This window comes from Paraburkholderia fynbosensis, assembly GCF_902859935.1.
Taxonomy (GTDB): Bacteria; Pseudomonadota; Gammaproteobacteria; order Burkholderiales; family Burkholderiaceae; genus Paraburkholderia; species Paraburkholderia fynbosensis.
Window position 1 is genome coordinate 170,336 of sequence record NZ_CADIKI010000009.1, and the last position, 56,302, is coordinate 226,637.

General features: G+C 64.6%; 53 protein-coding genes, 1 pseudogene and 1 riboswitch (2 of these 55 cut by a window edge). Of the genes and pseudogenes, 22 read left to right on the plus strand and 32 right to left on the minus strand.

Translation table 11 applies throughout. The features are described from left to right. Positions 1-1,603: the 3' portion of a cobaltochelatase CobT-related protein gene (locus HV770_RS17010; protein WP_175161393.1), read on the plus strand. 161 nt of this gene lie to the left of the window's left edge; only the last 1,603 of its 1,764 coding nucleotides appear in the window; the start codon falls outside the window, past its left edge; its stop codon occupies positions 1,601-1,603. Between the two features lie 22 nt (positions 1,604-1,625). Here HV770_RS17010 and HV770_RS17015 read toward each other — a convergent pair. From HV770_RS17015 to HV770_RS17025, 3 genes and pseudogenes are all read right to left on the minus strand, one after another. Next, positions 1,626-2,413: pseudogene (locus HV770_RS17015) on the minus strand (MBL fold metallo-hydrolase). A 146-nt stretch (positions 2,414-2,559) separates the two neighbouring features. Next, positions 2,560-3,393 carry a class II glutamine amidotransferase gene (locus HV770_RS17020; RefSeq protein WP_175161395.1) on the minus strand — a complete coding sequence of 278 codons (834 nt, stop codon included), beginning with the start codon at positions 3,391-3,393 and terminating at the stop codon, positions 2,560-2,562. A gap of 332 nt (positions 3,394-3,725) precedes the next feature. Continuing rightward, entirely contained in the window at positions 3,726-4,403 is a 678-nt protein-coding gene (locus HV770_RS17025; RefSeq protein ID WP_175161396.1) for a MarC family protein, read from the minus strand. 371 nt (positions 4,404-4,774) lie between these two features. Here HV770_RS17025 and HV770_RS17030 point away from each other — a divergent pair, with 371 nt between their 5' ends. The 3 genes from HV770_RS17030 to glgA all read left to right on the plus strand — a co-directional run bounded on the left by HV770_RS17030 (position 4,775) and on the right by glgA (position 8,399). Then, positions 4,775-4,990: a DUF3311 domain-containing protein gene (locus tag HV770_RS17030; RefSeq protein WP_175161398.1), complete on the plus strand. Its 216-nt coding sequence runs from the start codon at positions 4,775-4,777 to the stop codon at positions 4,988-4,990. Next, the gene (locus HV770_RS17035; RefSeq protein WP_175161400.1) at positions 4,987-6,459 is read left to right on the plus strand and encodes a sodium:solute symporter family protein; all 1,473 of its coding nucleotides are present in this window, start codon (positions 4,987-4,989) and stop codon (positions 6,457-6,459) included. Before HV770_RS17030 ends, HV770_RS17035 begins: the two co-directional genes overlap by 4 nt. Before the next feature lie 326 nt (positions 6,460-6,785). Then, entirely contained in the window at positions 6,786-8,399 is a 1,614-nt protein-coding gene (glgA, locus tag HV770_RS17040; RefSeq protein ID WP_175161402.1) for a glycogen synthase GlgA, read from the plus strand. Between the two features lie 93 nt (positions 8,400-8,492). On the opposite strand, the gene HV770_RS17045 is transcribed toward glgA, so the two are convergent. Next, positions 8,493-9,359 (minus strand): phytochelatin synthase family protein, encoded by an 867-nt coding sequence (locus HV770_RS17045; RefSeq protein ID WP_175161404.1) that lies wholly within the window; start codon positions 9,357-9,359, stop codon positions 8,493-8,495. A 311-nt stretch (positions 9,360-9,670) separates the two neighbouring features. Here HV770_RS17045 and HV770_RS17050 point away from each other — a divergent pair, with 311 nt between their 5' ends. Continuing rightward, entirely contained in the window at positions 9,671-9,877 is a 207-nt protein-coding gene (locus HV770_RS17050) for a DUF1289 domain-containing protein (protein WP_121322442.1), read from the plus strand. A gap of 7 nt (positions 9,878-9,884) precedes the next feature. Here HV770_RS17050 and HV770_RS17055 read toward each other — a convergent pair whose 3' ends face one another. Beyond that, a complete protein-coding gene (locus HV770_RS17055; protein WP_246290958.1) occupies positions 9,885-10,961 on the minus strand; it encodes a GGDEF domain-containing protein in 1,077 nt (358 codons plus the stop codon). 43 nt (positions 10,962-11,004) lie between these two features. Further along, positions 11,005-11,820 carry a hypothetical protein gene (locus HV770_RS17060; RefSeq protein WP_175161408.1) on the minus strand — a complete coding sequence of 272 codons (816 nt, stop codon included), beginning with the start codon at positions 11,818-11,820 and terminating at the stop codon, positions 11,005-11,007. A 485-nt stretch (positions 11,821-12,305) separates the two neighbouring features. Between HV770_RS17060 and HV770_RS17065 the strand changes: the two genes are divergently transcribed. Next, positions 12,306-13,373 carry an aromatic acid exporter family protein gene (locus HV770_RS17065; protein ID WP_175161410.1) on the plus strand — a complete coding sequence of 356 codons (1,068 nt, stop codon included), beginning with the start codon at positions 12,306-12,308 and terminating at the stop codon, positions 13,371-13,373. Between the two features lie 24 nt (positions 13,374-13,397). Here the strand turns inward: HV770_RS17065 and HV770_RS17070 are convergent, their stop codons facing one another. The 3 genes from HV770_RS17070 to HV770_RS17080 all read right to left on the minus strand — a co-directional run bounded on the left by HV770_RS17070 (position 13,398) and on the right by HV770_RS17080 (position 17,082). Continuing rightward, a complete protein-coding gene (locus tag HV770_RS17070; protein WP_175161412.1) occupies positions 13,398-13,742 on the minus strand; it encodes a cupredoxin domain-containing protein in 345 nt (114 codons plus the stop codon). Between the two features lie 44 nt (positions 13,743-13,786). Then, a complete protein-coding gene (locus tag HV770_RS17075; protein ID WP_175161414.1) occupies positions 13,787-14,731 on the minus strand; it encodes a metallophosphoesterase family protein in 945 nt (314 codons plus the stop codon). A gap of 185 nt (positions 14,732-14,916) precedes the next feature. Then, entirely contained in the window at positions 14,917-17,082 is a 2,166-nt protein-coding gene (locus HV770_RS17080; protein ID WP_175161416.1) for a M1 family metallopeptidase, read from the minus strand. Positions 17,083-17,126: 44 nt separating this feature from the next. Here HV770_RS17080 and HV770_RS17085 point away from each other — a divergent pair, with 44 nt between their 5' ends. Next, positions 17,127-17,396 (plus strand): hypothetical protein, encoded by a 270-nt coding sequence (locus HV770_RS17085; RefSeq protein WP_175161418.1) that lies wholly within the window; start codon positions 17,127-17,129, stop codon positions 17,394-17,396. Between the two features lie 263 nt (positions 17,397-17,659). Here the strand turns inward: HV770_RS17085 and HV770_RS17090 are convergent, their stop codons facing one another. The 5 genes from HV770_RS17090 to HV770_RS17110 all read right to left on the minus strand — a co-directional run bounded on the left by HV770_RS17090 (position 17,660) and on the right by HV770_RS17110 (position 20,948). Beyond that, positions 17,660-18,655, minus strand: a complete 996-nt coding sequence (locus HV770_RS17090) for an aldo/keto reductase (RefSeq protein WP_175161420.1) — start codon at positions 18,653-18,655, stop codon at positions 17,660-17,662. A 406-nt stretch (positions 18,656-19,061) separates the two neighbouring features. Next, positions 19,062-19,700, minus strand: coding sequence for a glutathione S-transferase family protein (locus HV770_RS17095; RefSeq protein ID WP_175161423.1), 639 nt, complete (start codon positions 19,698-19,700; stop codon positions 19,062-19,064). A gap of 96 nt (positions 19,701-19,796) precedes the next feature. Beyond that, positions 19,797-19,961 carry a hypothetical protein gene (locus HV770_RS17100; RefSeq protein ID WP_175161425.1) on the minus strand — a complete coding sequence of 55 codons (165 nt, stop codon included), beginning with the start codon at positions 19,959-19,961 and terminating at the stop codon, positions 19,797-19,799. Positions 19,962-20,157: 196 nt separating this feature from the next. Then, positions 20,158-20,613, minus strand: a complete 456-nt coding sequence (locus HV770_RS17105) for an SRPBCC family protein (protein WP_175161608.1) — start codon at positions 20,611-20,613, stop codon at positions 20,158-20,160. Further along, positions 20,613-20,948 carry an ArsR/SmtB family transcription factor gene (locus tag HV770_RS17110; protein WP_175161427.1) on the minus strand — a complete coding sequence of 112 codons (336 nt, stop codon included), beginning with the start codon at positions 20,946-20,948 and terminating at the stop codon, positions 20,613-20,615. The genes HV770_RS17105 and HV770_RS17110 overlap by 1 nt, the downstream gene beginning before the upstream one ends. 378 nt (positions 20,949-21,326) lie before the next feature. Between HV770_RS17110 and HV770_RS17115 the strand changes: the two genes are divergently transcribed. Further along, complete coding sequence (locus HV770_RS17115) at positions 21,327-22,412, plus strand: TIGR03118 family protein (RefSeq protein ID WP_175161429.1); 1,086 nt, start codon at positions 21,327-21,329, stop codon at positions 22,410-22,412. 3 nt (positions 22,413-22,415) lie between these two features. Continuing rightward, positions 22,416-22,715: a hypothetical protein gene (locus HV770_RS17120; RefSeq protein ID WP_175161431.1), complete on the plus strand. Its 300-nt coding sequence runs from the start codon at positions 22,416-22,418 to the stop codon at positions 22,713-22,715. 112 nt (positions 22,716-22,827) lie between these two features. Here HV770_RS17120 and HV770_RS17125 read toward each other — a convergent pair whose 3' ends face one another. Together HV770_RS17125 and HV770_RS17130 are read right to left on the minus strand one after the other, a co-directional pair. Next, positions 22,828-23,991, minus strand: coding sequence for an epoxide hydrolase family protein (locus HV770_RS17125; protein ID WP_175161433.1), 1,164 nt, complete (start codon positions 23,989-23,991; stop codon positions 22,828-22,830). A gap of 207 nt (positions 23,992-24,198) precedes the next feature. Next, positions 24,199-25,344 carry a porin gene (locus HV770_RS17130; protein WP_175161435.1) on the minus strand — a complete coding sequence of 382 codons (1,146 nt, stop codon included), beginning with the start codon at positions 25,342-25,344 and terminating at the stop codon, positions 24,199-24,201. Between the two features lie 540 nt (positions 25,345-25,884). Here HV770_RS17130 and surE point away from each other — a divergent pair. Continuing rightward, positions 25,885-26,664 carry a 5'/3'-nucleotidase SurE gene (surE, locus tag HV770_RS17135; RefSeq protein WP_175161436.1) on the plus strand — a complete coding sequence of 260 codons (780 nt, stop codon included), beginning with the start codon at positions 25,885-25,887 and terminating at the stop codon, positions 26,662-26,664. A gap of 113 nt (positions 26,665-26,777) precedes the next feature. Here surE and HV770_RS17140 read toward each other — a convergent pair whose 3' ends face one another. Both HV770_RS17140 and HV770_RS17145 read right to left on the minus strand, forming a co-directional pair. Then, positions 26,778-27,764 (minus strand): hypothetical protein, encoded by a 987-nt coding sequence (locus tag HV770_RS17140; RefSeq protein WP_175161438.1) that lies wholly within the window; start codon positions 27,762-27,764, stop codon positions 26,778-26,780. Between the two features lie 328 nt (positions 27,765-28,092). Beyond that, positions 28,093-28,992: a DMT family transporter gene (locus HV770_RS17145; RefSeq protein WP_175161440.1), complete on the minus strand. Its 900-nt coding sequence runs from the start codon at positions 28,990-28,992 to the stop codon at positions 28,093-28,095. A gap of 347 nt (positions 28,993-29,339) precedes the next feature. On the opposite strand from HV770_RS17145, the gene HV770_RS17150 reads away from it, so the two are divergent. Further along, entirely contained in the window at positions 29,340-31,652 is a 2,313-nt protein-coding gene (locus HV770_RS17150; RefSeq protein ID WP_246290960.1) for a PA14 domain-containing protein, read from the plus strand. Between the two features lie 178 nt (positions 31,653-31,830). Here HV770_RS17150 and HV770_RS17155 read toward each other — a convergent pair whose 3' ends face one another. From HV770_RS17155 to HV770_RS17165, 3 genes are read right to left on the minus strand one after another with little or no spacing between them, the layout of a single operon-like run. Next, a complete protein-coding gene (locus HV770_RS17155; RefSeq protein WP_175161442.1) occupies positions 31,831-32,547 on the minus strand; it encodes an O-methyltransferase in 717 nt (238 codons plus the stop codon). A gap of 48 nt (positions 32,548-32,595) precedes the next feature. Then, the gene (locus HV770_RS17160) at positions 32,596-32,922 is read right to left on the minus strand and encodes a hypothetical protein (protein ID WP_175161444.1); all 327 of its coding nucleotides are present in this window, start codon (positions 32,920-32,922) and stop codon (positions 32,596-32,598) included. Positions 32,923-32,934: 12 nt separating this feature from the next. After that, entirely contained in the window at positions 32,935-33,513 is a 579-nt protein-coding gene (locus HV770_RS17165; RefSeq protein WP_175161446.1) for an RNA polymerase sigma factor, read from the minus strand. 713 nt (positions 33,514-34,226) lie between these two features. Here HV770_RS17165 and HV770_RS17170 point away from each other — a divergent pair. Next, the gene (locus tag HV770_RS17170) at positions 34,227-34,595 is read left to right on the plus strand and encodes a YciI family protein (protein WP_121322487.1); all 369 of its coding nucleotides are present in this window, start codon (positions 34,227-34,229) and stop codon (positions 34,593-34,595) included. Next, on the plus strand, positions 34,592-35,860 hold the full coding sequence (locus HV770_RS17175) for an RNA polymerase sigma factor (RefSeq protein ID WP_175161448.1): 1,269 nt from the start codon (positions 34,592-34,594) through the stop codon (positions 35,858-35,860). The genes HV770_RS17170 and HV770_RS17175 overlap by 4 nt, the downstream gene beginning before the upstream one ends. A gap of 113 nt (positions 35,861-35,973) precedes the next feature. On the opposite strand, the gene HV770_RS17180 is transcribed toward HV770_RS17175, so the two are convergent. Continuing rightward, positions 35,974-36,816, minus strand: coding sequence for a DMT family transporter (locus tag HV770_RS17180; protein ID WP_175161450.1), 843 nt, complete (start codon positions 36,814-36,816; stop codon positions 35,974-35,976). Between the two features lie 97 nt (positions 36,817-36,913). Between HV770_RS17180 and gcvA the strand changes: the two genes are divergently transcribed. Further along, complete coding sequence (gene gcvA / locus HV770_RS17185) at positions 36,914-37,822, plus strand: transcriptional regulator GcvA (protein WP_175161452.1); 909 nt, start codon at positions 36,914-36,916, stop codon at positions 37,820-37,822. 134 nt (positions 37,823-37,956) lie between these two features. Here the strand turns inward: gcvA and HV770_RS17190 are convergent, their stop codons facing one another. Next, complete coding sequence (locus HV770_RS17190) at positions 37,957-38,766, minus strand: transglutaminase-like domain-containing protein (RefSeq protein ID WP_175161454.1); 810 nt, start codon at positions 38,764-38,766, stop codon at positions 37,957-37,959. Positions 38,767-39,313: 547 nt separating this feature from the next. On the opposite strand from HV770_RS17190, the gene HV770_RS17195 reads away from it, so the two are divergent. Then, positions 39,314-39,499 (plus strand): hypothetical protein, encoded by a 186-nt coding sequence (locus HV770_RS17195; RefSeq protein ID WP_175161456.1) that lies wholly within the window; start codon positions 39,314-39,316, stop codon positions 39,497-39,499. Positions 39,500-39,516: 17 nt separating this feature from the next. After that, entirely contained in the window at positions 39,517-39,765 is a 249-nt protein-coding gene (locus HV770_RS17200) for a DUF1488 family protein (protein WP_175161457.1), read from the plus strand. A 57-nt stretch (positions 39,766-39,822) separates the two neighbouring features. Here the strand turns inward: HV770_RS17200 and HV770_RS17205 are convergent, their stop codons facing one another. Then, a complete protein-coding gene (locus tag HV770_RS17205; protein ID WP_343048272.1) occupies positions 39,823-40,224 on the minus strand; it encodes a hypothetical protein in 402 nt (133 codons plus the stop codon). Between the two features lie 318 nt (positions 40,225-40,542). On the opposite strand from HV770_RS17205, the gene HV770_RS17210 reads away from it, so the two are divergent. After that, complete coding sequence (locus HV770_RS17210) at positions 40,543-41,124, plus strand: alpha-ketoglutarate-dependent dioxygenase AlkB family protein (RefSeq protein WP_175161459.1); 582 nt, start codon at positions 40,543-40,545, stop codon at positions 41,122-41,124. A gap of 147 nt (positions 41,125-41,271) precedes the next feature. Here the strand turns inward: HV770_RS17210 and HV770_RS17215 are convergent, their stop codons facing one another. From HV770_RS17215 to HV770_RS17225, 3 genes are all read right to left on the minus strand, one after another. Beyond that, the gene (locus HV770_RS17215) at positions 41,272-41,907 is read right to left on the minus strand and encodes a carbonic anhydrase (protein ID WP_121323899.1); all 636 of its coding nucleotides are present in this window, start codon (positions 41,905-41,907) and stop codon (positions 41,272-41,274) included. Between the two features lie 416 nt (positions 41,908-42,323). Continuing rightward, on the minus strand, positions 42,324-42,632 hold the full coding sequence (locus HV770_RS17220; RefSeq protein ID WP_175161462.1) for a DUF4148 domain-containing protein: 309 nt from the start codon (positions 42,630-42,632) through the stop codon (positions 42,324-42,326). A 313-nt stretch (positions 42,633-42,945) separates the two neighbouring features. Further along, positions 42,946-43,206 (minus strand): DUF1488 family protein, encoded by a 261-nt coding sequence (locus HV770_RS17225; protein WP_175161464.1) that lies wholly within the window; start codon positions 43,204-43,206, stop codon positions 42,946-42,948. A 182-nt stretch (positions 43,207-43,388) separates the two neighbouring features. On the opposite strand from HV770_RS17225, the gene HV770_RS17230 reads away from it, so the two are divergent. After that, complete coding sequence (locus tag HV770_RS17230) at positions 43,389-44,882, plus strand: MDR family MFS transporter (RefSeq protein ID WP_175161466.1); 1,494 nt, start codon at positions 43,389-43,391, stop codon at positions 44,880-44,882. A gap of 55 nt (positions 44,883-44,937) precedes the next feature. Here HV770_RS17230 and cobM read toward each other — a convergent pair whose 3' ends face one another. Genes cobM through cbiE form a run of 4 tightly spaced genes read right to left on the minus strand, consistent with a single transcriptional unit; the run spans position 44,938 to position 48,881 of the window. Beyond that, positions 44,938-45,666, minus strand: coding sequence for a precorrin-4 C(11)-methyltransferase (cobM, locus tag HV770_RS17235; RefSeq protein WP_175161468.1), 729 nt, complete (start codon positions 45,664-45,666; stop codon positions 44,938-44,940). A gap of 16 nt (positions 45,667-45,682) precedes the next feature. Then, positions 45,683-46,450 carry a cobalt-precorrin-6A reductase gene (locus HV770_RS17240; RefSeq protein ID WP_175161470.1) on the minus strand — a complete coding sequence of 256 codons (768 nt, stop codon included), beginning with the start codon at positions 46,448-46,450 and terminating at the stop codon, positions 45,683-45,685. Then, a complete protein-coding gene (locus HV770_RS17245; protein ID WP_175161472.1) occupies positions 46,447-47,535 on the minus strand; it encodes a cobalt-precorrin-5B (C(1))-methyltransferase in 1,089 nt (362 codons plus the stop codon). The genes HV770_RS17240 and HV770_RS17245 overlap by 4 nt, the downstream gene beginning before the upstream one ends. After that, positions 47,535-48,881, minus strand: coding sequence for a precorrin-6y C5,15-methyltransferase (decarboxylating) subunit CbiE (cbiE, locus tag HV770_RS17250; protein WP_175161610.1), 1,347 nt, complete (start codon positions 48,879-48,881; stop codon positions 47,535-47,537). The genes HV770_RS17245 and cbiE overlap by 1 nt, the downstream gene beginning before the upstream one ends. 84 nt (positions 48,882-48,965) lie before the next feature. After that, positions 48,966-49,144, plus strand: a riboswitch (cobalamin riboswitch). Between the two features lie 82 nt (positions 49,145-49,226). On the opposite strand from cbiE, the gene HV770_RS17255 reads away from it, so the two are divergent. Genes HV770_RS17255 through cobJ form a run of 4 tightly spaced genes read left to right on the plus strand, consistent with a single transcriptional unit; the run spans position 49,227 to position 54,044 of the window. Beyond that, on the plus strand, positions 49,227-50,915 hold the full coding sequence (locus tag HV770_RS17255) for an oxidoreductase (protein ID WP_175161474.1): 1,689 nt from the start codon (positions 49,227-49,229) through the stop codon (positions 50,913-50,915). Beyond that, entirely contained in the window at positions 50,908-51,534 is a 627-nt protein-coding gene (locus HV770_RS17260; protein ID WP_121322510.1) for a precorrin-8X methylmutase, read from the plus strand. Before HV770_RS17255 ends, HV770_RS17260 begins: the two co-directional genes overlap by 8 nt. Beyond that, a complete protein-coding gene (locus HV770_RS17265; protein ID WP_121322512.1) occupies positions 51,535-52,266 on the plus strand; it encodes a precorrin-2 C(20)-methyltransferase in 732 nt (243 codons plus the stop codon). Beyond that, a complete protein-coding gene (gene cobJ, locus HV770_RS17270; protein WP_175161611.1) occupies positions 52,263-54,044 on the plus strand; it encodes a precorrin-3B C(17)-methyltransferase in 1,782 nt (593 codons plus the stop codon). The genes HV770_RS17265 and cobJ overlap by 4 nt, the downstream gene beginning before the upstream one ends. Before the next feature lie 150 nt (positions 54,045-54,194). On the opposite strand, the gene HV770_RS17275 is transcribed toward cobJ, so the two are convergent. Continuing rightward, on the minus strand, positions 54,195-56,302 hold the 3' portion of the coding sequence (locus HV770_RS17275) for an AAA family ATPase (protein ID WP_175161476.1). 517 nt of this gene lie beyond the right edge of the window; only the last 2,108 of its 2,625 coding nucleotides appear in the window; the start codon falls outside the window, past its right edge; it ends in the stop codon at positions 54,195-54,197.

Sequence of the window (56,302 nt, forward strand, 5' to 3'; positions counted from 1 at the left end):
TCCAGACTATGAGCTGAACGGCGGCGTCGAACGCGACGTGCTGATCGGCTATCTGGATCTGCTGGTGGCGCGCGCGAAGCATGCGTCGCTCGCGCAGCTCGACGCATTGCCCGCGGGCGTCGTGTCGAATCTCGCCCAGGTGATCGAAGACCGTCGCGTGTGCGGCCAACTGCTCGACGAATATCCGGGCGCGCACTGGTTCATCGGCAAACTGCGCGCGCATGCCGCCGAGCGGGTCGCGCAACGCTGGCCGAAACTGCATTGGCGCGAGCGGCTCGTGTGGCTGATCGAGCGCGCGCTGTGGGACGAGCCGCCGAGCCGCGCTGAAGCGAGCCATTCTCTGCTGGCCGCGCTGCATGCCGCGCAGGATCTGCTGCGGGAGGCGCGCGCGAGCGGCTCGACCGCGCGGAGCATTGCGACGGCGCAGGCTCTGGTGGCACGCGTGCGGGCGTTGTCGGCGGGCGACGTGAACAGCATGATGTTCACCGCCGATCCGGTCGAGGACATCGAGACGGAAACGTCCGAGGCCGCGTCCTCGTCCTTCGACGACGACACCGCCCTGCCCGATCACGACGACGCGGCCGCGCCACCCGCCGAGCGGAGCGGCGGCGCGCACGCCGACCACGCGCCCGGCATGGGACACTCGCTCGCCGACGCGCAACAGCCGTCCAGCGACGCCGACGGCGCAGCGGGCACGGCGGCCACGCACGCCTCGCCGGCCACGCTGTCGATCCCGCTCGCCACCGAATTCGACGTGATCACCGACCTCACGGGCCAGGGCAACAGCGCCGCGTGGCGCGTGCTGCGCGGGCAAGCCCGCGCGGACACCGCGCCGCTGAAGGAGAAGCTCGAACGCGCGCTGAGCGCCGACGAACGCAGCCGCTGGCGCCGCGAGCAGGAGCGCGGCGAAATCGACCGCACCGCGCTGGCCAGACTCGCGACCTCGCCCGGCTACCGCACGCCGTTTCGCACGCAGCGCGCAGCCAAAGGGCGCGACGTCGCGGTGACGCTGCTGATCGACCGCAGCGGTTCGATGGCCGGGCGCAAGATCGAACTCGCGCGCCTGTGCGCGAGCGCGCTGTGCGACGCACTGACGCAGTTGTCGTTCGATTGCGAAGTGCTCGGCTATTGTTCGCTCGAATCCGCGCCGATGCGCGAGCTCTACGAACGCCAGCTTGCCGCCGGCGCGGATCTGCGGCGCTATAACCGCTTCGTCGAGCGGCTCGATCTGAAGGTGTACAAACGGTTTGGTGCGCCAAATCTGAGCGGTATCACCGCGCTCGACTGCGGTCACGAGAACCCCGACGGCGAAGCGCTCGCGTGGGCCGCCACGCGGCTCGCCGATCATCCGGCCGCGCGGCGCATCCTGATGGTGTTTTCCGACGGCTATCCCTCGACCGGCGACGGCGACCCGCAGCTGTTGCGCCGCGATCTGCGCGAACGCGTGGCGGCGATCGGCAAGCGCGGCATCGAACTGGTAGGCGTCGGCGTGCTGACCGACGCGGTCGAGGACTTCTATCCGCGCAACGTGGTGGTGAGCCGTCTCGCCGAACTGCCGTCGATCGTGTTCTCGTTGCTGAGCTCGATGCTGCTGACGCGCTGAGCCGCGCGCCTTCACCGCCGCCTCAGAACGCGTTCAACGGAATCTTCAGATAGCGCACGCCGTTGTCTTGCGGCTCCGGCAACGCGCCCGCGCGAATGTTGATCTGGATCGCCGGCAGGATCAGCGTCGGCATGCCGAGCGTGCGATCGCGCGCGGTGCGCATCGCGACGAATTCGGCCGCGCTCACCGCGTCGTTCAGATGAATGTTGCCGCGGCGTTGCTCGGCCACGGTGGTCTGCCAGCGCGGCTCGCGCGACGGCGGCGGGTAATCGTGGCACATGCACAGGCGCGTGTCCGGCGGCAACGTCAGCAGCTTGCGCACGGACTCGTACAGCGTATGCGCATCGCCGCCGGGAAAATCGCAGCGCGCCGAGCCGAGGTCCGGCACATGCAGCGCTTCGCGCTCAATTCGCCGATGCTGAAGCGCTCGCCGGCGCAGAACAGATGATCGAACTGACGGCCATCGGTCGGCAGATCCTCGCCGAAATTGAAGATGGCCTTGAACACGCCCTGCACGATGCGAATGCTCGCGCCGATCGCGATGAGGCCGCCCAGCGTCTCCTTCAGATAAGGCGCCGCCGAGAGGTGATCGGCATGCGCATGCGTTTCCAGCAGCCACACCACGCGCAAGCCATGCTCCCGCACGAACGCAACGACGCGCTCGGCACAAGCCGTCGATGTGCGGCCGGACTTCGGGTCGTAGTCGAGTACCGGATCGATCACCGCGCAGGCCGAACCGTCGCCCGCGTGGACCACGTATGCGAAGGTGCCGGTGGTGACATCGTAGAACGCTTCTATGTGAAGTGTCACGGTCGTCTCCAGGTCGGTCCGCGCAATCCTGCATCAGAGATAGCGACGCTGCGTGCGGATACAACACACGCGCTCCTCTTTGCAGGCCATCCGCGCCCTCACGCACCGCTGTTCGTATGGTTGCGAACGCCCTCCCCGCACGCCGCTCAGGCCAGTTGCGGCTTGAACGGATAGTGCTCGACCTCGCCGCCGCGCGCGACCACCGCCGTGCTTTCGGGAATCTCCTGCCACCAGCCGGGTAAGTCCGCGAGCGGCTCCGACAACACCAGAAACGCATCCTCGCCGGCCGCCTTGATGCGCGGATCCTCGGGATACAGCTCCAGCAGGTGACGAAACGACGTGCTGTGAAATAGCGAACGCGATCGCCCTTCGCTCGAATAGCGCACGGCGACGATCTGTTCGCCATCGGTCGCGCACACGGTCATGTTCAGCGGCTCGTCAACGCCGTGCTTGCGGCCGGTCGCCTCGACAAATGCGACCATCCGTTCGAGCGCGGTGACGGGCGCCAACTCCAGGCCGAAGCTCAGCGCGAGAAAGAACAGCACTTCGGAATCGGTCGATCCTTCGATGGACGGGAACAGGTCCGCGTCGATCGCGACCATCAGATCGCGGCGCACCGCCGGATAGTTACGCACCAGGCCGTTGTGCGCGAACAGCCAGCGGCCATGACGGAACGGATGACAGTTGGTTTCCTGCGACGGCGTATCGGTCGCGGCGCGGATGTGGGCGACGAACATCGGCGCCCGAATCGCCCGGGCGGCTTCGCGCAGATTTCGGTCGCTCCACGCGGGCTGGATGCAGCGGTAGCGAAACGGGATGTCGGTCGGATGCCCGTACCAGCCAATTCCGAAGCCGTCGCCATTAGTGGTGGTGTGGCCGAGCCGGGAATGCAGGCTCTGGTCGATGAGCGAATGCTTGGCGTTGAACAGCACCGTTTCGAGTTGAAGCGGATGGCCGGTATAAGCAAGCCAGCGACACATGAATGCTCTCCTTTGTCGACCAGAGTTAGCGCTTCAGCGCTTACTCTGGTCCCATGCAAGACACTTGCGGTCGACCAGAGTTAGCGCTTCAGCGCTTACTCTGGTCCCATGCAAGACACTTGCGGCCGACCAGAGTTAGCGCTTCAGCGCTTACTCTGGTCCCATGCAAGACACTTGCGGTCGACCAGAGTTAGCGCTTTAGCGCTTACTCTGGTCCCATGCAAGACATTGCGGTCAACCAGAGTTAGCGCTTCAGCGCTCACTCTGGTCCCATGCAAGACATTGCTCCCACCGACAACCTCCCTCCCCGGCACCACCTCACCCGCCCCACACTATTTGCCCACCGGCTGCATGGTCGCAATCGGAATCAGGAATTCGGAAAAGCCAGTCAGCATAATCTGCACGCCGATGCACAGCAGCAAAAACGAAGATACGCGCATCGCGACCTTAGTTCCTTCGACGCCGAGATACTTCGCAAAAATCACCGCACGGCTGTAGATCAGATAGACAGTAGCGGCCACCGCGAACGAGATCACCACCGACGCGATGCTAGACACCACGAACTCCGACAGCTTGTGCGTACGGTTCGCGGTCAGCGCGACCGCCGTGGCAATCGAGCCCGGCCCGGTGGTCAGCGGAATGGTGAGCGGGAAGAATGCCTTCGACATCGCGTTGTCCGCATCGACGCGCTTGACGGCCGGCGGCTCGGCCGGTTGCGTGTCCGGTGCATTGAGCATCTGCCAGCCGCCGACCGCCACGGCGAGTCCACCGCCGATGCGCAACGCCTCCATCGAGATGCCGAAGAAATGCAGGATCGGCGTGCCGATGAAGAACGCCACCAGCAGCACGCACACCACGTTGATGGCGATTTTCCGCGCGAGCGCGGTGCGCTCCTCGGTGGTCAGCGCCGCAGTTCGGTCCAGGAACACGAAAGCAATGCCGATCGGATTGATGATGCTGATCAGCCCGGTAAAGCCAAACAGAATGTCCGAGATCAGACTGGCGACCATATGCAACCCGTGTCGGGCGGCAGCCCCCGGTGGCTGGACGTTCTGCCCGCGCACCCGGAACGCCGCGTCTATTGATGAAGCCGGAGCGTCGTGCGCCACCCGGACCATGCTCGCCCTGCGTGGCGAGAATCATATCGCGGCGCGTCAGCCCAGGCCGCAAAAAGCCTCACAACACGAGGTATCGCGTGGCGTGCCGCCGTCCGCGCAGCGCCTTGCAGCGCAACAAGCGCCGGCCCAAAGATGCCCCCTAAACTTTCAAAACGCCTACGCTTTTTTGACCACCTTTACGTAACCGAAGTATCCGGCATACAGTCCTCAGCGAAGCCGCACTTTCAACGAGACGTACTTAACCGGTTCGAGGAGTTGCCCCCATGTTGCTTCGTGTACTCGCCGCGTTGCCGTTCATCGGCATTCTGCTCGGCGTCCCGTTGGTGAATCGCGTCGAGCCGCTGGTGCTCGGCATGCCGTTCGTGCTGGCCTGGATCGTCATGTGGGTGGTGCTGAGTTCGATCCTGATGGCGCTCGTCTACCGTCTGGACCCGGCCAACCGCAACTTCGTGGCCGATGCCGAGGAGGCCGGCTCATGAGCGCACTCGTCATCATCGCGGCCATCACGCTGTTCGCCCTCTATCTCGGCGTGCGCGCGCGGCGCGGCCACGACATGAACCTCGAACAGTGGAGCGTGGGCGGGCGCAGCTTCGGCACCGCCTTCGTGTTCCTGCTGATGGCGGGCGAGATCTACACGACCTTCACCTTCCTCGGCGGCAGCGGCTTCGCGTACGGCAAGGGCGCGCCGGTCTACTACATTCTTGCGTACGGCACGCTCGCGTACATCCTCTCGTACTGGATGCTGCCGCCGATCTGGCGTTACGCGAAGAAGCACCGCCTCGTCTCGCAACCGCATTTCTTCTCGCGCAAATACGAGAGCCCCGCGCTCGGCACGCTGGTCGCGCTGGTCGGCGTGGCCGCGCTGATTCCCTACCTCGTGCTGCAACTGAAGGGGCTCGGCATCATCGTCGCGACGGCCTCGTATGGCGCGATTTCGTCGACGGCGGCCGTGTGGATCGGCGCCGCCGTCGTGACCGCCTACGTGATCGTCTCGGGCGTGCGCGGCTCCGCATGGAACTCGGTGGTGAAGGACCTGCTGATCCTCGCGATCGTGCTGTTCCTCGGCATCTACCTGCCGCTGCACTACTACGGCGGCCTGGGCGACATGTTCCGCGCAATCGACGCCGCCCGCCCCGGCTTCCTCGCCTTCCCGGCGCGCGGCTCGAGCGTGACGTGGTTCCAGTCGACCGTGCTGCTGACCGCGCTCGGCTTCTTCATGTGGCCGCACACATTCGGCTCCATCTTCACCGCGAAGGACGAACGCATCTTCCGCCGCAACGCGATGGTGCTGCCGCTGTATCAGCTGATTCTGCTGTTCGTGTTCTTCGTCGGCTTCGCGGCGACACTGCGGGTGCCGGGCCTCAAGGGCGGCGACATCGACCTGTCGCTGTTCCGCCTGTCCTTGCAGACCTTCGACCCGTGGTTCGTCGGCGTGATCGGCGCGGCCGGCATTCTGACCGCCCTGGTACCGGGCTCGATGATCCTCACTTCGGCATCGACGCTGCTCGCCAACGACGTCTATCGCGGCATGGTGAACCGCAACGCATCGGACGCCTCGGTCGCCACGCTCGCGCGCTTCCTGGTGCCGGTGGTGGCGCTGGTCGCGGTCGGCTTCACGCTGAACGGCGGCGAGACCATCGTCGCGTTGCTGCTGATGGGCTATAGCTTCGTCACCCAGCTTTTCCCCGCGGTGATCTGCAGCCTGTTCCCGCATAACCGCGCGACCAGGCAGGGCGCGTTCTGCGGGATCGTGGCCGGCGTCGCGGTGGTCGCGCTGACGACCACGCTGCACTGGAGCGTCGGCCAGTTGATGCCGTTCCTGCCCGACGCGTTGAAGGACGTCAACATCGGCTTGCTTGCGCTGGCGGTGAACGTGATCGTGTTCGTGGTAGTGAGCGCGGTGACGCAGCCGAGGCCGGTCGAACAGACGCGCGCATCGGTGCACTGAGCACGTACCGGCTTCGTTCAGTCTGAGTGCATGAAGGGGTTGCCCGCGTGAGCGGCGACCCCTTCGCTGTTTTATGTCCAGCGTTCCGCGCGCAAACAGCGCGCCGTGCACCGAGGTCAAATCTACATATGAATGAAAAAAACGCCTGCGTGCAACACGCGCGCCGGCTGCAACTCGCGCCTTTCCAGTCGCTGCGCACTGCAACACAAAGCCGCGCCAGCGCACTTCAAAAACCTTGAACGACAGGCACATCCCTTGCTGACGCTTCGCGCTTGCGAACCGCCTCGCACTGTGCAAGTGCAATATTCCCATCTCCGGGGGCCAACTTGTCGCTCAATGTACTTCTCGTCGCTTCGGAAGCCTTGCCGCTCGCCAAATCCGGCGGTCTCGGCGATATGGTCAGCGCCTACGCCGCCGCGTTGCGCGATGCCGGCGCCGATGTTTCGATCCTGCTGCCCGCTTATCCCGCCGCGCTCGAGCGCGCGCTCGACGTCACGCCCATCGCGCGCATGACCGGCCTGCCCGGCGGCGATGCGAAACTCCTGCGCGGCCGGATGCCCGACACCGGTGTGCCCGTCCTGCTTCTGCAGATGAATCACCTGTTCGCCCGCGAGGGCCTGTATCGCGATCCCCAAGGCCGCGACTACCTCGACAACCTCACGCGCTTCGCCTCGCTCGCGGCCGCCGCGACGCGCGTGGCGCGCGGCGTGCGCAACCTGAAGCGCCCCGACATCGTGCACGCGCACGACTGGCATGCGGGGCTTACGCCGCTCTATATGCGGCTCGCCGGCGTGGCCGCCAAAAGCGTGTTCACAATTCACAACCTCGCGTTCCAAGGCAACCATCCGCTCGCCATGGGCGGCTGGATCGGCATACCGCCCGAACTGCTCGCGCCAGCCCTGTCCGATGAGCGCAGCATCGAGTTCTACGGCTCGCTGAGCATGATGAAAGCCGGCATCGTGCATGCCGATCGCGTGACGACCGTCAGCCAGCGCTACGCCCGCGAAATTCTGACGCCGCGCTTCGGATACGGCATGGAAGGCGTGCTGCAGGCGCAAGCCGGCAAGCTGTCGGGCATCGTCAACGGCATCGATACGGCGAGCTGGAATCCGGCCACCGACGCGACCATTGCACGCCGCTATGGCGTAGACGACACCGCCGGCAAGCAAGCCTGCAAGCGTGAGCTGCAACAGGCGTTCGGCCTCACGCGCGAGCCGTTCGCACCGCTCGTCGCCATCGGCAGCCGGCTCACCGACCAGAAGCTCGCCGACGTGGTCGTGCGCGCGTTGCCCACCTTGCTCGAACGGCATGCGCGGCTGCAATTCGCCATTCTCGGCCAGGGCGAGCGCGATCTCGAACAGGCGGTGCAGGGGTTGGCTGCCGCGTGGCCGGGACGCGTCGGCGTGCAGATCGGTTACGACGAGCGGCGCGCTCACATGCTGCATGCGGGGGCGGATATCCTGCTGCACGGCAGCCGCTTCGAGCCGTGCGGGCTGACGCAACTCTATGCGATGCGCTATGGCACGATTCCGGTGGCGTCGCGCGTGGGCGGGCTCGCCGACACGATCGTCGATTACGCGCCGCAAGACGGGCGCGACGAGGATCGCGCCACCGGCTTCCTGTTCGATGGCGAGACGCCGGAGCACGTCGCGCACGCGCTCGGACGCGCGTTGACGGTGTTCGGACAGCCGTCGTCGTGGCACGCGTTGCAGCGTAATGCGATGAACCGCGAATCCGGCTGGGATGCCTCGACCGCTAACTATCTGGCGCTGTATGCGCAGCTGGTCGATGCAAGGCCGGCGCTGCGCGATGCACGTGTTCGTAAGACGGCCGTTCGGGGACGCGCGGCGGGTGGTGCCGCTGTTGCTGCTGGCACGCGCAGGGCCCGCGTGGAGGAAAGCTTCGCGAGCGCCGCCGGGGAGATGACGCGCAGCGCATGATACGTCGGACGCCGCGGGTGCGGCGGATTCGGCAAGCTATGCGCGCCGCCGCGCGCTGTTCGTTCGTCGTGTTGGCGACGCAGCGTCCGCGCCTCACTTCGCCCTCCCGCTGACGATCACCAGTCCCCGCGACAGGCCGCTTACCTGGTCGACCGCCAGCGCACCCGCATACAGTTGCGCGACCGGCACCCACACGGCCGGATACTTGTACCGCGCAACGTCGAGCAGCAGCGCGCTATCGCTCGCGGCGTCGTAGGCGGCGAGCGGCGACCAGTGCCCGCCGCCCTTCTCGCCGATCTCCACGCGCCGGAAGTTCAGCAACGCGAAGCGATCCTGACGAACCGTAGTGTCACGAATGCGCTGGCGGAACTGATCGAGCGTCATGTCGCTCGCGCGCCATGTCGTCACCTCGAGCGGGAACGTGCGTAGCACCGCGCTGAGTTGATCGAGCGTCATGCCCTCTTTCGATACCCGCGCGGGGTCGGCCACTTGCGGGTCGATGCCGCGAAAGAAATCCTGCTGCGAGAAAAACGGGAAGTCCGGATACAGGCTCGACTCGGGACGACGAACGCCCAACGCGTTGAGCACCATGACCGAGGCCGCGACCGAACACCAGCTTTCGCTACGCTGCGTCTCGAAGTACTGCGAGAGCGGCCAATACGACTGGCTGTATGGCGTGGACATCAGGCGCTTCTGGCCCGCGGTCAGCGTCAACGGGATCAGGTTGGGCGGGACGGGCAACGGGCCGTCGGCGGAATGTGCCGCTTGTGCCGCTTGTGGCGCCGCGGCTTGCACGGCACTTTGGCCTGAGACCTGCGCGGCGCTTCGCGTCTGGGCGAGGCCGTGGTTCGCGTCCGGCGACCACGGCGCGCAGGCGGCCAACGCCGCCGTCGCGACAGTGACGAGCCCCACGGCCCGGCTTATGCGCCCGACGGCGCGCATCGACGAATATCTGGACATGGCCCCTTCCGCTGCGGATGAATCGGAACAACGAAGCCCGCCAGGGCATCTCGTGCCGTCTCGGCGAGCTACGTTTTTTAACACGAAACAAAGCGCCGCGTACGTTCGCCTTGCTGGCGGATTGGATATACTCGTCGCCCTCGCGATGCCTGGAACGCGGGTCGAGGTCATCGTCTATACACGACCTCGACCACGCTGCGGCCGCTCAAGCCCGCCGCGACTCGCGCTTTCTATCACGCTTTGATATAACGATCCGATGGCCGTTCATGCATGACCATCGACATCGATCCACCGGGAGTGAAGATCTGAACATGGCAATCCAGTCACCGTGCGTCGACATTTGCAGAATCGACGGCAATTCGGGGTTCTGCGTCGGCTGCCTGCGTACCCGCGCGGAAATCCGCGAATGGAAGGGCATGCCCGATGAGCGGCGTCAGGAAGTGCTCGACGAACTGGCGCAACGCGCGGTGAAGCTGCCCTCCGAGGCAACGCTCACCACGGCGCCGCGAAGTTCATGAAACAAACTCACGAGACAGTCGCCCGTCCCGCCGGCGCAACGAATGCATAGCCATTCTTGCCGCTGCGCTTGACCTGATACATCGCGTCGTCGGCGGAGGCGACGAGGCGGCGATAGTCATCCACCGGTTCCGGAAAGCTCGCGATGCCGATGCTCGCGCGCACCACCCCGATGCCGCTCTGCTCATCGGTGCGCACCACGCACGCGATCAGCCGCCGCGCGATCTCGGCGAGCTCCGCGTCGCTCGCGAACGTGCGCACGAGGACCGCGAATTCGTCGCCACCGATGCGCGCGACCAGATCGGTCTTGCGCACCGATTCGCGAAAGCGCATCGACACCGCCATCAGGAATTCATCGCCCGCGCGATGCCCGAGCGAATCGTTGACCTGCTTGAACCCGTCCAGATCGATGTACAGCACCGCAAGCCGGTGAGCCGTAGACGTCGCGCGCGCCCGGGCCGCGGCTTTCTCCAGCTCGGCCAGCAGCTTGCGCCGGTTCGGCAGGCCGGTCATCGAATCATGCAGCGACGCATGCTCGAACTCGTGCGACTGCCCCGCCAACTGGCGATTGCGGCGGGCGTACATGCCCACCGCCGTGATCAGCAGGCAGAACAGCAGCGCCGCCAGCGCGATCAATGTGCGCGCGACGTGAGTGATCCGCACGCGCACGTCGGCGCTGTCGGCGTCGCGTTGCTCGCGCCAATACGCCGACACGTTGCGCAGTAACGCGTCGGTGTCGTCGAGGCTGGCTGTCGGGCTCAGCGTGGCGGGCGGAATGTGTGGCGCGGCTGACGGACTCGCGTTGACCAGCGCCGCGAGCGACGTGAGGCGTTGCGCGAGTTCGGCGCGCGCGCGCCCATAGTTCTGCGCGTCGGCGGGACTGGCGCCCGACGCCCCCTGCCGCATGCCGACCTGATCGCGCGCGCTTTGCGCATGGGCAGCCGCATCGAGCACGAGGGCGGCGTACTCCTGTTTCAGCTGATCGGAAAAGACCGTCCTGATCTGCATCGCCAGATACAGCAGGCCGATGAGCAGACACAGCAGCGACGCCACGGCGACCGTCGCGGGACCTGGTCTGAAGCGCATCGTCGAGACGCCTTCGCGATCCGCGCGCCAACTTCCGAGCGGCTCAGGGACGCGAGTAAAGGTCTTGCTGCTGGCGTCCGGCGTCATGTTGCCGGTAGTCCACGCGTCGAAAGAACTGCCCCATTCGCGCGAACAGGCTGTCCTTGTGTTTCGCGTTGGGCGCTGAAGCGCGGCGCTCGGCTTGCGCGGTCCGCGCCTGCTTGCCTGAGCGTACCGCCGCGGACTGTTGCACGGCGAGATCGGATGACTTGTTTATGCGGTGGATCGGACGGGGTGACGGCGACGGTGGCGTACGCGGGGTGGCGTCGGCGAGAACGACGTTTCGGCGACCAGACTCGACCGGGGCCGGCGCGACCTGTCCTGACCAGACCGCCTGCTGGCTGCCCTGCTCGCCGTCCAACACCGGCGATGCCCGACTACTTGAAGGCTCGCTCGCGATCGTCTCGCTGCCGGACGGCGTCCTCGTTGCCGGTGCATTCGAGGTGGGCGCCGTCGTTATGGTGTGCGTAGCAGCAGTGCCCGGCGCATCCGGCGATACTGCCGGCTCCATCAACGCGACGGGTTTCATCGGACCGCCTGCCGCCGCGCCCAGCGCCACGGCCGACGACGAGACCGGCATCCCAAGCGCCTGCCGCGCGCTCGCGATGGCCTCGGCATACGCCTGCTGATCGTGGTTGAACCAGACACTGTAAGCGACCGTGGCCAGCACGCCGAACGCCAATGCGCCCGCAGCCGCGATGCAGAGCGCGAAACGGCCGAAGCCGGGCGGCGGGGCACTCGTGCGCTGCGCGCCGCAGACGTCGAAACGGCGGTCCTGGCCCTCTGCTTCGGATTGAAGCAAGTCGGAATCGTTAGCCATCGCAATGCTCCGGAGTACGTCCTACCTCTGGCTCGCAAGCCATCATCAGACTTTGATCACACGACGTCGCAAGGTCGATGCAAGGACAGAATGTACGCCGCTCCTCACCCGTCGACAACACGACGCCGCCGCTTTAAACGCCGCTGCGCCACGCCGTGCTCGCAGCGTTGAACAGGTAAAAGATACAAGATCGCATGCCGCGGGGGCCTTTCCGACGATCCCGGGCTGCCGTCTGCGCTGGCGTTCGCGCGAACGTCTGTCGAGGGTCTGCAACGTAGCCAGCTTTCGTGGCCTCTGTCACGCAACAACCACGCCCATCGGACCATCGCAGTGCGCCGCGCGGGCACCGTTTGAAACGCGCCGGACGCCACGTCTCGCCTTGCGTACCGGCTACTGTTCTGATTCCCGACATACTGCGGGAGCGGTGGTAAGGTCACGTCCACCTGTTACCGCATCCGGCTTAACGTCATCGGTCCACCCACAACATGTCCAACGTCTACACCCACAAGCCGCTCACGCCGTTTCGCCGCGCATTCGCGCGCTTCTCTTTGTCCGAAACGGCGAAATACACGAAGCTGACGCTGGGCCTCTGGATCGGCTTCTTCATCCCTTCCCTGCTCGGTTATCCCGACGCCGCCGTCTCGCTCGCGGGTTCCGCCATGCTGACGCTGGCGCTGGGAAGCTCGATTTCGGCGGCCAGAAGCTATTTCTACAAGCGGGTGCTTTCCAACGTCGTCGCCATGCCGCTCGGCACCTTGCTGATCTGGCTGACCGCACCCCACCTCTGGCTAGGCGCGTTACTGCTGCCGGTGCTGATCTTCGGGATCGTCGGACTCAGGCCGTCGCTGTTCCAGATGACCAGCGTCACGGTGCCGATGACGCTCGTGCTCTACACCGGCGAGCATCTTCCGCTGCTCGAGCAACGTCTGATCGGCGTGGTGCTGGGCATGCTGCTCGGCTTCATCCTCCAGCAGGTGGCCTTTCCGCCCGATCACGGCTACTGGGCCAACACGCTCGTGAACGACGGCAACGCGCAATCCACCGACACCTTTGCGCAACTGGCCGCGGGCAAGCTGGACCGCGCACAGATCAAACCCGCGACCGCCAGACTGCGCGCGCTGAGCACCAACCTCAAACAGGCGCACCAGCTGTTGAAAACGGATATCGAGCAGGCATGGGTCTCGCCGCATCTGAAGCGCAATCGGGCCCGGCTGCCGCTGTTCGCGTGTTATCAGGAAGTCTTCGATTCGCTCGTCAACTTTCTGGAGACCATGAATACTTTCCACGATCAGTTCGCCGCACTCGATGCGTCGTGGCGCGAGGCTTTCCTCCAACGCCTCGGCGAGCTGGTCGCGGCGCACCGGCAACTGGCCGAAGCGGCGGATTTGCGCGAGGAACGGCCGCCGCTGTCGATGCCGCCGCTGCACATGGAAGAACTGCGGCATCTGATCGAAGACCTGCCCGGTTCCACCGTCTTCACGAGCGTATATCTCGGCCATCTGAGCGGCTACGGCATTCTGCTTTGCCGTCTCAGCGAACTGCATACCGCCTGAACACCCGGCCCTCGCTCGCTGCGGTCACTGCACGGTGATCGTCTCTTTCATGTTCGGATGGATACCGCAAAACACGTGGTAGACGCCGGGTTTGTCGAACTTGAACTTATACGAGTCGTTCTGATCGAGCGCCGCGGAACGGAACATGCCGGCATCGTTGACGACCGTGTGCGGCTCGCCATCCAGGTTCTTCCAGGTCACGGTCGAGCCGGCCTTGACCGTGAGCGCCATCGGCGAAAACATGAAATTCTTGATGACCACCGTGCCGGGCGTTTCGGCGTGCGCTGCATAAAACCCCGCCGATGCCACGATCAATGCGGCGCTGCCGAACAGAATCGAAAGCGCGCGACCTGGCCGATTAGTTTGCATGACTGATCTCCTGAGTGAATCCCGTACGTGAGAAGAATTGAGCTTTAAACCAGCGTCACATCGGCCAGCGTCGCCTTCAGCGGATGTTGCGCGATGCTGATGCTGGTGACGCCGAGCATTCTGGGAAGCTGATCGCTGGCCACTTTCAGCGGCCCGGGGCCCTCGCCGTTGCCGGCGCTAGGCTGCGGATAGGCCGTGGAACGCGCGGTGTGGAAGGTGATGTTGCCTTCCACCTTCGATACGATCTGATGAATGTGCCCGTTGAGCACCGTCACCGAGCCGAAGCGCTTCAGATAGCTCATCGCCGCACCGGCGTCGCCGGTGCCCCAGCCCCACGGCTCGTAGATGGTCCACATCGGCATGTGCGCGAACACGACGATCGGCGTGCTCGACGAGCGTCCTTTGAGATCGTTTTCGAGCCAGGCGAGCTGCTCGTCGCCGAGACCACCAAGGCCGTTCGGCTTGAAGTGCATCACGTTGACGAGGCCGACGAAATGCACGCCCTGGTGGTCGAAGCTGTAATAGCCCCGGTTGTCCGACGCCTGGCCGAATCGCCTGAAGTATTCGGCGCCGGGGCCGTCGGTCACGTCGTGCTCGCCGGGTACGGTGTGAAGTTCGGTGATGCTTAGGCCCGACATCAGCTGCGCTGCGAGATCGAACTCCGACGCCTTCGACAGATGCGTGATGTCGCCGGTATGGATGGTCAGAGCGGGCTTGCGCGGCATCGCATTGACGAACTCGATGGTCTGCTTCAGCGTGCCCGCCACGTCCGGATTGGCTTCCTTGTTGAAGCCGATATGCGTGTCGCTGATCTGCAGAAAGAGCGGCGTACCCATTGCGGCCGCCGGGGTCTTGCCGTCAGCGGCGAGCGCCAGCTCCACCGGCATGAGCACGCCGCCCGCCAGCATGAACACGGTGCCGAGGCCGCCGAACGCAAGACATTTCAGCGCGCCGCGGCGCGCCGGATCGATTGGATGATGTGACGACATGGTGACCTCACGATAAGGATTCGCAGGCGCGCCGCGCAATCGCGCGGCGGCCTTTTGCGACTCGGTTCATGAGGCATGACTCGTGTTGCGCCGGATTTATTCCTGGGTCGTACAGCCGCCCTCGAAAAAAACGGCTCGCATCGCATGATCCTGCGATGCGGGCCGCCTGACTGCCATCCACTATGTCACTGCGCCTGCTGCTTCTGCTTGAGCTTGCCCTGATAACGGATCGCCGGACGCAGCGATTGCGTCGTCGGCACGGTGCTCAACAACTGCCGCGCCAGCGGCGTGAGCGCCGGACTTAGCGAGCCGATGCTGGTTTGCCGCGACGGGTCAGCCAGCCCGTTGGTCACCAGCAGCTTCGCTTCGAGTTGCAGACTGGCCAGCAGCACCGGATCCTGTAGCGCGCTCCCCTGCGCGAGCAACTGGCTCCATGCGTTGTTGCTGTAGTTGGTGACGTAGTAGTCGAGCCCGCTCGGATCGGCAAGCACCGCGGAACAACCGTTCAGACGGACCTGGGTCTGCATGTCCTTCATCGCGATCGTCTTGCGTGAGCTCAGCCCGTCGCCGTACGCGAGCGTCAACGGAATCGTCCACTGCGTGCCCGGATACGCGTTCTGATTCGGGAACGGCGACTGTTTCAGCGTGACCACGGTCTGGTTCGTCGTCAGGTCGCACTGCGAGTCGAGCGAGATCAGCGGCACACCGGTTTGCCGCACGAAGCTGTCACCGATCGCCACCATCGGCTCGCCGCTCGCTTTCGCCAGTTCGTCCCACAGGCGCCTGGGCGTGACGTTGCCGAGCGAGTAATCGGCCAGATACGACTGCAAGCCCTTGCGCATCGTTTCCTCGCCGAGATAGTTCTCGATCATCTTCAGCACGTGGCCACCCTTGTCGTACGTGAAGGCGCTTGCGCTCAGCACGAAGTCGTTCGACGCCCAGCCGTTGAAGTTCGGCTGCACCGGGAACGCGGTCGACTTCAGATCGGCGTTGATCACCGCGTACTTGTTCTTCACGTCGTCGACCCAGCTGAAGCGGTCCGGAAAGAAGCGCACCTTGGTCTTGTTCTCGAAGAACGTTGCGAACGATTCGTTGAGCCACACGTCGTCCCACCAGTCGAGCGTGACCAGATCGCCGAACCACTGGTGCGCGGCTTCGTGCGTGAGCACGGTCACGCCGTAGTCGGACATCGTGGTGCCCGGCGCCGGCAGGATGTCGTCGGCAAATTCGAGAATCGCCCCCCAGTTTTCCATGCCGCCGAAGTTCAGGTCCTTCTGCTCCTTGAACGCGTCGTTAGCGGCGATAGTGTCGAACTTGGTGAGCGGCAGCGCGATGCCGGTGTAGCGATAGTAGTAGTCGAGCGCCTGCTTGGTCTGCTGCATCGCGGGCTTGGCCCAGTCGCGCATGCCGGGCGGCGTAAAGATGCGCAGATGCAGGCCTTTGCCGTCGGGCAGCGGGCTCGTGAAATCGTCTTCGAGAATGTCGAACTGGCCGCCGCCGAAAAAGAGCAGATACGACGGCATCGGCGGCGTCTTTTCGAACGACACCAGCTTGTAGCCGCTATCCACGTTCACCGCCGGTTTCTCGGCCGCGTTCGATACGACCTTCCAGTTCTGCGGGACTTCCGCGCTCACCTCGTAGGTGGGACGGAAAGCCGGTTCGTCCCAGCCCGGAAACCATTGACGGCCGAGGTTCGATTCGCCTTGCGTGAGAATCGCGCCGCTCGTGGTGCCGTCCGTCGCCTTCAGATCGACGCGGAACACGCCTTCGGCAGCGGAGCATCCCGGATAGTGATCGTCGCCGCAGCTGCCGCCGGTCTTTGCGACCGGGTCGTCATAGGTCTTGAAGTTGATGATGCCGCTCCACTCCATGTGCAGCGAGTAGTTGCCCGCGGCGATCTGGCCGCTCACTGGACGCAGTTGATAGAAATCGCCGTCGTCCTGCGGCGTGGCGATCAACTGGATGTTGCCTGGCTGAAGTGTGATCGTGCCGTTGGTGAACTTGATGCGATGCCCGGCGATCGTGATGGCGTTGACCGCCTTCAGCACCTTGATCTGCACGTCGGCGCGGCCGTCGAACGAAGACAGCGCCGGGTTCGGCCGGAACCAGAGCTTGTAGTTGACCGGCGTGACCGTGTCGGGCAGTTCGACTGGCGGCACGGTCTTGTCGATCGATGTATTCGCGACGGGGGGCGCGGCCGGCGGCGCGAGCGCGGGTTCGGAAGCGGCTGTCGGCGTCTGCGCGGACTTGCTCGACAAGGCGGACGAGCCGTCATCGCCGCCGCAGCCCGCCAGGACCACCATTCCGGCTAGCGTCAGGCACTGTATCTGCAATCGGAAATTTATACGCATTTTAATCCTCGACGGACAATATCGGCTTAAAGAAAGTGCGTTGAGTGCTTCTGCTGCGTTTCTCTTTTTTCAGCGAAAAAGGTCTCCGCACTAGCACCGGATTGCTAGCGAGAATGAATAGGCGTGTTGAAGCCTCAGCACTTGTCGCTGATTTTTTAATTGCACGCCGTTTTTTATTACAATGCTTTCAAATTGAATGCCTGAACCGTCTGGCAGGACATCCATGTGGCGCCTGGCCGACCGGCAAAACGACACCACACCTGCATCTGCAGGCCGGTGAGCACATCGAGGTCGGTTTGGACGACTGTGCGTAGCCTAGTTTGGCAAACGTTCCCGTGTCAACTTCCTTTCACAATCTTTCCTGTTGACGTACTTTGTGTATGCACTTCGAATGGAAGAGGTAATCGACGGAGCTAAATGCTTCCGGAAACGCGATTTAGAGATTTACTACGGGAAATTTTATTTTTCTTTATCACGCGATTGTGCTAAGGCGCGGCGCCATTGCCAATAGGCATTCGAATGGATTTAATTTTAACTAGCTATTGAGTTCACGGCCGGATCAGGCGAAAGCGGCTCACTAGCCGTTCACCGCCGCGACAATCCGTGCGCGCATCGCCTTGTCGGGCAACGGCCCCGAACCGGCCCGCACATTGTCCGCCATGTATTGCGGACGGCCTGTGCCCGGAATGACCACCGTCACCGCAGGATGCGCGAGCACGAACTTCAAGAGAATCTGCGCCCAGCTCGTGCAGCCGATTTCCGCCGCCCATGCGGGCAACGGCGTTTTGGCGACACGCACGAGCAAGCCGCCACCGCCGAACGGCTGATTGATCACCACGCCGATGCCCTGCTCCGCCGCGAGCGGCAGGATGCGCTGTTCGGCGGTGCGGTCGTCGGCCGCGTAGTTGATCTGCACGAAGTCGGGCTTTTCGCTGCGCATCACGGACGCGACCTCCCCGAATGCGCTCGACGTGTAGTGCGTAATGCCGATATAGCGAATCCGGCCGCGCGCTTTCCAGTCACGCAGCGTCGCGAGTTGGGTGCGCCAGTCGAGCAGGTTGTGAACCTGCATCAGATCGATGCGTGGCTGCTGAAACCGGCGCAGCGATTCTTCCATCTGCGCGATGCCTGCGTCGCGCCCTTCGGTCCAGACTTTGGTCGCGACGAAGGCTTTGCCGTGCGCGCCGAGTTGGGTGAGCAGCGCGCCGGCGACGACTTCCGACGAGCCGTACATCGGCGACGAGTCGATGACCGAACCGCCTGCTTCGAACAGGATGCGCAGCACGTCGGCGAGTCGTGCGCGCGCGGCGGGGTCGTCGCCGACATCGAAGGTGCGCCAGGTGCCGCAGCCCACCACCGGCAGACGTTCGCCCGAAGCGGGAATCACGCGTTGCGTCATGCGCGGCAGCGGCGTGGCGGGTTCGGATTGGGTTTGCGGCTGAGTTTGCCATTGCGCCGAGGCCAATGGTGGCAGCGAAAGCGAAACCGGCAAGCCGATTGCAGCACCGCTCGCCGCGCGCAGAAACCGGCGCCTGTCGATGCGACGTCCATCGTTTTTCGACGAAAGTGCCATGACGTACCCTCGATCCGCAACCAGACGCGGTAGCTCGTACGATACGGCAATTCGGAGAGATGTGTTCGGGTTCGGGGGCCGCGCTCGAACCGAGCCCTGCGGCTTGCGCACTGTGCGCTGTGCAAGACCCCTCCTTTTGCAACGCGTCAGCCCCCGCCGCTACCGGATGAAATGCTCACCGCAGATCGGCATGCCGGCTAGTCGCGTGGGCCACGACGGCGCTTGACCGGCCGCCGCGAACCGATCCGTCGCCATCGCAGACCCGGCGGCCGCGCCGATTGCGATGACCACCATCGCCGTCCGGCGCACTCGTGCGCCGCGGGCGTCGGGCGTGCGCGAAACGCTTCGCCAGCCGGTCAGCAAAGTCACCGTCAGTGCGAGGATCGCGCAGCACATGATCCAGCGTTCACGCTTGTGTCGCAGCGTGCGCAGGCCGCGCGGGAAACGGATTGCGCCATGCGTCGAATGCGTTCAACTGATCGTGCCAGCGCTGCACCTGCGGGAATTCGTCCACTGGCATGGCGGCGCTTTTCGCGTACGGCAGCGTCACCGCAACGGAAAAATCCGCGATCGACAGGTCGTTTCCGAGCAGCCACTTGCGTCCCTTGAGATGCTGATCGAGCAGGCTCGCGTGCTGCCGAAAAAATCCCTGCGCCTGCGCGACGTTCGACGGCTCGGGCTCGCCGAGCCCGAGCCACGGCTTGACCAGATGCTCGAAATAAAGCGAGCCTCCTTGCCGGTAGAGATGCTGGCTGTTCCAGCTCAGCCAGCGCACCACGTCGATCTGCTGCTGCGCGCTGCGTGGCCAGAGTCCCGATTCCGCACGCTGCGCGAGATGGCAGATGATCGCGTCGGCTTCCCAGAGATTTTTCTCGCCGTCGACGAGGCTCGGCACCTTGCCGTTCGGGTTGATCGCGAGATAGTCGGGACGCGTTTGCTCACCATTTTTCAGATCGACGAATACATAGTCGATTGGTATCCCTAAGTATCTGGCCACCGCGCATGCCTTGCGGGGCGCGAGCGTTTCAGCATAGTAGAGCTTCATGTTCTACCTCGGTATGCACTCATATCATGGGGTGACCGACATTGCGCATCTAAAGTGCGCCTCTTCACGCGGTGGTCCGCGCGAGGGCCGGTTCAACTAGTTTTTGTCGCTCTGCTCAATGCGGAACAACGTAGCAAGTGCCTTACGCATGCGCTTCGATTCGCGAGTACGCGCCTCGAACGAGTAGTCCGAATCCAGCGGCAGATGCGGTGACGCAAAGAGATCGCTGATCTTTTGGAGCAGGGCAAAAATAAAGCTCATGGTGACTCCCGGTTGGTTACCGCATTCGCCATCGTTTCCCAAAGCATTACGGGCCGAAACCTTCGCAAAAAAACGCGCCGGCTAAAGGTCAGGTTCCGCTAGATTCAATTCGCAAACGAAATGCTTCGCATAACGGCACGCTTGCGGGTGCCTGTCCAAAACAAAAGCCATAGTGCGGGTTTGGCAAGCAGTAGATTCAATCGCTATCGACTGCGCTTTTCAGTTCGGCGATGAGACTTTCCAGCTTCTCGAACGCACCGCTCCAACCGGCCTGATGACCATCGCGCGCGGCTTCGTCGAAGAATTGCGCGTGCGTGAAGGTCATTTCGGTGCCTGCGTCGATCGGCCGAAACTGGATCGTCACGAGAGAGCGCCGCTCGGGCAGCGTGACCCACTGCCAGGTGAAGACGAGCTTGCGATCCGCCTCCACCTGCTGGTATTCGCCGCGGCAGTCATGCGTTTCGCCGTCCAGCGTCTGAAACACCACGCGAAAGCGGCCGCCCACGCGCGGATCGGCTTCGGCGCTCAGCACCGGCCCGGCGTCGGGTCCCCACCAGCGCGCCATCAACTCGGGACGCGTCCATGCCGCGTAGACCTTCGCCGGGGGCGCTTTCAGGCGCCGCACGATTGTCAGGCTCGGCTTCTCTTCCATCATTGCTCTTCCCCTTCGACAAAATCGGCGAGCCGGTCGAGACTCGCGGACCAGAAACGTTCATAGCGCCGCAGCCAGGCCATGACCTCTTCCATCGGCGCGGCGACGAGTTCGACCGACACGGTTCGGCCGCTCTTCGTGCGAGCGATCAGACCCGCGTCGCTGAGCACGTCGAGATGCTTCATGACCGCCGGCAGCTTGAGCGGCAGCGGACGCGCGATTTCCGTCACCGAGAGGCCGGGCTCACGCTCCAGACGCGCGAGGATGGCCCGCCGCGTGGGGTCCACGAGGGCGGAAAAAGTACGATCGAGTTGACTGATTGGAGACTTCACCATATGGTGAACTATAAGCGATGGACGCACTGCGTCAAGTCTTTTTTTGCGCGGGCGATCGTGGACAGCGACGCGACCTCAACGGCGTGGCGCGGCAGTCCATAGAAGGCTGGCACCGGCCGACTGTGCCCTTGCACGCGGCTGGCGATCGCGTCATTTACATTGCGCACGAGTGAGCCTGCGAACCGAACATTCGAACTACAGGCGGATTCCGCTAAACCGATGCGTTCGGTCAACAAGCGGCTACTCAGGCAAATCGCGCAGCTCGCGCCAACGCCTCGCCGATGCCATTTAAAAAAATCCCTTCGAACCGCGGAATAAAGCCGCGACCCAATGCGTTCAATAGGCGCAATGACCGTCGGTCATCTGGGAGGTGCAGCCATGAAGTCCGTGCTTAAGGTATTGAGCGCCGTCGTGGGCGGCGCAGCGTTGACGAGCCTTGTCGCGTGCGGAGGGAGTTCCGATTCGCTCAGCACGCAGTCGTTTGTTTCGACCATGCTGGTGTCCGATGGCTCGGTCGCGGCAGCGCACACGGACTCAAACCTGAAAAACGCGTGGGGCGTCGCGTTCAACCCGAAGGGCTTCGTCTGGGTGGCCGACAACGCTACCTCGCTGGCGACTCTGTATGACGGCAACGGCACGCCGCAATCGCTTGTCGTCAGTATTCCGAATGGAACCGCCGGACCTGCCAGTCCGACTGGCATCGTGTTCAACGGCACCAGCGATTTCAGCGTCACACAAGGCGGCAAGACCGGCGTCGGCGCATTCATCTTCGCAGGTGAAGGCGGCACGATCACTGCATGGGCGCCCGCGGTCGCGCCCACAGCCGCATTCGTCATGTTCGACGGCGGCAGTGCCGGCGCGGTCTACAAGGGACTCGCACTGGCGAACAACGGCGGCGCCAACTTCCTCTATGCGACCGACTTTCACAACAACAGGATCGACGTGTTCGACCGCGGCTTCGCGAAGGTGGCGATGCCGGGCAAGTTTCAGGACTCGACGCTGCCCGCCGGCTTCGCGCCGTTTGGCATTCAGGCGATCGGCACAAAGCTCTTCGTGACTTACGCGAAACAGGATGCGGCCGCCCACGACAACGTCGACGGCGCTGGCCTCGGTTTCGTCGATGTCTTCGATACGGCGGGCAATCTGATGCAGCGCTTCGCTTCGGCGGGCCCGCTGAATGCGCCGTGGGGCGTGACGCAAGCGCCGGCCAATTTCGGCCGCTTCAGCGGTGACGTGCTGATCGGCAACTTCGGCGACGGCACGATCAACGCATTCGATCCCGCGAGCGGCCAGCCGCGCGGCCCGATCAATCTGCCGAACGGCTCGGCGTTCTCACAAAGCGGCTTGTGGGGTATCGCGTTCGGCAACGGGCTCGACAATCAGCCGGTCAACACACTGTTTTTCGCCGCCGGGCCGAATGACGAAACAAACGGAGTTTACGGACGCATCGACGTGAAAATGTGAAGCATGGCGCGCGTTTACCGTCCAGGCGCACAGCGAGGGGTTTCGACGTTCAACGTCGTGACGATCCGCTTCATCACGCGCTTCATCACGCGGCGCAGCCCGCCGCGCAGACGCGCCACGCACAGGCGGCGCAAGAAACGGTTCGGCGAAAAGTCACCGAAGCGCGCCTCTTTTTCGAGCAACGCGTCGTTGCATCATGCCGACGTCGTTGAAGATCTTGTCGATCAAATTGATAAGGGTGACTTGATAACCTGTTCAGCGGCATGTACCCCGGTACAACGCAAAAGCGCCCGCCCCATCTGATCCTGCCTGCCGAGACGACGGCGCGGGGTGCCGGTGAGCGTGCTGCCGCGCTTCCATGCTTGGGCTATGCGGGGCTGACAAAGCAGGCGGCGTACTTGCGCCTCGCGCCTCGCTAGCCTCTCTTCTCCCGCAACGGCCTGAAAAACTGCCTGATCTCGGTCGCAAGCAAACCAGGCTTTTCCATCGCCGCGAAATGCCCGCCGCTCGGCATGTCGGTCCATTGCGTCACATCGAAGGTTCTTTCGAGCCAGCTGCGCGGTGGATGGCTCAGTTCCTTCGGAAAATGCGCGTAGCCGACCGGAGGCACGACCCGCTGACCGTCGATGAAACGCATCGGCTGCAAGCGGTTCTCCCAATACATCTGCATCGACGAGCCGATGCTCTGCGTGAGCCAGTAGAGCGAGATGTTGGTGAGCAGCTCGTCTTTCGAGAACACCCGCTCGACATCGCCGTCGCAATCGCTCCACGCGCGAAACTTTTCGCCGATCCATGCGGCAAGCCCCACCGGCGAATCGTTGAGCGAGGCGGCCGCGGTCTGCGGTTTGGTGCTATGCATATGCGCATACCCGCCTTCGAGCGCGGCCCATTCGGCTTTATCGCGCAGGAATTTTTCCTCGTCGGGCGTGAGCGGCTGCCGGGCCGCGCCGATAGCGGGCTCATACGAACTGGGCAGGAAGTTCAGATGGATGCCGTCGACGGCTTGCGGATGCCGTGCGGCGAGCGCGATGGACACGCCCGCGCCGAGGTCGCCACCCTGAGCGCCGAAGCGTTCGTAGCCGAGACCGCGCATCAGCGACACCCACAGGTCCGCGACCTGAAACGCCGACGTGCCCGGCTGCGCGGGCGCAGGCGAAAACGCAAAGCCTGGCAGGGACGGCACGACGACATCGAACGCGTCGGCGGGATCGGCGCCGAAGGCGGCCGGGTCGCAGAGCTGGTCGAGTAACGCGTGAAACTCGAAGAACGAACCGGGCCAGCCATGCGTGATCACCAGCGGATAAGGCGAGAGCCCCTCGCCACGCCGATGAACGAAGTGCACGCGCTGGCCGCCGATATCAGTCATGAACTGCGCCTGCCGGTTCAATTTGCGTTCGGCCTCGCGCCAGTCGAAATGTTCGGCCCAATACGTCGCCAGTTCACGCAACCACGCGGGGTCGGCGCCTTGCTGCCATGCAGGCGACGGCGTGCCCGGTGCCCAGCGCGTGGCGCGAATGCGCTCGCGCAGATCGTCGATGTCACGATCGGGAATGGCGATCTCAAACGGTTCTATCTGCATGTCTGTACTTCCGGCGAGAGGTGATGGGTGACGCGCGCGGCCAGCTCGATCACGCGCCGACGAAGTCCGTTTGTGTCCGGGTCGGGGCGGCGCACGAAGCAGTCTGCATGGTACGCGCCCGGCAACAAAATCAGAAGACGCAAGAAAGAAGTGAGAAAAGCCCGTCAATGACGGGCTTTTTTCGCAGCGTGACGCTAAAACGTCCGCTTAGAAGCGATGACGGATACCCACCGTGCCGACCACCTGCGTATCGGTCGACGATGCGCTCACGCCGACGATATCGGCCGTTACGCCCGAGTTGCCCGTGCTGCCGACATGCTGATACGCCGCCTCAGCATAGACGTCGGTACGCTTGGACAGCGCGTAGTCGGTCTGCAACGTGAGCTGGTTGTACTTCGGGCTCGCGCCGTTCAGACGCGCGTCGGTGAACGTGTACGCGCCCGACACCGTCCACGCCGGCGTCAATGCGTAACGGCCGTTCAGTTCGTAGTTCGTGAAACGCGCGCTGCCGCCGTTGAGCGTCAGACCGCTCGTCGTGCCCGATGCCGAAGTGCCGATCGCGCTCGCGTCGCTCAGTTGCGTTTGCGTGAACACGAGGCCGACATTCGCCGCGCCGAACGCGTAGTTGACACCCGCGCCATAGGTACGCTGACGCGCCGCCGTGAAGGTGGAGTCGCCCGAGGCCACCGCGCCGCTCGAATTGGTGGTCGAGCCCGCGCCGTTCAGTTGCAGATATCCGACCGCCGCCTTCAGGCCGCCGAACGTGTACGACGCGCCGACGCTGTAAGCGCGGCTGTCGGCAAAGCTGCCCGCCGCGTTCGAAAAGCCGTACAGCGCGCCGAGCCTGAAGCCGCCGTAATTGACGCTCTGGTACTTGACCGAGTTGTTGATACGCACCGAGTTGTTCAGGTTGTCGTTGTCGTACGGATGCGACGCGAGCGTGCCGCCGTACTGCGTACCGTTCAGCGCGAGCGGGCCGAGATAATCGACCACGCTGTCGTACTGGCGGCCGAGCGTCACCGCGCCATACTGATCGCTCGACAGACCGACGAACGACTGGCGGCCGAACATACGGCTGTTCTGGCCCATCTTGCCGGTCGACAGGTTGAAGCCGCTTTCGAGCACGAAGATCGCCTTCAGGCCGTTGCCCAGATCTTCCGAACCGCGCAGACCCCAGCGATTACCGTTGAGCAGGCCGCTCGCCTGCTGGAAGTTGTTGCTGCCGCCGGAGTTGTTCGTGTAGGTAAGACCCGTGTCGATCAGGCCGTACAACGTGACGGAGCTTTGTGCGTGAGCGGCGCCCGCAGCGCTGACGAGCGCGAGCGAGAGGCTCGACAGTACGAATTTTTTCATTGATTTCTCTCCAGATTCGAATGGCGGATGCCATCGAGCGGCGGAGAATAGCCGACAAATTGAAAAAGTATTTTTCAGTTGATCACGGCGTTGTGTTTTTACGACTTAGATGTTTTTTTGCTTTCCGTTTATTTCGCCGTCCAGGACAAGCATTTTAGGACAGAGCAGGGATGAAAAATAAATGTGCCGCGCTTCGCAGTTTGCAGAAATGCACTGATTTTATTGATTTTTCTCCGATCCTGGCGCGGACAGATAACTATCCACCGTCCTGCCTGACACAGGGCCGCGCAGTTACTTTTCATTCCATTTAGTTTCGATCTAAACCAATAGCAATGAAATGTCAGGAACGTCACTCATTTCCACCACTATTGCCTGAACAGCAAATACTCTTTGCTCATTTTAAAACCCGCCAATAAGCCTTTGCATAGCCGCTCGATATCCGCAACGAATGCGCGCCGCGCCGCCGCTCGCGACACGCGAGCCCCGATAGTCCGATAATGAGCCTTCCGTTTCCTTATCCACGAAGAGGAGTTTGCTGCGATGTCCACCTACGAATCCAAAGTGCCGCGAGTGCTTTTGACGAACGACGACGGTATCGATGCGCCCGGCCTCGCCGTGCTCGAAGCCGTTGCCGCCGAACTCGCGCACGAAGTCTGGGTGGTCGCGCCCGAACACGATCAGAGCGGCACCTCGCATTCGATCAGCCTGCATTCGCCGCTGCGCGTGAGCCGTCAGGGCGAGCGGCGGTTCGGCGTGACGGGCACGCCTGGCGACTGCGTCGTGATGGGCGTGCGCCATCTGATGCGCGACGCGCCGCCCACGCTGGTTCTTTCCGGCATCAATCGCGGCGGCAACCTCGGCGTCGAGACGATGTTCTCGGGCACAGTCGGCGCGGCGATGACCGGCCTGCTGCTCGGGCTGCCGTCGTTCGCGCTGAGCCAGACCTTCAGCAATCGCGACAAGGTGCGCTGGGATACCGCACGCGCGCTCGCCCCCGGGGTGATCCGTCAGTTGCTCGCGATCGAGCATGCCGCGCCGACCTGCCTGAACATCAATTTCCCCGATGTCGACGCAGCCGCCGCTGGTCCGCTCACGCCAACCAAGCAAGGCGTCGGCCTCGTCGAGGATATCGACGTGCTACCGCAAGTCGACCCTCGCGGCATGGCTTACCACTGGTTACGTTTTCAACGCGGCACGCGTGCCAACGATCTCGATAGCGAAACCGCCGTGGTCGCGTCGGGGCGCGTGTCGGTCACCCCGCTCGCGTTCGATCGCACCGACGAGCCGATCTTCGCGCGGCTGGCCGCGTCACTGCGCTGAGCGTCGCCGGTCCGGAGCGTGCGATCGGGCCTGGCCGGCGTATGCCTCGACGCACATTGGCGAAGCGATGCAGACATCGCGATGCGAAACGCTGCACCGCGCAGCGCCCGCATTCACGGACGCGGCGCACCCGTCAGATTCGGCGCGCCGCCCGGGCCGGCGGGGTCGGGATTGCCGAACGCGGGAAGGCTGCCGTCCTCCCGTGCGTGAACGATCCCCGCGCGTACCTGCGCGCGCGATTTCGGTCCGCCGTCCAGGTCCGGCAATACGCCGCCTGACGGCGTGGTCTGAACCAGCCGTGGCTGCACCAAGGCTTGCGCGACCGGTTCGGTCTGCGGTGCCGACAGCGCGGGTTGCACATCAGGCTGCGGCTGTTGCAAGGGCGCCTCTTCAAGCGGCGCGATGGGCACAAGGGGTGCATCGTGCCTCGCGGGCTCGTTCTCCACCGCTTTCATCGCATGCGGCACATCGGCCGACTCACTTGCATGAGGCAGCGCGCTCGCCGCCGACACGCTCCCACTCCGTACGCTATAAGCGCCAGGAATCGCCGTCACGGTTTCGGCCGCACGCGGGTTCTTCGTATAGCTCGGCACATGATTCGAATGCGCGCGCGTCGCCATGCGGCTATCGCGCGAGTGAGCGCTTTTCACCTGCGAAGAGGCCGGCGTTCGCCCCGCTTTCTCCACCGCTCGCGCAGCCTTCTCTGCTTGCGATACCGTAAACGCACGCCGCTCCTGATCCGCCTGCGCCCGCTTCTTCACCTCAACCACCGGGCCGTCAGCCTCGCGCGTCGCACGTATCTCATTCGGTTGCGCGCGCGCGGCGGCGACATCGTCGCGCAGCAGACTTCTGCGCGACGCGCGCAAACGATCCGTTACGCTTGCGGCCGAATCGCTGCGAGATTTGACGGCGCCGTACATGACCGCTCCACTTGTGACGTCACCGCGCGCGGAATACGCCAGTTCGTCACGACTTGCGAGGTCGAGTTCATCCACTGGCGACCCGTCGTCTTCAGACTCCGACACGTACAAAACAGCGCCGATCGCAAGGACGCCCATGACGATGCCCGTGAACACCACCTTTCCAGGTTCGCTGTACACAACGTATCCCCTTCCAATAATGGACATGGCGCCGTGCGTGCCATGTGACGGCGTGCGCAACGCGCCCCGAATGATCAGAGGGTCGGCGACGATCGATACGATGGATGCCGCCGTCACGGCCGCAACTTTCCGACCGATCAATCCACGTACGAAAGCGCACGCGCACTGGATGCATCCGATTTTCTGTTTATGTTTGGCGGATGTCGAATCGGCGGATCAGGCAGGCCGTATGGCGGGAAAAGCCAGTTCTGTTAAGAAGATTGAATGGGTGGACTGCGCACCCAACGCCAGCCATTTCGGGCCACAAACAGCGCAGAACCACGCACGCCTACACCAGCGGCCCCTCTTCCGGTTTCCGGCGCATGGCGACCGCAATCGAACTGCCGACGATCAGCGCGATGCCAAGCAGCGACATCGCGCCGATCGTCTCGCCCCACGCGAGGTAGCCAAATAGCGCGGCCCACACGATGCTCGTGTAGTTGTACGGCGCGAGCGCGCCGGCGTCGGCCTGACGGAACGCCATCGTCATCAGCAACTGGCCGGCGGTGGCGAACGCGCCGAGCAACGCCATCACCGCGAGCGCGTTGAACGACGGCGTGCGCCACGCAAAAAACAGCGACGCGCCCATGACGAGCGTGCCGACCACGGTGAAGTACAGCACGGTGGTGGCCGAATCGTCGGTGGCGCGAATGCGCTTGATCTGGATGATCGACAGCGCGCCGAACAACGCGCTCGCGATCAGCAGAACGGGACCGAGCCAGCTCGAATGCGCACCGTCCGGGCGCACCACGAACAGCACGCCGACAAAACCGATTGCGGCCGCAAGCGCGTCGCGCGGCTTGAGCGCTTCCTTCAACAGCAGGGGCGCGAGCACGATGACCAGCAAGGTCTCCGAATACACGATCGCCACCGCTTCGCTGAGCGGCATATACGGCAGGCCCGCGAAAAACAGGCCCGATGCGCCGAGCAAGGTCAGCGAGCGGAGGGTCTGCCCGCGCACATCCATATGCTTCAGGCGTGCGGCGAGGGGTTTGCCGCGCAGGCACACCGCCACCGCCGGAAACAGGCCGAACAGCATGCGGAAGAACGTCACCTCGTTGGCCGGATAGGCGAGCGCCACCGATTTGGCCAGCGCATCGACGACCGCAAAGCAGAACATCGAGACGAGGATCAGCGCCACGCTGCGCAGCGGCACGGCGCTCGGGCGAATGGCGACGGAAGGCGGCATAGGTTGTCCTAAGGGCGAGCGAAGCAGTGCATCGCCGGATCGCGCGAACACTACATCGCATTGTTCGCGCGAGCGGGTGGAAAACGGATTATGCCCGCTGCTCGTGACCGATCGACAGCGGCAACCGCAGTTAATCCATTGCGCATGACCTGCTGCCCATCGCCCTCGCGAGTACCCGGCGGCCTTCATTCGACAATTGCGGGTATGTACCGATACAGCGCGGCCAAACTAATAATATTATTCATATCGATTTCCGCATCGATGCGTCCGGTGCCAACATCTACGGCCGCATGCAGATTTAATAATAATTATGACCATCAATTAAGCGGGGACATCAGGAGATAAAGGTGCGCAATTACTTTATGCTGGCGACGCTCGCGCTGCTGGGCGCTTGCGGCGGTAATGACGGGTCGCCGAATGTGTCCGCGTCGGCGGACAAGCAGGTCAACGCAGTCGATTCATCGGCTTCGGCGGCAGCCGCAGCCTCCGCCGCGGCGCAGGCCGACGCGGCCAACGTCCAGAGCGAATTCAAGGCCGCGAAGAGCGTGCCGCTCGGGATGAAAACGACGACACCGCCGCTCGTGATCGCCGATCCCACCCTCGGCCTGCCGCCCTACACCCCGCCAGCACCGCCCACGCCGGTCTCCACGACCACGCTCTCGTTCGGCGACTTCACGAACTACCTCGCGCCCGGCTCGACCGAAGGCTGGGGCCCAGGCACGAGCAACGCGAGCATCACGATTCCCGCGCCGGCCACCAACGGCACCGGCGCCGGCGACAAGACCGTCGCGCTCGCCAGCACCTATGCCACCGCGTCTTACGAAGCGGATGTGACGGTCAGCGCGCCGGTCGGCAGCGGCGCCGCGAACGCCGGCTTCATCGTGCGCACGACCAACCCGACGGCCGGCGGCCCCGACAGCCTGACCGGCTATTTCATCGGCCTCGATACGGGCACGCACTCGGTCGTCGTGGGACGCCAGAACAACAACTGGACGAACTTCATCTCGTACCCGGTGAGTACGGTCGTCGGCGGCAGCACGCACCATCTGAAGGTGACGACGAGCGGCACGGCAATCACCGTCGACCTCGACAACCAGCGCGTGATCAGCGTCAGCGACGCCACCAATGCCCTGCCCGCGGTGTTCAGGTCGGGCAGCTTCGGGCTGCGGCGTTTTGGCGTCGGCGCGACGTTCAGCAACATCACGATCCACACGTATCCGAGCGTGACTTCGCCGAGCTTCGATTTTTCGAAGGTGGTCGGCGCGGTCTACACGCCGTCGAACGCGGTCAACGCGATCGACTTCTGGGAGAACTACGACCCCGAGATCGTCAACCGCGAGCTGACGTACGCGCAGACCTACGGCATGAACACGATCGCCGTCTACCTGCACTACCTCGTGTGGGCCAACGATCGTGTGGCATTCCTGAGCAAGTTCGAAAACCTGCTGAAGATTGCCGCGCGCCACGGCATCAAGGTCTCGCCGATCTTCTACGACGATTGCTGGAACCCGACGCCGCAGTACGGTCCGCAGCCGGCGCCGGTCTGGGGCGTGCATAACAGCCGGTGGGTGCAGTCGCCGGGCACGCCGGTCGAACAGGCGTATTTCCAGCCGAGCGCGTCCAACTCCGCCGTCACGTACAAGCAGAGCCTCGCGAGCTACATCACCGACTTCGTGGCGCCGCACCGCAACGACCCGCGCATCATCTTCTGGGAGCCGATGAACGAGCCGGGCTGCAGCGGCAACGGCTCGCTGCAGAACACGCGCGCGGTCATGATGAACGACGCGCGCATCGCGATCCTGAATGCGGGCGCGACGCAGCCGATCAATTCGCCACAAGTGCAGGAGGATGAAGGCACGTACTTCTCGGACTTTTACGCGTTCCATCCGTACGGCAATCCGTATGGCGGACCAGCAAACGGCAGCAATGTCAGCGCGCTGAACTCGGAGACGCTGCAACGCGGCTTCACGGGCACCGCGGGTCAAACCATGCCGGGCATCGTCGCCAACTACGGCGGGACGACCGGCTTCATCGTGTGGGAGCTGATGATCGGCCGCACGAACACGCGCTTCCATTGGGGCGAAGTGCCAGGCGCACCCGCCTCGGTCGAGCCGGCGACGCCGTTCCAGGGGACGATCTATCCGGACGGCCATCCGTGGCAAACGTCGGAGACCCAGGCGTTGACGGGCGGCTTCAACGTCAAGCTGCCGGTGTTGCAAGTCGGCTACTACAACGATCCGACCTTCGCGAGCGCCCCGGTGAAGACGTCGATTACGCCGATGATCGATTTCGACCTGAACACCGAGCGCGGCACGGATTCGCCCGACGCCTCCGCGGGCGTCAACGCGACCGGCTACGGCGTGCGGTGGACCGGCGCGATCCAGGCAGCGAAGGAAGGCACCTACACGTTCTCGATCGACAGCGACAACGTGGCGCGTCTGTGGATCAATGGCGTGAAGGTGATCGACAAGAAGAGCGCGTCGCAATCGAGCGTCAGCGGCAAGGCCCGGCTTACGGCGAAGCAGCGCGCGTCGATCAAGGTTGAGTACGTGCACGGCACGGGGCCGGCCAGCATGCATCTGCGCTGGTCGAATCCGGCGGCGGATAATCCGGGCGCGCTTCGCATCGTGCCGTCCGGTTCGCTCGTGACGTCGAATTGATGGAGGGTAGAGGCACGTGACCGGTGGTCTTTCGGGACTGTCGGTTGCGGCGCGCGGCGCATCGGGTTCGATGCGCCGCGTTTTCGTTGGTGGGGCGAGTTTTGTCTGCTGCGTAGGACGTGGGCGCCTGAGAGCACGGATCTGTCGTTGTCCGAAGAAGAGCGCCCCGCTTGTCGACCTACGAAACGACGACCGTAAACTCGATCCCCGATTCGAAATCCAGCGTCGTGGTTGCAAAGCGCGGATTGCCGTCGAGGTACTGCTTGTATGGACGAACGGCGTCTTCGGCGGTGTACATGTTGTCGGCGAGAATAATCGTTCCCGGACGTAGCAGGCGCTCGCTCTGCCTGAACAGATCCAGATACGTGTCGGCCCAGACGTCGATGAACACCATGTCGAACGTGCCGTGCAGTTCGGAAACGGTCTGGAAGACATCGCCCTCCCGAAGATCGACGTATGTCGCCACACCCGCCGTTCGAACATGAGCCCGAAGCTGGGCGCACTTCGCCGGATCGAGTTCGGTCGCCACAACCACGCCGCCGCCGAGCGTACGAAGCGCTTGGGCGAAATACAGCGTGGACACACCGCAGGAGCTGCCGAGTTCGAGAATTCGAGCCGGCTTGTGCGCGAGCGCCATGTTGCGTAAAAATCGCCCCGTTTCCGCGGACACCGCCAGCGACAGCGCCGTGTCGTGCGAAGATTCGAAATCTTCGCTGGAGAGCCCGAGCGTTTCGAGGAAGCGTCCACGCAAACGAGGGGCGAGCGTGTCGTATTCCTCCGCGAGCGTCAGAAACTCTTCGCTCGATCCACGGAACCGCGCGCGGGCGCGGGCCATCACTTCAGTTTGACTCTGTTCGTGAAGCCGATGCAACAGCGTGGTGGCAGTAGATGTCATACGTTCTCCCGGCTCAGCCGGTTTTTTATCCGACCTGTTTGCATACGTTCAATCTTCCGCGCCTCGTGCGGGATGCACCGGACGGGCCGACCGCGAGCACCATGCCGACTGGAATCGTTCCCGCTCTTCCGGCGTCATGGCTTCCCATTTGCGCCAATGCCGGCGCTCGCGCCAGCCACTGCGTCCGCGGAATCCGCCGAACAGGATGCGGCTCAAAACCAGCAAGCCAAGGGCATGCGCGAAATCGATCGTACGGGCGCCCATGAACAGCGCCGGAACGACCCAGTTCCATAGCATCATGACGGCCCATCCGAGCACACCTATACCGATCACCACGAGCAGCGCCTTGCCTGCCCATCTGATTCGAAAGTTCATCCGTCCACTCCTCTAAATATCCAGTTCGTCATAAATGGCCTGAAGCCTCGCGCGCAGATGCAAGACTGCGTAGCGTTTGCGCGCAAGCAGCGTATTGAGCGTCACGCCGCTTTCCGCCGCCATGTCTTTGAAAGACCGCCCTTCCAGTTCGTGCGCGATAAACACTTCGCGTTGCTCCGGCGGCAACTCGTCGAGCGCCTCCTGCAATGCGTCGAGCAATATGGCGCGTGCGTAGAGGGCTTCGGGACCCGCATCGTGCGCCGGCAGGGAAAGGTCGAGACGGTACTCACCGTCGGCGTCGTCCTCCTCGAAGAGATCCGCCAGCGGCTCTTCCTTCTTCTTGCGAAAACGGTCGATGATGCGATTGCGCGCGGCACGGAAAAGCCACGCGCTCGCCTGTTCGATCGGCGCGGGAAGCCGGTACGCCCGCACGAATTCCTGGAAAACATCTTGCAGGATGTCCTCGGCATCGTTCGGGTCGCGTATGCGGCGCCGGATGAAATTGACGAGCCTCGTGCGCTCACGCACCACGGTCGCGGTGATGTCGCTGTCTCGTTCGGTCATCGTGTCCGAGGTGGGTGGCGGTTCCATGCGTCTGAAGACGTTTGAGGGGCGCGCATATTGTGGCGGGTTTGAAATATTTTTTCTTTGGCCGTGGACGGCTCGTACCTGACGAGGTTGGCGTCGCGCAGACACAGCGCTCTTCTGGATCGCGAAGACGCGCCGCGCGGCATTCGCGTCAATGCGGCCAGCCCCGGCCCGATCGACGTGCTTTCGCGAGCAATGCGGGGCTGCGCAAAAGCAACTGCGCCAGTCCGGTCAAGCCCTTCCGCCACGGTGCCGTTCAAGCGGATCGGGAACGTGCTAAAACCGCCTTTTTCCTTGCCGCCGACGACGCGTGGTATGCGACGCCCGCTGGAGGGGTGATCGACGCGACGGCGGCCGGTCGCAAATCTGGCGGCACGACGAAGCGAACGGCCGGCGGGTTGTTCGCTACCGTGCTCGCGTGGGAGTCAAGGCCACGACAATTGAACGTCGGACATCCTCGCGGGGGCTGTTGCGATACCTGCGGAAACAGGGCTTTAATGCAGTCTGCAGTGGTCCGCTGAAATGGATGGCCGCGCGGAGCCGGCGGCGGGCCGCCCCATCCGCCCTCGCGCAAGTCCTCGGCGGAGCCAAACGGATAGAGCGGCGCGCGGTCCTCGATTTTTTCGAGGCCGCCTGTCCGTCGGCATGCCGCCCGCGCGTCATTGTGATGGCGGCTCGATGTCATTCACCCGCCTCAACCCATGACGGAGGCTCATATGCAATACCTGCTGATGATTTATTCCCAAGAAAACGGCTGGAACCAGATGACCGACAGCGAGCGGCAGCAAGGCGTCGCCGCGTACCAGGCGTACACCGAATCGTTGAAAAACGCGGGGGTTCTGCTGGGCGCCAACCGGCTGCAGAACACGAACGCGGCGACCACGGTGCGGCTCGTCGACGGCAAGCCGCAGGTCCTCGACGGACCGTATTCCGATTCGAAGGAGCAACTCGCCGGCTACTACCTCATCGACGTGCCGAACCTGGACGCCGCGATCGCGTGGGCGTCGCGTTGTCCCGGCGCGGCGCACGGCCTCATGGAAGTGCGCCCGGTGTGGACTGCCCCCTACGACGCGCCATCCGCATGAGTTCGTCCGGCTGCGGCCCTGACGCCGACGGCGCCGCGCGATCGATTGCCGAGGCGGTCGCGCGGCGCAGCTACGGCAAGCTCGTCGCGCTGCTGGCGATGCGCACGCGCGACGTCGCGGCAGCCGAGGACGCACTGGCCGACGCGTTTGCGGCCGCGCTCGCCGACTGGCCGGCGCGAGGCTGCCCGGCGAATCCCGAAGCATGGCTGATGACGGTCGCGCGCCGGCGGGCGATCGACGGCGCGCGCCATCGCCGCGTCGGCGACGACGTGGTCAATCAGCTCACGATCCTCGCCGACGAGGTCGACGAGCGTGAAGCGGGCGCGTTGCCCGACCGGCGGCTGGCGCTGCTGTTCGCGTGCACGCACCCTGCGCTCGAGGCCGCGATTCGCACGCCGCTGATGCTACAGGTGGTGCTCGGGCTCGAAGCGAAGACGATTGCCTCCGCGTTCCTGATGTCGCCCGCTGCGATGAGCAAGCGCCTCGTGCGGGCGAAGAACAAGATCCGCGAAGCCGGCATTCCGTTCAGCGTGCCCGAGCGCGAGGAGTTGCCCGGCCGGCTGGCTGCGGTGCTGGAAGCGGCCTATGCCGTGTATGCGGAGGGGTGGACCGACCCGGTCGGCTGCGATAGCGGGCGGCGCGATCTCACCGGCGAGGCGCTGTTTCTCGCTCACTTGCTCGTCGAACTGTTGCCCGGGGAGCCGGAGGCGCTTGGTCTGCTGGCGCTGATGCTGTATGCACAGGCGCGTTGCGGCGCGCGACGCGATGCGGCGGGTGACTACGTGCCGCTGTCCGCTCAGGATCCTGCGAAATGGAATGCGCCGATGCTCGAGGCTGCCGACAGACTGCTGCGGCGCGCGAACACCTTCAACGCAATCGGACGCTTTCAGCTGGAGGCCGCGCTGCAGTCGGCGCACGTGCACCGCTGCCAGACGCATTGTCCGAACTGGGACGAGGTCGTGCAGCTCTACGATGCGCTGCTCGCGATTGCCGCGTCGCCGGTGGTCGCGGTGAACCGCGCGCTCGCTCTGGCGGAACGGGACGGCCCGCAGGCGGCGCTCGACGCGCTCGAGCCGTATGCGGACGATCCTCGGCTGGCCGACTACCAGCCATACTGGGCCGCGCGCGCCGATCTGCTCGCGCGGGCCGGCGTGACGGCCGAAGCGCTCGGCGCATACGAGCTGGCGATCGGACTCGAACGCGATCCGGCCGTGCGCCGGTTCCTGCAACGCAAGCGCGTCGAGCTGTCATCAGCGAGCAGTTAGACGGCGCGTTGCGTTCGCCACACCCGGCTGCAAGCTGCGCGCTAACTGCGTTCAGCCGCCCTGCCCGGGGAAGTGATGATGCACGGGAAAGAAATCACGCGCGCCAGGCCGTGTCAAAAGCCCAGACAAGCCGCACCGGCCGCGACGACCAGGCAGGCCAACCAGCGCTTTGCGCTTACTGTTTCGCGCAGGAACACTCGCCCGATCAGCACCGCGAACACCACGCTGGTCTCGCGCAACGCCGACACCGTGCCCATCGCGCCCGACTGCAGCGCCCAGATCACGATGCCGTACGCCGCGATCGATATCAGGCCGCCAACGAGCGACCAGCCGATTGCCCCAGGCGCCGCCCCTGCCGGCGACCACAGCGCCGTGAGCCCACGCGTCGCGATGAACAGTACCGGCATCAGCCAATAGAACAGAAACATCCACGCGGTGTAGGCGAGCGCCTCGCCATCGGATAAGCGCACGCCGATGCCGTCGATCACGGTATAGACGGCGATCGTCACGCCGGTCGTCAGCGCGGCCAGCAAACCCGCACGCGAGACATGACGCCCCTCGAGTGCAATCGCGATGATGCCTCCCGAGATCATCACGATCCCGAGCACGTGCAAGGGGCCGACCGCCTCATGCGTGAAGAGCGCCGCGCCCAGCGTGACGAGCAACGGCGATGAGCCGCGCGCGACCGGATACGCCTGCGCCAGATCATTGCGGCGGTATGACCGCACGAGGGTCGCGTTGTAGACGATATGCACGAGCCCCGAAGCGACGATGTACGGCCAGGCCGCGCTGGCCGGTAACGGCGTGAACAGGATCACGAGGGTGGAGACGGCCGCGATGGCGATGCTCATCCACGTCATGGACCGGAACCGGTCGTCGTTGCCGTGGAGCATCGCGTTCCAGCTTGCGTGCAGGACGGCGGCGAGGAGGACGAAACCGCCGGTATAACTGAGCATGCGCGCCCCGGAGAATTGGATGCCGGAAGAATATCTATCTTGTGGCGCCGCGGCAAACCAGATAAATTGCCCATTCGAGTTAGATTAACTATTTCGAATGAAACGGGTATTGCCGCCACTAAATGCATTGCGCGCCTTCGAGGCCGCAGGCCGCCTCGGCAGCTTCAAGGAGGCCGCGGCGGAACTGAACGTCACTCAGGGTGCGGTGAGTCAGCACGTGCGGCTGCTCGAGGAGTGGCTCGGCGCGGCGTTATTCGAACGGCACAACCGGCGCGTGTTGCTGACGCCGGCGGCAAAGGCCTATCTTGCGGAGGTCGGCCCTCTGTTCGAGCAACTCTCGCAAGCCACCGCCCGATATGGTTTCCCGGAACCCATCTCGCGGACCCTGTCCGTCAACGCGCCCGCGACATTCACGTTGCGTTGGCTGGTACCGAGACTGGCTCAATTCCGCGCGGAGCATCCCGATGTGGATGTCAAGGTCGAGACGTCGAACGAACCGGTGGAGAGTGTGGAGCAGACCTTTGACGTCATCATCCGGGGCGGCCCGGACACGTTCTATGGCTACTCGATGCGGCTTTTCCTTTCCGAGGAAAGGCTTCCGGTCTGTAGCCCGGCGCTCCTGCTGCGACTACCGCTGCGCACGCCGGGCGATATGCGGCAGCATACGTTTTTGCACACGTCGAGTCTGCCGCGACTCTGGCCAGACTGGCTGGCGCGGGTCGGAATCCCTGCCCTGAAGCCGGCTGCGACGCTGACCTTCGACCACTTCTATCTGACTTTGCAAGCCGCCATCGACGGAATAGGGATCGCAATGGGACCGACTGCGCTCGTAGCCGACGATCTCGCGGCTGGCCGGCTCGTCGCTCCGTTCGACGGCCCCCGTCTGCCGTCGCGGAGCTATTGCACTTACGTTGCGGACGGGAAGTCGGACGATGAACTGGTCGTGCTGTTCCGCTCGTGGCTCGAGCGTGCGGGGATGGGTTCGCGAACGGAGACGGCCAATTAGGTGCGAGTTTGGTGGGCGTATCTGTGATCGTTCTTCGTGACTCAAGTCGGACGGTCGCCGACACGGTAAGCAGGTGTGCATGCAGTCCCACCTGGCGACGCCATGTGAGGCCTGCCAAAAGTCCGTTGGTCCACTCACACCTCCTCCGGCGCACAATGCACGGCAAATTTCACGAGCTTTGCCGCCCCGAAAGTGTTGCTTATCGCGACATCGGCGGCATCGCGTCCGCGGGCCATCAATACGCGCCCAGCGCGCGGCACGTTGTTGCGCGGATCGAATGTCTGCCAGCAGCCGCCGACATAAGCTTCGAACCAGGCCGCGAAGTCCATGGCACTGTGGGGCGGAGGCACGCCGATGTCACTAATGTATCCCGTGCAGTAACGGGCAGGAATGTTCATGGCTCGGCACAATGCAACTGCCAGATGAGCGAAATCGCGGCACACGCCCTGTCGCTCGTGGTAGACCTGCCACGCTGTTTTGGTCGGCCGGGCAAACTCGTAGCCGAAGACAATATGGCGATGAACGAAGTCACAGATCGCTTGCACCCGATCGCGTCCGGGCGGCGATTGGCCGAAAAGCTGCCACGCAACGTCGGACAACAGATCGGTCTCGCAGTAGCGGCTACCCAGTAGAAACACCATGCATTCGTTGGGCAATTCCTCGACCGGATGCTGGTGACCGTCAGGCTCCCGTTCTTCGGGTTGGCCGGAAATTTCGAGCAACGCGCTCGTCGACATTTCGATTCGACCCGGCGGGGCGACGAGGCGGCTGCACAGATTACCGAAACCATCCCGATACTGCAGGATGCTTACTGCCGGATCGACGACAAGCAGATCCGCCTGCAACATATCTTGCGCCCGTGAGAAGTGCGTATTGAGCATCAGCATCATCGGGGTGTACTGCTCGCACTCGTAAATCAGTTCATAACCAACACGGAGTTTCATTGCGGCGGCCTTCCCTATAGGCGAACAGTGAGGCCTCGCGGCCCACTCATGTCGTTTCACCTGATCAAAGGGTCACTGGTGGTGCCGAAGACCGCTGTGACAGGGCAATCAGGCCTTCGCTTCAGAGAGGAACTGCACAGCGTTTCAACCGAACGTTTCGGCCCGGGTGTGCGATCTGGCAGATATCGTGCCCCAGCATACACCGGCGAAAAAAACCTTAAACATCCTTATTTTTCGCTTTCTTATCAAACACTGCGGTCTCGCGGATACGCGTCGTCACATGCCGGTGCATGCCGCGCGATACATGACGGCCTTGCGTGCACCGTGTTGATGCGACGAACTGCGAAACACATGAAAGCGTGCTTCGCGATTGGGCTTGCAACGCTGTGGCAAAGAGCGCATTGTTATAGGGTTCGATGTGCGCGATCGTTCAATGCGCAGCGCCGACCGTAAGCTGGCAAGCATTCGTTCACGCCGCTCATGGAGAGGCCGATCACAAGACCCCGTCGCAGTCGCGCAGCGGTCTGAAACACCTATTGGAACCAGCATGCAAAACCGAACCAAAGCCTATTCGTCGTCGCCAGCGAGGCAAAGCGACTTCATCGCGACTCAGAAGGAACGCGCCGCCGCACTGGCGAAGGCGGAAAGCGAGCGCGCCCAGAAGCGGTGCGATAACGACGCTCGCATCGACGTCAACGCGAGCAAGTGGCGATATACCCGCGTCGGTGAATAGCAGGGAAAAACGGCGTCATGCTCAACTTTCCTAATCCTAGTCGAGTCTATGACGCCTCCAGACACGGTGTGTGCTTCTGGGGCTACGACAATTCCCGCGAGGTTGCCTTCTTGGTCGACGACAAAATGCTCAAGAAGCTGAATCCAGACATACTTGAGGACGAGCTCGCGTTGCTGGCCGCGTTCGACCGCAACCGCGTCCAGATTCTGGAATTCGCCAGAAACGTCTACAACGGCGGCACGCAGAGCAGGTACACGATCTCGTGAATCCTGGCGGCTAGCGGCCGATTGGATCTACCAGTGTCCACCCTTTACCATCCGCCATCAGTGCGCCACGACAACCGCGTGCGCCTGAATCTTCCCTTCAACGGGCCCCGTGCCGAATCGCTCGGCGATCGCCGTCGCGCACGCTGACATCGCCTCCTTCACAGCGCCGCCAGAACGGGCCTCAATCTCATTGCGCAAGGGCGTTCCCTGGCAGTAGGCGACGGCCGGCTCGCGAGCCGATGCCGCGCGGCTGCGTGCCGCGATCGTCTCGAAGCGCGGCGCCGCACCAAAGCCCGCCTCCGCGGGATCGCATGAAATCACTTGCCTGTCGACATAGCCATGCGGCGTGCGCGCCATGAAACGTGGCGGGTCCGTTGGCAAGAGACCCGCGAGCGCCGTCGTGACGGTATCGGCAAATTGGTTTTCCTTGATGCGATCCCAGACGTTGAACAGCAGCACGCCACCGTGCCGAAGTACGCGCCGAGCTTCAAAAACGCTCGCGCTTTGTCCGCGAAGAACATGACGCTGAACTGTCAGGCGCCGATGTCGAAACTCGTGTCTTCGAAAGGCAGGCGGGTCGCGCCCGCCTGTTGTCACGCCACCGGCCTCCGGGTGCCGATCGTTGCGGCACGATCGAGCATGGGCTGCCTCGTTGAGCCGTGCCTGCCCGCGTGGGCGACCGGTGCGGATAAGCCGTTCGGCAAGGCAGCCTCAAAATACTGTATAAAAACACAGTATAATGAAATGCCCTGACCGTTCCGCGCCACCAACCTCGCCATGGTGTCCCAGCCTAGCCTGTTCGCCCCAGAGCCCGTGTCCGTTCTCCACGATCGGGAGGGCGGCATCCGCTACCTGCCCGAGGCAGTGCCGGCCGCCATCGCGCAGCGTTGGTTCGACCAAGCGCGTCAGAACATCGCCTGGATCAGCCAGCAACGCATGATGTACGAGCGCGAAGTCGCCGTACCGCGACTGCTTGCCACGTTTTCGCGCGAATCCGCCGACCTGCCCGCGCCGTTAGCCGAGGCATTCGAGGCCGTGCGCGCACTCGTCGGCGCGCCGTTCAATCGGGTCGGCCTCAATCTGTATCGCGACGGCAGCGACAGCGTCGCGCTCCACAGCGACAAGACCGAGCGGCTAGTGCCTGCGCAGCCTATCGCGATCATCTCGCTCGGCGCGAGCCGCCGCATGTCGATCCGTCCGAAGGTGGGCGCGGGCGGGGTGCTCCATGTCGAACTGGAAGCGGGCAGTTGCCTCGTCATGAGCTATGCGGCGCAGTTCACGCATGAGCATGGCATTCCCAAGCGGCCGGGCGAGAGCGAGCCGCGCATCAGCTTGGCGTTCCGGTGCTTCGTCGATTGAAGGGGACTTCACGTGTGCCTCGCAACAGGGATGAATTCCCGCGACGCTAGAGGCCGCCAAGAGGTTTTCGATGCCACCTCATCGCCGGATGTGTCTCTGCACCCATGGCTCCGACTCAGCATCGGAACCTCACACGCCATCCACGCCTCAGCCCGCGTAAATTTCCGGATTGTCGACAAGCGGCAGGAATTCCCCGGTGCGCCCATCGAGCGCGAGCATTACGCCGGTTTCGATCTGGAAAATCCAGCCATGCAATTGCAAGGTCTTATTGGCGAGTCCGACGGCCACAGAAGGATGCGTGCGGATATTGCCAAGCTGCGCGATCACGTTGTCCTTGACCAGCGCATCGAGACGTTCGGCATCCGAAGCATAGGTGCGTGAGGCATTGACCGCCTTGGCCGCATCCGCGTGACGCAGCCAGCCTGCCACCGCCGGCAGATGATCGAGATTCATGCAGGTCGAGATCGCCGTCATTGCGCCGCAGTTGGAGTGGCCGCAAATCACGATATCGCGCACGCCCAGCACCGCCACCGCGTACTCGACGGTGGCCGACACCCCGCCCGGTTCCGGACCATACGACGGCACGATGTTGCCGGCGTTTCGAATCACGAACAGCGCGCCTGGCTCGACCTGTGTAAGCAACTCGGGAACCACGCGGCTGTCCGAGCAGGTCACGAAAAGCGTGCTCGGACTTTGCGCCGCCGACAAACGCTTGAACAACGCGATCTGCTGCGGAAAGACGTCGCGTTGAAAGCGGATGAACCCTTTAATGATTTCCTGCACGATGTTCTCCAGACAATCGGGGACTACGTTCGCCATGCATGTGCGGGCGAGCCGCGGCATGCGTGCTATCGATTGGCGTGACTATACCGTAGCCGCGCGCGGCGGGCTGCGCGCAGCCGACATGAACGCCTGCGGCGGAGATCCGAGGTGAAGAACAGAAAAAGAATCCCGAACTGGCGCGCCTTCATGAGGAACCCTGCGCGCCGTTCGCGGCACTTGAAAAAAACCCCGGCTGTTTCCAGCCGGGGCCAACTCTCTCGCTCGCACACCGGAAGTCGTGCGTGCATGACTACTGTACCTGCGTCGAGGAAGCGGATATAGACGTTGCGCTGGAAGGGTCCGTTGCGCCACGGCGCGAATCCGGGCACGTCGCGCCGGTCGCCGAAGCGCTGCATCGCGCAGCGCAGCGCATTGAATCAACGGCTATACATCGCGTTCCAGTCAGCCGTCGACACCGCCGGCCGGCCGCTCTGCGACGAACCCGCGACGCTGCCGCCGTAGGCGCTCGCGCTGCTGTTTTGCGCGGCAATGCGCGCTTGCGCCGCCTGCACCGCTTCGGGGTAATGGGTCTGATCGCCGTCGCCGACGTGGTAGCCCGCCTGTTCGAGCTGAACGAGTTCCGCGCGTACCTGTTCGCGCGTGATGCGGGTGTTAGATTGCGCAAACACCGTGGCCGATGCGGCGATGGAAGCGACGACGACAACAGCGTTGATCAAGGACTTCATGATAAAAACAAGCTCCAGTAATTGATGGTCGGCGGTGCTGCGAATGACCTATTGCGCGACCGCTGGACTCAATATAGGCGCCGCGTCTTCATAGAATAACGGCCACGTGTCGAAGGGATTGTTGCTGGATCTGGAGAAGTCGCCGATGGGTCGCCGTTCGAAGGCCTGCCGCGACGGCCGTAGACATGCGCGCCCGCAGCGCATACGAGATTGCAAGCTCACCCGATAACAAAGCCCGGCGCGCAAGGCGCCGGGCTCTCACTATCCGGCCTGCCGCGACGGCTTGCGGAAACCGCCACGGCCTCATCGAAACCTAATTAAAATCGCCGGTCTCGAGTTCAACCGAGCGACCACCGTTCTTTTCGAGGACCCGCCGCGTAGCATTTTCAATCCGCGCACGGTTCGCCTCGAAGGTGCCCACCAGGTCGTGGGCCGAGGGGCCGTGGTTGCCAAAATGGTCGTTCAGCGCATCCAGCGACACGCTGCACCAGACGTCCGTCCCGTCCACATTGGCCTCGAAGGCGACGCGTGCCGCCGCCACCACTTCGCGGCGTCCGGTGAATTCGATCCTCATAATGATCCTCCATGTGTCGACAGTGAACTTCGAACGCGCAAACCCTGTGCCACGCTGTGAGCGCGCATTCTCCGCGAGGTGCATACTCCACATCGGCCGCCACGTGCGGCCGCGCTGATGCGTCGCGGCAAGCCCCCTGCAAAGCCGTCAGACGCGCCCAACACCCCGATACTAACGCCTACATGTCCCGCAGCCCTCAATCGTCGCGCGCTTTAGTCATTGCCGCCGTCATGGCTTCCATGGCGATGGTCGCCATCGAAGCCACCATCGTCTCCACCGCGATGCCCCAGATCGTCACGCAACTCGGCGACCTGCATCTGTACAGTTGGGTCTTCTCGTCGTTCCTGCTTACGCAAACGGCGATGACCGTGGTGTTCGGCAAGCTCGCCGACCTGTACGGACGCAAACCGGTGATGCTCGCGGGCATCGCGATCTTCCTGCTCGGCTCGGTGCTCGCCGGCTTCGCGTGGTCGATGCCGGCCATGATCGTGTTCCGCCTGATACAAGGCGTCGGCGCGGGCGCGATCCAGCCGGTCACGCTGACCATCGTCGCCGATCTCTATCCGGCGCGCGAACGCGGCAAGGTGCAAGGCTATCTCGCCAGCGTATGGGCGGTGTCGGCGGTGGTCGGGCCGATGGTCGGCGGCTTCATCATTCACAACCTGTCGTGGGCGTGGATCTTCTGGATGAACGTACCGATCGGCCTCGCATCGGCTGCAGGTTTCATCGCCTTCCTGCGGGAATCGGAGCGGCATGCGCGCCCGTCGATCGACTTTGGCGGCGCGGGATTGTTCATGGCGGCGATCGCCGCGTTGATGATGGCGCTGACTTATGCGGGCGACGACGCGCTCGCCATGGCATCGCTCGCAGGCGGCGCCTTCCTGCTGTGCGTGCTGTTCTTCGTGCTGCAGGAGCGGCGCGCCGCCGAGCCGATGATCTCGTTCGCGCTCTGGAGCCGCCGGCCGATTGCCGCGTGCAACGGCTCGACCGTGTTGTCGGGCATGATCCTGATGGGCGCGACCACCTTCCTGCCGATGTACGTGCAGGGCGTGCTGCATCGCTCGCCGGTGGTCGCCGGTCTCGCGCTCACGATGATGATGGTCGGCTGGCCCACCGGCGCGACGCTCGCGGCGAAGTCGTTCCACCGCGTCGGCTTGCGCCGCATCCTGATCGGCGGCAGCGCGTTCGTGCCGCTCGGCGCTGCGCTGCTGTTGTTCCTATCGCCTGGCGGTTCGCCGTTGATCGCCGCGTTCGGCTCGCTGATCATGGGCTTCGGCATGGGCACGTCGAGCGTCAGTTCGCTGGTGCTGATCCAGGAAATCGTCAAGACGGATGAACGCGGCAGCGCGACCGCCTCGAATATTTTTTCGCGCAATCTCGGCAGCACGCTCGGCGCGACGCTGTTCGGCGCGGTGCTCAACTTCGGGCTCAGTCATTCGCAGGGCACGGCGGTGGTCACGTCGGACCAGTTGAAAGCGCTGCTGCAGAATCAGGTAGCGAGCCTCGGTGATAGCGACATGATCCGTCTGGTGTTGCATCAGTCGCTGCATCTGACGTTCGTTTCGATCTTCGTGATCGCGATCTTCGTGGTGGCGTTGCTCGTGTTCGTGCCGGCGATTCACATCGGCTTGGAAAAGAAGATGCCGGTCGAGGCGTTGTCGCCAATCGAGGATTGACGCTTTGGTGAGCGTGATGCAAGCCATCCACAGATGGGCTTGCACACGCCGCTGTTCAACCGCCCTTCGCGTACAGCGTCGAGTCCGCGAAACCTTCGGCGGCGAGTACCTCGCCGACCAGAATCAGCGCGGTCCGCTCGATCGCGCTCGATTGCACTTTGCTCACGATGTCGTCGAGCGTGCCGGTGAGCTTTTCCTCATCCGGCCAGCTCGCGCGATAGATGACCGCGACCGGACACGCGCCGCCGTAATGCGGCCGCAATTCATCGACGATGCGCGCGAGATGCCGCACACCGAGATGAATCGCCATCGTCGCGCGGTGCCGGGCGAGGTCGGCGAGTTGTTCGCCTTCGGGCATCGTCGTTTTGCTCGCGTAGCGCGTGAGGATCAGCGTCTGCGACACATCGGGCAGCGTCAGTTCGCAACCGAGCGCTGCCGCGCATGCCGCCGTCGCGGTCACGCCTGGCACGATCTCGTATGGAATGCGCAACTCGCGCAAGCGGCGAATCTGTTCGCCGATCGCGCCGTACAGCGACGGATCGCCCGAGTGCACGCGCGCCACGTCGTGCCCTTTGTCATGCGCGGCCTGCAGCAACGCGACGATCCGATCGAGGTCGAGCTCGGCCGTATTGACGACCTGCTCCGCGCTGTGCCCTTCAAGCACCGCGGCCGGCACCAGCGAACCCGCGTACAGGATCACCGGACAGCTGCGCACGAGACGCTGCCCTTTTACCGTGATCAGTTCCGGGTCGCCAGGACCCGCGCCGATAAAAAACACCGTCATTCAAGACTCCAGAGATTCAATTACCCGTGGTGCCGGGGGCGTGCTGTTCGGCCCGCAGCTGCACCTGATGAGCGCGTAACGCATCCAGCAAACCGGCGATGCTGTCGAATTCCCGATCGACCTCCGGCAAGGCCGGACGACGCAGCATGATGACCGGCAAGCCGCGTTCACGCGCCACCTGCAGCTTCGCTTCGGTCGCGTTGCCGCCGCTGTTCTTGCTCACCACCACGTCGAACGCTTGCAGTGCGAAGAGTGCGCGCTCCCCGTCGAGTGTGAACGGCCCGCGCGCCGCGAGGATGCGCGAGCGCGCGGTGTCCGGCTGCGAATCGAGACAGCGCACCGTCCAGAACTGCCGTGGCGGAATCTCGTCGAGATGTGCGAGCGGCTCGCGGCCTAGCGTGAAGAGCGGCCGCCTGAACGGCGCGAGCGCGCCGATCAGTTCGTTCCAGTCGCCGACCATGCGCCAGTCGTCGCCGGCTTGGCTGCGCCAGCCCGGACGACGCAGCGCCCAGCATGGTACGCGCGCCGCGCGGCACGCGTCGAGCGCGTTCGCACTGATGCGCGCGGCGTACGGATGCGTCGCGTCGATCACGAGGCCGATCCCTTCGTTTGCGATGTAACGTGCGAGGCCCTCGCTGCCGCCGAAGCCGCCGACGCGCAGCGTGCACGACAGATCGCCGGGCACCCTGCCGAGACCCGCGAGACTGTACACGTGCGCGGCGCCGAGTTGGCGCGCGATCTTCAACGCGTCGCCGGTGCCGCCGAGCAACAGGATCCGCATCATCGCGCCGCTCCAATCACATTGCCCTGACGGTCGATCGCGAACATCTCGACATTCACCTGCGGCGGCACGATCGCGCGCGCCACTGCCAACGCATGCCCGCATACGATATCGGCAAGCGGCACCTGCTGCGCGTGGGCGAGCGCCACCGCCTGCTGACTCGTGTTGGCCGCGCGAATCGCCGCCTGCAATGCGGCATCGGCGCCCTGCTCCGCGGCCCATGTCGCGAGCCGTTCGAGATCGATGCTCGAATGGCGGCTATGCAAGTCGAGATGGCCCGCGGCCAGCTTGCTGAGTTTGCCGAAGCCGCCGCACACGCTGAGCCGCTCGACGGGCGCGCGTTTCATATGCTTGAGCACCGCGCCGACGAAGTCGCCCATCTCGATCAGCGCGATATCCGGCAGAGCATAACGCGCGCGCATCGCGTCTTCGCTCGCGTTGCCCGTGCAGGCGGCCAGATGCGTGTAGCCGTTCGCGCGCGCAACGTCGATGCCCTGATGGATCGACGCGATATACGCGGAGCACGAGAACGGCCGCACGATGCCGGTAGTGCCGAGAATCGACAGGCCGCCGAGTATGCCCAAGCGCGGGTTCATCGTTTTCAGCGCGAGCTCTTCGCCGGCTTCGACGCCGATCGTCACTTCGAAGCCGCCACGATACGCGTGCTCCGCCGCGAGGTCGGTCAGATGCTCGGTCATCATTTTGCGCGGCACGGGATTGATCGCGGGCTCGCCGACCGGCAGCGTGAGGCCCGCGCGCGTCACCGTGCCGACGCCCGGTCCGGCGCGAAAAATGACGCCCGGCTCGGGGATGAGGCGCACGCGAGCGAACACGAGCGCGCCGTGGGTCACGTCGGGGTCGTCGCCGGCATCCTTGATGGTGCCAGCCTCAGCACCGTCGGCGAGCAGGCGGCAGAACACGAGCGGCATCGGCACATGCTGGCCTTTCGGCAGCACGATCTCCGCGACCTCGCTGACCACGCCCGCGAGCAGCAGACGCGCCGCCGCGAGCGATGTCGCCGTGGCGCAACTGCCGGTCGTGTAGCCGCTACGCAGCGGCGCGGCGTGTTCGGGAGATTCTTCGCGCATTACGGTCGGTGAGGCGAAGCGGAGTGATGGGCCGCGGTGCTGTTCGTGCTGTTCGTGTTGTCGGCGACCTTCGCATCATTCATGGCAATTTCACCGCTGCCACTCTCCGTTGCCCGCGCGCCGTTTGCCTCGCCATTGCCGCAAGCCGCCTTGGTCACTTCGAGCAGCGTGATCGGCAACGCCTGCCGCCACGTATCGAAGCCGCCGAGCGGTTGCGCGTTTGCGAGCGCGATACGCGTGAGCGTGCCGCCAAACCGCTCGCGCCACGCGACCAGCGCCGCCTCGCCCTGCAACGTGACTGCACTGGCTACCAGTCGTCCACCGTCACGCAAACGGGCCCAACACGCGTCCAGCACACCGGGCACCGTCACCCCACCGCCGATGAACACCGCATCCGGCACCGGCAACCCATCCAGCGCAGCAGGCGCGCGGCCCGCGACGAGTTGCAGCCCAGGCACGCCGAGCGCATCGCGATTATGTTCGATGAAGCGCTGCCGCTCCGCATGCGCTTCGATCGCGATCGCCCGGCAAGCGGGATGCGCGCGCATCCATTCGATACCGATCGAGCCGCTGCCCGCGCCCACGTCCCACAGCAATTCGCCGGGCGTCGGCGCGAGGCGCGCGAGCGTGATCGCGCGCACGTCACGCTTGGTCAACTGACCGTCGTGACGGAATGCGTCGTCGGGCAAGCCGCAGGTCAGCGGCAGACGCGGCGCGCCTGCCGTCGCCTGGCATTCGAGCGCGATCAGATTCAGCGCGGCGACTTCGCCCGCGCTCCACTGATCCGCGCGGCCGTCGATGCGGCGCTCGCGTTCGCCGCCAAGATGTTCGAGCACGCTCATGCGCGTCGCGCCGAAGCCGCGTGCGTTCAGCACCCCGGCAAGCGCCGCGGGCGTGCGCCCGTCCGCGCTCAGCACGAACACGCGCGCGCCGTCGTGCAGATATGCGTTCAGCGTCGCCAACGGACGGCCCACCAGCGACACCGTCGCGACGTCCTGCAACGGCCAGCCGAGCCGCGCGGCCGCCAGCGACAGCGACGACGGCGCAGGCAGCACGCGCAATTCCTCCGCGGGCAACTGCCGCGCCAGCATCGCGCCGACGCCGAACAGCATTGGATCGCCGCTCGCCAGCACGCACACGGCGCCGTCGCGTTCGGCCAGCAGCAGGGTGAGATCGAACGGACGCGGCCACGCGGCGCGGCGCGCGGCGAGGCGCGCGGGCAGCATCGCCAGGTGACGCTCGCCGCCGTACACCACCGACGCCGTCAGCAACGCACGCCGCGCGGGCCGTCCCAAACCGGCGAAGCCGTCATCGCCAATGCCCACCACGGTCAGCCACGCCGGCATGCCACCATCCTCATTCTGAGTCTTCAATCAATGCGCCGCGCCACGCCGGTCAAAGCGTCCAGCCTCGTTGCGCGGTTCGAAAAAAGGCATAATACAGCCGCCGGTGCCCTTCGGGGCCGAAGAGGGAACACAGTGCCACTGTGGCTGCCCCCGCAACTGTATGCAGCGAGTCCGCCTGCGCTACGCGCCACTGGTTTGACCGGGAAGGCTGCGGTGGACGATGACCTGCCAGCCAGGAGACCTGCCGGCGAGACTGTTCGTGCCAGCCAACATCGGGCGGGGTGTACCGATGCCGCAGCAATCCGCCGTCGCGGCTTGCTCGGGCCGTCGCGCGACGCTAAACCGGTGTCCGTCTTGACTCAAGCTTCGCCCTCCACTGCTTTGCTCCACGCGGTTTCGACACCGCGCCCCTCGGCGTGTCCGGGGCTGCTGCGCATCGTTGCCGCGCGTGATGGTGGCATCTGCCGGATCAAGCTGCCAGGTGGCGAGTTGAGCGCGGACGAGGCGCGAGTGATCGCCGATGCGAGCACGCGGCACGCGGCCGGCGTGATCGAGCTGACCAATCGGGCGAACCTGCAGGTGCGTGGCGTGCGCGCGGGGCATGAAGCCGCGTTGATCGCGGCGCTGGTCGAGGCCGGGCTTGGGCCGATGACGAAGCCTCGGGCAGGCGCGAACGCAGCCAACGCTGTGGACGCAGCCGAGATTTCGAACACCGCTACGGCGAGTGTCGCCGACATAGCAGATGCATCGAACGCCACCGACGCTTCGAATGCCGGGGCCGTGAGCGCCGCGGACGACGTGCGCAACGTGATGATCAGCCCCGCAGCGGGACGCGATCCGTTCGCGTTGATCGACACCGCCCCGCTATGCGCGGAATTGCTCACGCTGCTACAAAGCGAGACGCGCTTCGCGGCGCTGTCGCCGAAATTCGCGCTGCTGCTGGATGGCGGCGAACGTCTGGCGAGGGTCGATCATCCACACGATGTGTGGCTCGCGGCGACTTCGAGCCGTGACGGTGTGCGGTTCGTGTTCGGGTTGGCGGGGTGTCCTCGTGTCGAGGTGGAGGAGAACGCAAACGCGGTTACGGGCGACGATGCTGATGCTGATGCTGGTGCAAAAGCGAACGCGGCTACGAACGCGCGAACCAACGCGGCCGCGGCTGTTGTCGTTGCTGCCCATGCACTTTCGGCTACGCTGACCGGCAGCATGGTCATGCGGAATTCACGCACCCACTCCACGCACACCCACGACCACCGCCCCTTAGCCACCGTCCTCCCCTCACAAGTCCCCGCGCTCGTGCGCGCGCTGCTGCACACGTTCCTCGACCTCGCACCAGCCGACGCCCTCCGCATGCGCGACCTGCTCGCCACGCATTGCGCCGACACGCTGTTGCAGCACGCCCAACGCTACGTCGACTTCCCGCTGTCACGCGACGCCCTGCTCACCGAATGGCGCCGCAGTACCACAGCCGATGCCGCGCTACGTCTCGGCGCGCACGCTCAACGTGAGGCCGGCATGTGGCACGTGGGCGGCCAGCCGCCGCTCGGCCGCCTCGACGCCGCCGCACTGCACGGCCTCGCCGCGCTCGCTCGACGCCACGGCAACGGCACGCTGCGCGCCACACCCTGGCAAAGCGTGCTGCTGCCCGACATCCCGACGCACGCACTGCCCGCCGCGCTGGCCGAACTGAACGCCCTCGGGCTCGCCTGCGATCCCGCACAACCCATCACGCGTTTGATCGCGTGCGCCGGTTCGAGCGGTTGCGCAAAGAGCCTCGCCGACACCAAAGCCGACGCGCTGCGCCTCGCCGCCCGGCTGCCCGCCAACGTCGACGCGCACCTGAGCGGCTGCATGCGCTCGTGCGCCGCCGCGCATTGCGCGCCGTACACGCTGCTGGCCGCCGCGCCCGGCCTCTATGACGTATATCGACGCAACGGCAGCGCCGGCTTCGGCCACTGCGTCGCGCACCGACTGACGATCGCACAGGCCGCCGACCTGCTCGCCCACCTGTCCCGGAGTGACACAGATGCTTGATTACATTCGCGATGGTCAGGAGATCTATCGCCAATCCTTCGCGACGATCCGCGCGGAAGCCGACCTGTCGCGCATTCCCGCCGACCTCGAAAAACTCGCGGTGCGCGTGATCCACGCGTGCGGGATGGTCGACGTGATCGACGCGCTGCAGTTCTCCGCGCACGCAGGTGCGGCAGGCCGCACGGCGCTCGCGCAAGGCGCGCCGATTCTGTGCGATGCCGGCATGGTCGCGCAGGGCATCACGCGCGCGCGGCTGCCTGCGAACAACGACGTGATCTGCACGCTCACGCATCCGGACGTGCCGGCGCTCGCGCGCGAAATCGGCAATACGCGCTCGGCCGCCGCGCTCGAATTGTGGCGTCCGCAACTCGCCGGCAGCGTCGTCGTGATCGGCAATGCGCCGACCGCGCTGTTCCATCTGCTCGACATGCTCGATGCCGGCGCGCCGAAACCCGCGTTGATTCTCGGCTTTCCGGTGGGATTCGTCGGCGCGGCCGAATCGAAAGCGATGCTCGCCGCAGACAGCCGCGGCGTGCCCTACGTGGTGGTGCACGGCCGCCGCGGCGGCAGCGCGATGGCCGCCGCCGCCGTCAACGCACTGGCCACGGAGGTCGAATAAATGAGCGTGCAAGGACGACTGCTCGGACTCGGCGTCGGCCCCGGCGACCCCGAACTCATCACGCTGAAGGCGCTGCGTCTGCTGAAGGCGGCGCCGGTGGTCGCCTACTTCGTCGCGAAGGGCAAGAAAGGCAACGCGTTCGGCATCATCGAGGCGCATTTGCATGAGGCTCAGGCGCATCTGCCGCTCGTCTATCCGGTCACGACCGAAGCGCTCGAACCGCCGCTCTCGTACGAGGCGATCATCGCCGACTTCTACGACACCGCCGCCGAGATCGTCGCCGGCCATCTCGATGCGGGCCGCGACGTCGCCGTGATCTGCGAAGGCGATCCGTTCTTTTACGGCTCGTACATGTATCTGCACGACCGGCTCGCGGCGCGCTACGAGAGCGAAGTGGTGCCCGGCGTGTGCTCGATGCTCGGCGGCGCTGCCGTGCTCGGCGCGCCGCTCGTGTATCGCAATCAGAGTTTGTCGGTGCTGTCGGGCGTGCTGCCCGAGGACGAGTTACGCCGCCGTCTCGCCGATGCCGACGCCGCCGTCGTGATGAAGCTCGGCCGCAATTTCGACAAGGTGCGGCGCGTGCTCGGCGAACTCGGCCTCGCACAGCGCGCCCTGTACGTCGAACGCGCGACGATGGGCAATCAACGCATCGTGCCGCTCGCCGAAGTGGACCCGATGGCGTCGCCGTATTTTTCGCTGCTCGTCGTTCCGGGGAAAAAATGGCAAGGATGAGCGCGCCGGCGATCGTGATTCTCGGCGCGGGGGCGTTGGACACGGCGCGAAGGATTCAGGCGTTGTATGCCGAGGGTGCGGCTGGTGTGGATCGTGCCGCCGGCGCAGGCTGCCAGGTGCACGGCTTGCACGGACGCGTCGAAGCCGACGTGTCCTACACCGAACTCGGCGCGCATCTGCGCGAACTGTATGCGCGCGGCACGCCGATCGTCGCGTTGTGCGCGGCCGGCATCGTGATTCGTTGCGTCGCGCCGCTGCTGTCGAACAAGGGCGTCGAGCCGCCCGTGCTGGCCGTCGCCGAGGACGGCAGCGCGGTCGTGCCGTTGCTCGGCGGGTTGACGGACGCCAACGTGATGGCCCGCGAGATCGCCGCCGCTTTGGCGGTGCCGCCCGCGATCACGACGAGCGGCGAGTTGCGCTTCGGCACCTGCGTACTCAATCCGCCCGAGGGCTACATGCTGGCCGATATCGGGCAAGGCAAGCGTTTCGTATCGGATCTGCTGGCGGGCGAAAGCACGCGCATCGAAGGCGATGCGCCTTGGCTCGATGATGCGCAATTGCCGCGTTCCGCTTCGGCGCGGCTCGCGATTCGCGTGACGCCGCGCGCGTGGGATGGGCGTGAGGACGAGTTGGTGATTCATCCGCGTTGTGTGGTCGCGGCGGTGAGGGGTGCGGGTGCGGGTGCGGGTGCGGGTGCGGGTGCGGGTGCGGGTGCGGGTGCGCAGATCGTCGCATGCGTGCGCGAGGCGCTGGGCGCCCACGGTCTCGCTGCGTTGTCGCTCTCGGCGCTGCTCGCCTCGTCCGACGACATGACGGACCCGGCGCTTGCCGAAGCCGCCGCAAGTTTCAACGTGCCGTTGCGCTTCGCGCAAACCGGTCCCGACGGTGACAAGTCGCCTGCCGGCCTGTTACGTGCCGCACTGCGCATCCCCTGCGAAACGCTGCACAACGATACCTCAGCTGGCGTGGCGCTGGCATTGGCGCCGCTCGCCATCGACCCCGGCACGATTGGCCGCGCGCGCGGCCGTCTGACGGTGATCGGCCTCGGCCCGGGCCGTGCCGACCTGATGGTGCCCGCCGCCCGCACGGCGCTAGACGAAGCCACCGATATTCTGGGCTACGACACCTACGTGAAAATGGCCGGCCCGTTGCGCGCCCATCAACGTGTTCACGGCACCGATAATCGCGAGGAAATGCAACGCGCGCGGCACGCTTTCGAACTGGCGAGCGCGGGAGCGTCGGTGGTGATGGTGTCGTCGGGGGACCCTGGCGTGTTCGCGATGGCGGCCGCGGTGCTCGAAGCACTCAACGCATCGCAAGACGCGGCATGGGCTGCGGTCGAACTGACGATCGTGCCGGGCGTGTCGGCGGCGCTCGCGACCGCCGCGCAAGCGGGAGCGCCGCTCGGTCACGACTTCTGCATGCTGTCGCTGTCCGATAACCTGAAGCCGTGGGCGATCATCGAAAAACGTCTGCGGCACGCGGCCGAAGCCGATCTGGTGATGGCGTTCTATAACCCGATTTCGCGTGCACGTCCGTGGCAACTGGACAAAGCGCTGGATATCGTGCGGGAATATCGCGCGGCCGCGACTCAGGTGGTGCTGGGGCGCGACATCGGCCGGCCCGGCGGCACGCTGCGCACGCTCACGCTGGGTGAGCTGAAATCGTCCGATGTGGATATGCGGACGATGGTGATCGTGGGGTCGTCGATGACGCGAAGATTTGGGGGTGGTAGCGGCGGTGCTGAGTGGGTTTATACGCCGCGGTGGTATGAGTGAGATGTGATGACTGAAAGCTGCTTCAACTAGCAGATCAACCAGAAGCCATCTGGAATCTTCAGTATTTAAGATAGTCGGCGGCGTGCGTCATCTTAAGCAATCCTCCACCCTCCCGCAGCTCATACCAGCACGGACTTCTCGCAGCACCTCTTACGCCCCCACCCTCAAATCCCCAATCGCCCTCTGCCTCACACCCAGGTCGTCCCACAACTCCGGGTGACACGTGAACACCAGAATCTGATGGCGCGTCGCCGCATCGATCAACGCGCGCTTGAGCGCATCACGCCGCGCCGCATCGGTATGCACGGCGGCATCATCGAGCATCAGCAACGTCGGCCGCCCCGACGCCTTCAGCAAGTCCGCATAAGCGAGCCGCGTCAGGATGCCGAGCTGTTCACGCGTACCGAAACTCAGTGCGTCGAGCGTATCCGCGCGGCCATGGCGATCCAGCGTCGCGGGACTCAGGTCGTCGCCAAGTGCAATCGTCGACTGCGGGAAAATCCGCTTCAGATAGTGCCCTAGCCGCTCGGTCAGCGGCGCACGCAGTTGCGCCACCGCCGCGTCGCGTTCGTCGACCAGCACTTCGTCGAGCAGGCTCAACGCGCTCGCCCGCAGGCCGAGTTCGTCCTTGCGGCGGGTCGCCTGCTCGACCCGCGCGTCGAGCGCGGCGAGACGTTCGCCCAGCCCTGACGCGCCGACCGTCTCCAGTTGGCTGCGCAGGTGCGCGATGCGCACCTGCCGCTCATGCTGCTCGCTGCGCGCGAGTTCCGCCGACGCGCGATAACGCTTTGCCTCCGCCGCCGGATCGTCGAGACGCGCCGCTCCCAGTTCGCGCTCGCGCCCCTCGCGCTGCTTTCTCAACGCGTCGACCTGCACGCGCTGTTCGACGATTTTCGTCTGCCACTGCGCGCGGTTGCGACGGTAGGCTTCGTCGTTCAATTGCGCTTCCTTGCGTTGCAACTGCGCGGCGAGCGAGTCGGCGGTCGCCATGCCGGTCGATCTTTTCTCGGCGGCCTGGGTTAGCACTTTTCTCGCGGCCTCCAACGCGTCGCGCGCGATATCCGCGTTGCGGCGCGCTTCGTCGAGCGGAGGCGCCGCGGACACATCGGGCAAGCCCGCGAGCCGTTCATTCGATGCCTGCAAACGCGCCGACGCCGACGCCAACGCCGCACGCAAGGCATCGATGCCCTGCGGCGCATGCACGTCGAGAATCTTTGCCTGGCTCTTCTGCTGCGCGACCAGCGTCTTCCACTTTTCGTAGCGGGATTCGGCCTCACCGAGCGACGCGACGCCCAGCGCCTGCAACAACTGCGCATGGTGCGCTTCGAGCGACGTGAGTTCGGCCAGCTGCGCGGACAGATCGGACACGCCCGGAATCACGCGCAATTCGCCGAGTTCGCCGAGGCCGATCCGCTTCTCGTCGTCGACGCGCAGCACACCGTCGCCCGCGATCTGCTCGCCATCGACCGTCAGCACGCCGCTCAACCGGTACTCGATGCGCGTCATCGCCGCCTCGGTGCGCGCGCGCAACAAGGTCAGTTCGCCATCGAGCGCGGCGAGGCGCTTGCGTTTCGTCTCGTCGATTTCGATCGCGGCCGCGTCGCGCGCGGCATCGAGCACCGCGTCGTTCGCCTTGCCCGCGGCGGCGATCGTCGCTTCGAGCCGCTCGCTCTCGGCACGATAGAGGCCGATCTGGCTACGCAGATCGGCGGCCGTCACCGCCGCGTTCGCCAGTTCGAGCGCACGGCTTGCGTCGGCAAAAGCCTGCTCGAACTGTGCGACGCTGCTCGATGCTTGCGCATGCTCGGTCTGCGCCGCCGACACATTGGCCCGCGCCGCATCGAGTTGCTGACGCTCACGCGCGACGGCCGCTTCCAGTTCGGCCGCGCCCTGCTCCTGTTGCAGCGACAGCGCGAGTTCCGCTTCGCTCACCTGCAAGGACTGCGCGAGCCCCTCCAGACTGCGTTCGAGTTCCGCCGCGGCATCGGCGCGCTGCTGCGCGAGCACGGCCTTCTGTTCGTGGAGTTCCCAGGGACGCTTGCGCTGCGTATCGTCGAACGCCTCCTGCTGCGAGGCGAGCCGCGAGATGTTTTCATCGAACTGCTGGCGCTGCTGCTCGAGTTCGTCGCGCTCGGCAATCAATGCGGCGAGCGTCGTTTCGGCTTCGGCGAGCGGCCCAGTCGACTTCTGTGTGCGCGCCGTCAGCAGTTGCCGCAACTCGCGCTGCACGGCGGCGATCAGCGCGTCCTCGCCGGCCG

What these genes read in the sequence shown, in the direction of transcription:
- HV770_RS17080 (WP_175161416.1), bottom strand. Translation starts at nt 17,082, where the DNA reads ATGCGTATAAATTTCCGATTGCAGATACAGTGCCTGACGCTAGCCGGA.
- HV770_RS17120 (WP_175161431.1), top strand. Translation starts at nt 22,416, where the DNA reads ATGGCGCGCGTTTACCGTCCAGGCGCACAGCGAGGGGTTTCGACGTTC.
- HV770_RS17240 (WP_175161470.1), bottom strand. Translation starts at nt 46,450, where the DNA reads ATGATGCGGATCCTGTTGCTCGGCGGCACCGGCGACGCGTTGAAGATC.
- HV770_RS17245 (WP_175161472.1), bottom strand. Translation starts at nt 47,535, where the DNA reads ATGCGCGAAGAATCTCCCGAACACGCCGCGCCGCTGCGTAGCGGCTAC.
- HV770_RS17045 (WP_175161404.1), bottom strand. Translation starts at nt 9,359, where the DNA reads ATGTCCAGATATTCGTCGATGCGCGCCGTCGGGCGCATAAGCCGGGCC.
- gcvA (WP_175161452.1), top strand. Translation starts at nt 36,914, where the DNA reads ATGAAACGGGTATTGCCGCCACTAAATGCATTGCGCGCCTTCGAGGCC.
- HV770_RS17035 (WP_175161400.1), top strand. Translation starts at nt 4,987, where the DNA reads ATGAGCGCACTCGTCATCATCGCGGCCATCACGCTGTTCGCCCTCTAT.
- HV770_RS17070 (WP_175161412.1), bottom strand. Translation starts at nt 13,742, where the DNA reads ATGCAAACTAATCGGCCAGGTCGCGCGCTTTCGATTCTGTTCGGCAGC.
- HV770_RS17230 (WP_175161466.1), top strand. Translation starts at nt 43,389, where the DNA reads ATGTCCCGCAGCCCTCAATCGTCGCGCGCTTTAGTCATTGCCGCCGTC.
- HV770_RS17130 (WP_175161435.1), bottom strand. Translation starts at nt 25,344, where the DNA reads ATGAAAAAATTCGTACTGTCGAGCCTCTCGCTCGCGCTCGTCAGCGCT.
- HV770_RS17180 (WP_175161450.1), bottom strand. Translation starts at nt 36,816, where the DNA reads ATGCTCAGTTATACCGGCGGTTTCGTCCTCCTCGCCGCCGTCCTGCAC.
- HV770_RS17020 (WP_175161395.1), bottom strand. Translation starts at nt 3,393, where the DNA reads ATGTGTCGCTGGCTTGCTTATACCGGCCATCCGCTTCAACTCGAAACG.
- HV770_RS17195 (WP_175161456.1), top strand. Translation starts at nt 39,314, where the DNA reads ATGCAAAACCGAACCAAAGCCTATTCGTCGTCGCCAGCGAGGCAAAGC.
- cbiE (WP_175161610.1), bottom strand. Translation starts at nt 48,881, where the DNA reads ATGCCGGCGTGGCTGACCGTGGTGGGCATTGGCGATGACGGCTTCGCC.
- HV770_RS17095 (WP_175161423.1), bottom strand. Translation starts at nt 19,700, where the DNA reads ATGAAGCTCTACTATGCTGAAACGCTCGCGCCCCGCAAGGCATGCGCG.
- HV770_RS17210 (WP_175161459.1), top strand. Translation starts at nt 40,543, where the DNA reads ATGGTGTCCCAGCCTAGCCTGTTCGCCCCAGAGCCCGTGTCCGTTCTC.
- HV770_RS17110 (WP_175161427.1), bottom strand. Translation starts at nt 20,948, where the DNA reads ATGGTGAAGTCTCCAATCAGTCAACTCGATCGTACTTTTTCCGCCCTC.
- HV770_RS17145 (WP_175161440.1), bottom strand. Translation starts at nt 28,992, where the DNA reads ATGCCGCCTTCCGTCGCCATTCGCCCGAGCGCCGTGCCGCTGCGCAGC.
- HV770_RS17175 (WP_175161448.1), top strand. Translation starts at nt 34,592, where the DNA reads ATGAGTTCGTCCGGCTGCGGCCCTGACGCCGACGGCGCCGCGCGATCG.
- HV770_RS17155 (WP_175161442.1), bottom strand. Translation starts at nt 32,547, where the DNA reads ATGACATCTACTGCCACCACGCTGTTGCATCGGCTTCACGAACAGAGT.
- HV770_RS17265 (WP_121322512.1), top strand. Translation starts at nt 51,535, where the DNA reads ATGAGCGTGCAAGGACGACTGCTCGGACTCGGCGTCGGCCCCGGCGAC.
- HV770_RS17055 (WP_246290958.1), bottom strand. Translation starts at nt 10,961, where the DNA reads ATGCGCTTCAGACCAGGTCCCGCGACGGTCGCCGTGGCGTCGCTGCTG.
- HV770_RS17100 (WP_175161425.1), bottom strand. Translation starts at nt 19,961, where the DNA reads ATGAGCTTTATTTTTGCCCTGCTCCAAAAGATCAGCGATCTCTTTGCG.
- HV770_RS17065 (WP_175161410.1), top strand. Translation starts at nt 12,306, where the DNA reads ATGTCCAACGTCTACACCCACAAGCCGCTCACGCCGTTTCGCCGCGCA.
- HV770_RS17220 (WP_175161462.1), bottom strand. Translation starts at nt 42,632, where the DNA reads ATGAAGTCCTTGATCAACGCTGTTGTCGTCGTCGCTTCCATCGCCGCA.
- HV770_RS17165 (WP_175161446.1), bottom strand. Translation starts at nt 33,513, where the DNA reads ATGGAACCGCCACCCACCTCGGACACGATGACCGAACGAGACAGCGAC.
- HV770_RS17050 (WP_121322442.1), top strand. Translation starts at nt 9,671, where the DNA reads ATGGCAATCCAGTCACCGTGCGTCGACATTTGCAGAATCGACGGCAAT.
- HV770_RS17025 (WP_175161396.1), bottom strand. Translation starts at nt 4,403, where the DNA reads ATGGTCGCCAGTCTGATCTCGGACATTCTGTTTGGCTTTACCGGGCTG.
- cobJ (WP_175161611.1), top strand. Translation starts at nt 52,263, where the DNA reads ATGAGCGCGCCGGCGATCGTGATTCTCGGCGCGGGGGCGTTGGACACG.
- HV770_RS17060 (WP_175161408.1), bottom strand. Translation starts at nt 11,820, where the DNA reads ATGGCTAACGATTCCGACTTGCTTCAATCCGAAGCAGAGGGCCAGGAC.
- HV770_RS17115 (WP_175161429.1), top strand. Translation starts at nt 21,327, where the DNA reads ATGAAGTCCGTGCTTAAGGTATTGAGCGCCGTCGTGGGCGGCGCAGCG.
- cobM (WP_175161468.1), bottom strand. Translation starts at nt 45,666, where the DNA reads ATGACGGTGTTTTTTATCGGCGCGGGTCCTGGCGACCCGGAACTGATC.
- HV770_RS17030 (WP_175161398.1), top strand. Translation starts at nt 4,775, where the DNA reads ATGTTGCTTCGTGTACTCGCCGCGTTGCCGTTCATCGGCATTCTGCTC.
- HV770_RS17090 (WP_175161420.1), bottom strand. Translation starts at nt 18,655, where the DNA reads ATGGCACTTTCGTCGAAAAACGATGGACGTCGCATCGACAGGCGCCGG.
- surE (WP_175161436.1), top strand. Translation starts at nt 25,885, where the DNA reads ATGTCCACCTACGAATCCAAAGTGCCGCGAGTGCTTTTGACGAACGAC.
- HV770_RS17125 (WP_175161433.1), bottom strand. Translation starts at nt 23,991, where the DNA reads ATGCAGATAGAACCGTTTGAGATCGCCATTCCCGATCGTGACATCGAC.
- HV770_RS17200 (WP_175161457.1), top strand. Translation starts at nt 39,517, where the DNA reads ATGCTCAACTTTCCTAATCCTAGTCGAGTCTATGACGCCTCCAGACAC.
- HV770_RS17170 (WP_121322487.1), top strand. Translation starts at nt 34,227, where the DNA reads ATGCAATACCTGCTGATGATTTATTCCCAAGAAAACGGCTGGAACCAG.
- HV770_RS17075 (WP_175161414.1), bottom strand. Translation starts at nt 14,731, where the DNA reads ATGTCGTCACATCATCCAATCGATCCGGCGCGCCGCGGCGCGCTGAAA.
- HV770_RS17160 (WP_175161444.1), bottom strand. Translation starts at nt 32,922, where the DNA reads ATGAACTTTCGAATCAGATGGGCAGGCAAGGCGCTGCTCGTGGTGATC.
- HV770_RS17260 (WP_121322510.1), top strand. Translation starts at nt 50,908, where the DNA reads ATGCTTGATTACATTCGCGATGGTCAGGAGATCTATCGCCAATCCTTC.
- HV770_RS17190 (WP_175161454.1), bottom strand. Translation starts at nt 38,766, where the DNA reads ATGAAACTCCGTGTTGGTTATGAACTGATTTACGAGTGCGAGCAGTAC.
- HV770_RS17225 (WP_175161464.1), bottom strand. Translation starts at nt 43,206, where the DNA reads ATGAGGATCGAATTCACCGGACGCCGCGAAGTGGTGGCGGCGGCACGC.
- HV770_RS17105 (WP_175161608.1), bottom strand. Translation starts at nt 20,613, where the DNA reads ATGGAAGAGAAGCCGAGCCTGACAATCGTGCGGCGCCTGAAAGCGCCC.